59 protein-coding genes (2 of these 59 only partly in view) are annotated in these 56,698 nt (G+C 52.2%); 26 read left to right on the top strand and 33 right to left on the bottom strand.

Annotated elements, in window-relative coordinates; translation table 11 throughout:
• From SK38_RS22325 to cpxP, 7 genes are all read right to left on the bottom strand, one after another.
• Positions 1-225, bottom strand: partial view of a DASS family sodium-coupled anion symporter gene (locus tag SK38_RS22325; RefSeq protein WP_003825206.1) — the start only. It extends 1,248 nt beyond the left edge of the window; 225 of the gene's 1,473 nt are visible here — the first part of the coding sequence; its start codon is at positions 223-225; the stop codon falls past the left edge of the window.
• A gap of 113 nt (positions 226-338) precedes the next feature.
• Positions 339-1,643, bottom strand: a complete 1,305-nt coding sequence (locus SK38_RS22330; RefSeq protein WP_048237081.1) for an SLC13 family permease — start codon at positions 1,641-1,643, stop codon at positions 339-341.
• 73 nt (positions 1,644-1,716) lie between these two features.
• Positions 1,717-2,466, bottom strand: a complete 750-nt coding sequence (locus tag SK38_RS22335) for a CDP-diacylglycerol diphosphatase (protein WP_048237082.1) — start codon at positions 2,464-2,466, stop codon at positions 1,717-1,719.
• 104 nt (positions 2,467-2,570) lie between these two features.
• On the bottom strand, positions 2,571-3,560 hold the full coding sequence (sbp, locus tag SK38_RS22340; protein ID WP_008787024.1) for a sulfate/thiosulfate ABC transporter substrate-binding protein Sbp: 990 nt from the start codon (positions 3,558-3,560) through the stop codon (positions 2,571-2,573).
• A gap of 200 nt (positions 3,561-3,760) precedes the next feature.
• On the bottom strand, positions 3,761-4,723 hold the full coding sequence (gene pfkA, locus SK38_RS22345; protein ID WP_048237083.1) for a 6-phosphofructokinase: 963 nt from the start codon (positions 4,721-4,723) through the stop codon (positions 3,761-3,763).
• Positions 4,724-4,908: 185 nt separating this feature from the next.
• On the bottom strand, positions 4,909-5,811 hold the full coding sequence (gene fieF / locus SK38_RS22350; protein ID WP_003825216.1) for a CDF family cation-efflux transporter FieF: 903 nt from the start codon (positions 5,809-5,811) through the stop codon (positions 4,909-4,911).
• 147 nt (positions 5,812-5,958) lie between these two features.
• Positions 5,959-6,459: a cell-envelope stress modulator CpxP gene (gene cpxP / locus SK38_RS22355; RefSeq protein ID WP_008787022.1), complete on the bottom strand. Its 501-nt coding sequence runs from the start codon at positions 6,457-6,459 to the stop codon at positions 5,959-5,961.
• A 150-nt stretch (positions 6,460-6,609) separates the two neighbouring features.
• On the opposite strand from cpxP, the gene cpxR reads away from it, so the two are divergent.
• Together cpxR and cpxA are read left to right on the top strand one after the other, a co-directional pair.
• On the top strand, positions 6,610-7,308 hold the full coding sequence (gene cpxR, locus SK38_RS22360; RefSeq protein WP_003028763.1) for an envelope stress response regulator transcription factor CpxR: 699 nt from the start codon (positions 6,610-6,612) through the stop codon (positions 7,306-7,308).
• Positions 7,305-8,678 (top strand): envelope stress sensor histidine kinase CpxA, encoded by a 1,374-nt coding sequence (gene cpxA, locus SK38_RS22365; RefSeq protein ID WP_003028758.1) that lies wholly within the window; start codon positions 7,305-7,307, stop codon positions 8,676-8,678. The genes cpxR and cpxA overlap by 4 nt, the downstream gene beginning before the upstream one ends.
• A gap of 43 nt (positions 8,679-8,721) precedes the next feature.
• Here cpxA and SK38_RS22370 read toward each other — a convergent pair whose 3' ends face one another.
• The 4 genes from SK38_RS22370 to yiiM form a co-directional block, all read right to left on the bottom strand.
• Positions 8,722-9,972 (bottom strand): MFS transporter, encoded by a 1,251-nt coding sequence (locus SK38_RS22370; protein WP_095533158.1) that lies wholly within the window; start codon positions 9,970-9,972, stop codon positions 8,722-8,724.
• Positions 9,973-10,094: 122 nt separating this feature from the next.
• Positions 10,095-11,048: a sugar phosphate isomerase/epimerase family protein gene (locus SK38_RS22375; RefSeq protein ID WP_020996111.1), complete on the bottom strand. Its 954-nt coding sequence runs from the start codon at positions 11,046-11,048 to the stop codon at positions 10,095-10,097.
• A gap of 8 nt (positions 11,049-11,056) precedes the next feature.
• A complete protein-coding gene (locus SK38_RS22380; RefSeq protein ID WP_020996112.1) occupies positions 11,057-11,761 on the bottom strand; it encodes a GntR family transcriptional regulator in 705 nt (234 codons plus the stop codon).
• 228 nt (positions 11,762-11,989) lie between these two features.
• Entirely contained in the window at positions 11,990-12,664 is a 675-nt protein-coding gene (yiiM, locus tag SK38_RS22385; protein WP_020996113.1) for a 6-hydroxyaminopurine reductase, read from the bottom strand.
• 152 nt (positions 12,665-12,816) lie between these two features.
• Between yiiM and SK38_RS22390 the strand changes: the two genes are divergently transcribed.
• Positions 12,817-13,713, top strand: coding sequence for a dihydrodipicolinate synthase family protein (locus tag SK38_RS22390; protein WP_048237085.1), 897 nt, complete (start codon positions 12,817-12,819; stop codon positions 13,711-13,713).
• 41 nt (positions 13,714-13,754) lie between these two features.
• Here SK38_RS22390 and kdgT read toward each other — a convergent pair whose 3' ends face one another.
• Entirely contained in the window at positions 13,755-14,738 is a 984-nt protein-coding gene (kdgT, locus tag SK38_RS22395; protein ID WP_020996114.1) for a 2-keto-3-deoxygluconate transporter, read from the bottom strand.
• Between the two features lie 233 nt (positions 14,739-14,971).
• Positions 14,972-15,592 (bottom strand): superoxide dismutase [Mn], encoded by a 621-nt coding sequence (gene sodA, locus SK38_RS22400; RefSeq protein WP_048237086.1) that lies wholly within the window; start codon positions 15,590-15,592, stop codon positions 14,972-14,974.
• Positions 15,593-15,881: 289 nt separating this feature from the next.
• Here sodA and rhaT point away from each other — a divergent pair, with 289 nt between their 5' ends.
• Positions 15,882-16,916 (top strand): L-rhamnose/proton symporter RhaT, encoded by a 1,035-nt coding sequence (rhaT, locus tag SK38_RS22405; RefSeq protein WP_003825242.1) that lies wholly within the window; start codon positions 15,882-15,884, stop codon positions 16,914-16,916.
• Here the strand turns inward: rhaT and rhaR are convergent.
• Both rhaR and rhaS read right to left on the bottom strand, forming a co-directional pair.
• Entirely contained in the window at positions 16,913-17,761 is an 849-nt protein-coding gene (rhaR, locus tag SK38_RS22410; RefSeq protein WP_008787014.1) for an HTH-type transcriptional activator RhaR, read from the bottom strand. The two genes, rhaT and rhaR, sit on opposite strands and share 4 nt — an antisense overlap.
• 147 nt (positions 17,762-17,908) lie before the next feature.
• The gene (rhaS, locus tag SK38_RS22415) at positions 17,909-18,757 is read right to left on the bottom strand and encodes an HTH-type transcriptional activator RhaS (protein WP_032945577.1); all 849 of its coding nucleotides are present in this window, start codon (positions 18,755-18,757) and stop codon (positions 17,909-17,911) included.
• 303 nt (positions 18,758-19,060) lie between these two features.
• On the opposite strand from rhaS, the gene rhaB reads away from it, so the two are divergent.
• From rhaB to rhaM, 5 genes are all read left to right on the top strand, one after another.
• Entirely contained in the window at positions 19,061-20,530 is a 1,470-nt protein-coding gene (rhaB, locus tag SK38_RS22420; protein ID WP_048237087.1) for a rhamnulokinase, read from the top strand.
• The gene (rhaA, locus tag SK38_RS22425; RefSeq protein WP_048237088.1) at positions 20,527-21,786 is read left to right on the top strand and encodes an L-rhamnose isomerase; all 1,260 of its coding nucleotides are present in this window, start codon (positions 20,527-20,529) and stop codon (positions 21,784-21,786) included. The genes rhaB and rhaA overlap by 4 nt, the downstream gene beginning before the upstream one ends.
• Before the next feature lie 143 nt (positions 21,787-21,929).
• On the top strand, positions 21,930-22,757 hold the full coding sequence (gene rhaD, locus SK38_RS22430; RefSeq protein WP_008787010.1) for a rhamnulose-1-phosphate aldolase: 828 nt from the start codon (positions 21,930-21,932) through the stop codon (positions 22,755-22,757).
• A gap of 74 nt (positions 22,758-22,831) precedes the next feature.
• Positions 22,832-23,980, top strand: a complete 1,149-nt coding sequence (fucO, locus tag SK38_RS22435) for a lactaldehyde reductase (protein ID WP_048237089.1) — start codon at positions 22,832-22,834, stop codon at positions 23,978-23,980.
• Entirely contained in the window at positions 23,977-24,291 is a 315-nt protein-coding gene (gene rhaM / locus SK38_RS22440) for an L-rhamnose mutarotase (RefSeq protein ID WP_048237090.1), read from the top strand. The genes fucO and rhaM overlap by 4 nt, the downstream gene beginning before the upstream one ends.
• 57 nt (positions 24,292-24,348) lie before the next feature.
• On the opposite strand, the gene SK38_RS22445 is transcribed toward rhaM, so the two are convergent.
• The gene (locus SK38_RS22445; protein WP_003825255.1) at positions 24,349-24,897 is read right to left on the bottom strand and encodes a helix-turn-helix domain-containing protein; all 549 of its coding nucleotides are present in this window, start codon (positions 24,895-24,897) and stop codon (positions 24,349-24,351) included.
• Between the two features lie 101 nt (positions 24,898-24,998).
• Between SK38_RS22445 and SK38_RS22450 the strand changes: the two genes are divergently transcribed.
• Complete coding sequence (locus tag SK38_RS22450) at positions 24,999-25,658, top strand: AzlC family ABC transporter permease (protein ID WP_003825259.1); 660 nt, start codon at positions 24,999-25,001, stop codon at positions 25,656-25,658.
• Positions 25,658-25,981 (top strand): AzlD domain-containing protein, encoded by a 324-nt coding sequence (locus tag SK38_RS22455; RefSeq protein WP_003825260.1) that lies wholly within the window; start codon positions 25,658-25,660, stop codon positions 25,979-25,981. Before SK38_RS22450 ends, SK38_RS22455 begins: the two co-directional genes overlap by 1 nt.
• A 42-nt stretch (positions 25,982-26,023) precedes the next feature.
• Here the strand turns inward: SK38_RS22455 and SK38_RS22460 are convergent, their stop codons facing one another.
• Positions 26,024-26,236 (bottom strand): YdgH/BhsA/McbA family protein, encoded by a 213-nt coding sequence (locus SK38_RS22460; RefSeq protein ID WP_003825262.1) that lies wholly within the window; start codon positions 26,234-26,236, stop codon positions 26,024-26,026.
• A 129-nt stretch (positions 26,237-26,365) separates the two neighbouring features.
• Between SK38_RS22460 and SK38_RS22465 the strand changes: the two genes are divergently transcribed.
• Positions 26,366-26,887, top strand: a complete 522-nt coding sequence (locus SK38_RS22465; protein ID WP_048237091.1) for a Crp/Fnr family transcriptional regulator — start codon at positions 26,366-26,368, stop codon at positions 26,885-26,887.
• Positions 26,888-26,945: 58 nt separating this feature from the next.
• Positions 26,946-27,452: a YgjV family protein gene (locus SK38_RS22470; protein ID WP_048237092.1), complete on the top strand. Its 507-nt coding sequence runs from the start codon at positions 26,946-26,948 to the stop codon at positions 27,450-27,452.
• On the opposite strand, the gene fdhD is transcribed toward SK38_RS22470, so the two are convergent.
• Entirely contained in the window at positions 27,419-28,255 is an 837-nt protein-coding gene (fdhD, locus tag SK38_RS22475) for a formate dehydrogenase accessory sulfurtransferase FdhD (RefSeq protein ID WP_057066657.1), read from the bottom strand. The genes SK38_RS22470 and fdhD overlap by 34 nt on opposite strands.
• 194 nt (positions 28,256-28,449) lie before the next feature.
• On the opposite strand from fdhD, the gene fdnG reads away from it, so the two are divergent.
• From fdnG to fdhE, 4 genes are read left to right on the top strand one after another with little or no spacing between them, the layout of a single operon-like run.
• Positions 28,450-31,500 (top strand): formate dehydrogenase-N subunit alpha, encoded by a 3,051-nt coding sequence (fdnG, locus tag SK38_RS22485; RefSeq protein WP_100247862.1) that lies wholly within the window; start codon positions 28,450-28,452, stop codon positions 31,498-31,500.
• Between the two features lie 12 nt (positions 31,501-31,512).
• The gene (gene fdoH / locus SK38_RS22490) at positions 31,513-32,415 is read left to right on the top strand and encodes a formate dehydrogenase O subunit beta (RefSeq protein WP_003825273.1); all 903 of its coding nucleotides are present in this window, start codon (positions 31,513-31,515) and stop codon (positions 32,413-32,415) included.
• Complete coding sequence (fdoI, locus tag SK38_RS22495) at positions 32,412-33,047, top strand: formate dehydrogenase cytochrome b556 subunit (RefSeq protein WP_003028686.1); 636 nt, start codon at positions 32,412-32,414, stop codon at positions 33,045-33,047. The genes fdoH and fdoI overlap by 4 nt, the downstream gene beginning before the upstream one ends.
• Positions 33,044-33,973: a formate dehydrogenase accessory protein FdhE gene (gene fdhE, locus SK38_RS22500; RefSeq protein ID WP_003028685.1), complete on the top strand. Its 930-nt coding sequence runs from the start codon at positions 33,044-33,046 to the stop codon at positions 33,971-33,973. Before fdoI ends, fdhE begins: the two co-directional genes overlap by 4 nt.
• 43 nt (positions 33,974-34,016) lie before the next feature.
• Here fdhE and nadS read toward each other — a convergent pair whose 3' ends face one another.
• Together nadS and SK38_RS22510 are read right to left on the bottom strand one after the other, a co-directional pair.
• Entirely contained in the window at positions 34,017-34,304 is a 288-nt protein-coding gene (gene nadS / locus SK38_RS22505) for a NadS family protein (RefSeq protein WP_038635893.1), read from the bottom strand.
• On the bottom strand, positions 34,305-34,616 hold the full coding sequence (locus SK38_RS22510; RefSeq protein WP_048237094.1) for a hypothetical protein: 312 nt from the start codon (positions 34,614-34,616) through the stop codon (positions 34,305-34,307).
• Positions 34,617-34,836: 220 nt separating this feature from the next.
• Between SK38_RS22510 and SK38_RS22515 the strand changes: the two genes are divergently transcribed.
• From SK38_RS22515 to SK38_RS22525, 3 genes are all read left to right on the top strand, one after another.
• Positions 34,837-35,745, top strand: a complete 909-nt coding sequence (locus tag SK38_RS22515; protein WP_048237095.1) for an alpha/beta hydrolase — start codon at positions 34,837-34,839, stop codon at positions 35,743-35,745.
• Between the two features lie 64 nt (positions 35,746-35,809).
• The gene (locus SK38_RS22520; protein WP_003825282.1) at positions 35,810-36,052 is read left to right on the top strand and encodes a type II toxin-antitoxin system ParD family antitoxin; all 243 of its coding nucleotides are present in this window, start codon (positions 35,810-35,812) and stop codon (positions 36,050-36,052) included.
• Positions 36,045-36,332 carry a type II toxin-antitoxin system RelE/ParE family toxin gene (locus SK38_RS22525; protein WP_003825284.1) on the top strand — a complete coding sequence of 96 codons (288 nt, stop codon included), beginning with the start codon at positions 36,045-36,047 and terminating at the stop codon, positions 36,330-36,332. The genes SK38_RS22520 and SK38_RS22525 overlap by 8 nt, the downstream gene beginning before the upstream one ends.
• Before the next feature lie 5 nt (positions 36,333-36,337).
• Here the strand turns inward: SK38_RS22525 and fabY are convergent, their stop codons facing one another.
• The 10 genes from fabY to yihU all read right to left on the bottom strand — a co-directional run bounded on the left by fabY (position 36,338) and on the right by yihU (position 46,013).
• Positions 36,338-37,279 (bottom strand): fatty acid biosynthesis protein FabY, encoded by a 942-nt coding sequence (fabY, locus tag SK38_RS22530; RefSeq protein ID WP_003825286.1) that lies wholly within the window; start codon positions 37,277-37,279, stop codon positions 36,338-36,340.
• Between the two features lie 44 nt (positions 37,280-37,323).
• Positions 37,324-37,761, bottom strand: a complete 438-nt coding sequence (dtd, locus tag SK38_RS22535) for a D-aminoacyl-tRNA deacylase (protein WP_003825289.1) — start codon at positions 37,759-37,761, stop codon at positions 37,324-37,326.
• A complete protein-coding gene (locus SK38_RS22540; RefSeq protein ID WP_008786998.1) occupies positions 37,758-38,630 on the bottom strand; it encodes a virulence factor BrkB family protein in 873 nt (290 codons plus the stop codon). Before SK38_RS22540 ends, dtd begins: the two co-directional genes overlap by 4 nt.
• The gene (gene yihX / locus SK38_RS22545) at positions 38,624-39,223 is read right to left on the bottom strand and encodes a glucose-1-phosphatase (RefSeq protein WP_008786997.1); all 600 of its coding nucleotides are present in this window, start codon (positions 39,221-39,223) and stop codon (positions 38,624-38,626) included. Before yihX ends, SK38_RS22540 begins: the two co-directional genes overlap by 7 nt.
• A 90-nt stretch (positions 39,224-39,313) precedes the next feature.
• Complete coding sequence (locus tag SK38_RS22550; RefSeq protein ID WP_048237096.1) at positions 39,314-40,204, bottom strand: aldose epimerase family protein; 891 nt, start codon at positions 40,202-40,204, stop codon at positions 39,314-39,316.
• A gap of 30 nt (positions 40,205-40,234) precedes the next feature.
• Positions 40,235-41,560: an MFS transporter gene (locus tag SK38_RS22555; RefSeq protein ID WP_048215206.1), complete on the bottom strand. Its 1,326-nt coding sequence runs from the start codon at positions 41,558-41,560 to the stop codon at positions 40,235-40,237.
• Positions 41,561-41,664: 104 nt separating this feature from the next.
• Positions 41,665-43,098, bottom strand: coding sequence for an MFS transporter (locus tag SK38_RS22560; RefSeq protein WP_048237097.1), 1,434 nt, complete (start codon positions 43,096-43,098; stop codon positions 41,665-41,667).
• A 69-nt stretch (positions 43,099-43,167) separates the two neighbouring features.
• Positions 43,168-44,178: a zinc-dependent alcohol dehydrogenase gene (locus SK38_RS22565; RefSeq protein ID WP_048237098.1), complete on the bottom strand. Its 1,011-nt coding sequence runs from the start codon at positions 44,176-44,178 to the stop codon at positions 43,168-43,170.
• Between the two features lie 31 nt (positions 44,179-44,209).
• On the bottom strand, positions 44,210-45,097 hold the full coding sequence (locus SK38_RS22570; protein ID WP_008786992.1) for an aldolase: 888 nt from the start codon (positions 45,095-45,097) through the stop codon (positions 44,210-44,212).
• A gap of 25 nt (positions 45,098-45,122) precedes the next feature.
• A complete protein-coding gene (yihU, locus tag SK38_RS22575; protein ID WP_008786991.1) occupies positions 45,123-46,013 on the bottom strand; it encodes a sulfolactaldehyde 3-reductase in 891 nt (296 codons plus the stop codon).
• A gap of 172 nt (positions 46,014-46,185) precedes the next feature.
• Between yihU and SK38_RS22580 the strand changes: the two genes are divergently transcribed.
• Positions 46,186-47,082 (top strand): sugar kinase, encoded by an 897-nt coding sequence (locus SK38_RS22580; RefSeq protein WP_008786990.1) that lies wholly within the window; start codon positions 46,186-46,188, stop codon positions 47,080-47,082.
• A gap of 39 nt (positions 47,083-47,121) precedes the next feature.
• Positions 47,122-47,910 (top strand): DeoR/GlpR family DNA-binding transcription regulator, encoded by a 789-nt coding sequence (locus tag SK38_RS22585; protein WP_048237099.1) that lies wholly within the window; start codon positions 47,122-47,124, stop codon positions 47,908-47,910.
• A 67-nt stretch (positions 47,911-47,977) separates the two neighbouring features.
• Here the strand turns inward: SK38_RS22585 and typA are convergent, their stop codons facing one another.
• Entirely contained in the window at positions 47,978-49,801 is a 1,824-nt protein-coding gene (gene typA / locus SK38_RS22590) for a ribosome-dependent GTPase TypA (protein WP_008786988.1), read from the bottom strand.
• 379 nt (positions 49,802-50,180) lie between these two features.
• On the opposite strand from typA, the gene glnA reads away from it, so the two are divergent.
• The 4 genes from glnA to SK38_RS25060 all read left to right on the top strand — a co-directional run bounded on the left by glnA (position 50,181) and on the right by SK38_RS25060 (position 54,565).
• A complete protein-coding gene (glnA, locus tag SK38_RS22595; protein ID WP_008786987.1) occupies positions 50,181-51,590 on the top strand; it encodes a glutamate--ammonia ligase in 1,410 nt (469 codons plus the stop codon).
• A 282-nt stretch (positions 51,591-51,872) separates the two neighbouring features.
• Positions 51,873-52,922, top strand: coding sequence for a nitrogen regulation protein NR(II) (gene glnL / locus SK38_RS22600; RefSeq protein ID WP_008786986.1), 1,050 nt, complete (start codon positions 51,873-51,875; stop codon positions 52,920-52,922).
• A gap of 10 nt (positions 52,923-52,932) precedes the next feature.
• Complete coding sequence (glnG, locus tag SK38_RS22605; protein ID WP_003825317.1) at positions 52,933-54,342, top strand: nitrogen regulation protein NR(I); 1,410 nt, start codon at positions 52,933-52,935, stop codon at positions 54,340-54,342.
• Between the two features lie 112 nt (positions 54,343-54,454).
• Complete coding sequence (locus SK38_RS25060) at positions 54,455-54,565, top strand: YshB family small membrane protein (protein WP_020996121.1); 111 nt, start codon at positions 54,455-54,457, stop codon at positions 54,563-54,565.
• Between the two features lie 87 nt (positions 54,566-54,652).
• On the opposite strand, the gene hemN is transcribed toward SK38_RS25060, so the two are convergent.
• Positions 54,653-56,026, bottom strand: coding sequence for an oxygen-independent coproporphyrinogen III oxidase (gene hemN, locus SK38_RS22610; RefSeq protein ID WP_032950661.1), 1,374 nt, complete (start codon positions 56,024-56,026; stop codon positions 54,653-54,655).
• Positions 56,027-56,214: 188 nt separating this feature from the next.
• A protein-coding gene (gene yihI, locus SK38_RS22615) for a Der GTPase-activating protein YihI (protein ID WP_003028627.1) crosses the window boundary here: on the bottom strand, positions 56,215-56,698 show its 3' portion. The gene runs 26 nt beyond the window's last position; 484 of the gene's 510 nt are visible here — the last part of the coding sequence; the start codon falls outside the window, past its right edge; it ends in the stop codon at positions 56,215-56,217.

Below are 56,698 nucleotides of genomic sequence, written 5' to 3' on the forward strand. Positions count from 1 at the left end.
GTTAGTAACGCCAGTCATCGCCACCAGCATAATCGCCACAATCGCAATTGCGCCAATGGGCATAGCCTTACCGATAATCGCAGCGATCGTACCAATAAACAGTGCCAGCAGGTGCCACGCTTGCGGGGTTACGTCAGGAGGACACGGGATAACAAACCAGATGGTCAGCGTAATCACGAGCGAGATGATGGCAGGCCAACAGCGGATGGGGGTCAAACTGTCCATGAATCAATCCTTGAGTTTCCAGTGCGCAAATCTGCGCCCCGGTATTAACCGCCATCAGCCCAAATAAAACAATTCATCATCTCACAAAACAAAAAATTAACATTTAGATACAGTTATAATTTCCCCAGTATACTGAACCAGAGGTAATCCAGCGGCAGAAGAATCAAATACGTTGCCGCCGCCAGTGCGATACACAGCAGCATCCCCGCCCTTGCAGGTACTTTCCCGAGCGCCATCGCCACTACGATCGGTGAAGCCTGATACGGCAACAGTGGCGTGGAATAACCCAGCACCTGGATCATAATCACCGACAGCAGCGGGAATCCCGTCGCATCGGCAAAACTTTGCGCCAACGTGGTATACAGCGCCGGAACACCGTTCGCCGTCATAATAAAATTAAGCGCAGTGGTAATACCGGTCAGCGCGAGGAAACTGGTAAACGGCTTTTCCGCATCCAGCGGCATCACCTGTAACAGCGCCTCGCCCACCGCACTGCCAATACCGGTCTGCGTGACGGTGATCGCCAGCCCCAGAATACCCGCCACATAAATACAGGTACGAATGTTAACCCCAGTGGAAAACTCGTCGCCATTGATAAAGCCAACCCGTGGTAGCAATGTGATAACTGCCGCCGCCAGCCCGGTCCACGCGGGGCCAATGCCGTGCCAGCTTTCGCTTACCCACAAGAACAGCACCACCGCTAACATCCAGGCCAGACGTTTTTCATCCCGGCTCATCGGCTCCGGCGGCGTGAGATCGCGCGGCGCATGCGGCTTGCCAGGGAATAACCAGCAGATAAGCACAATGAGCACCGCGCCTTTAAGCCAACCCAGAACCGGCGTATGCAGCAGCAAATAGGGAAGATAATTGAGGTGGATGCCGTAAGAGCCTTCCGCCGCGCCGCTCATCACCAGATTCGGTACGTTAGCGGGTAAAATCGTCGCGGAAAGCTGGAACGTCCCAAACCCGACGGCCAGTGCCAGACCATACCAGGCGCGCGTGCCGTCGTTAATTCCAGCCCGTTTCGCCATCGCCGCGACGATCGGCATCAGCAGCGCAATGCGGCCCATGTTGGATGGCATTACAAATGCCAGCGCGTAACTCAGCAGCACTACGCTCGCCACCATTAACGGCCAGGAATCAGTCAACCTCGATGACAGCGCCCTCGCCGCCCTGTCCGCCAGCCCCGTTTTACGAATCGCGATACCCAGTACAAAGCCGCTAAACACCAGCCAGAACGCGGAGGACGCAAAGCCGCCAAAAATCACATCCGGTGGCGCGATTTTGGCCACCATCGCCACGGCAAAGAACAGCAGCGCCGTTATAAACTCCGGCAGCAGCGACGTAGCCCAGAGCAGAATGGTGATACCAACCACCAGAGAGGGGATAAACAGAGGGTGTGTAAGCCAGAGCGACATGCCTGTCTCCTGTTGTTTTTTTCAACAAGAATACGGGGACAGGCATGCGGAGTAAACGCCAGATTAGGTGGGGTTAACGCAGAATATCACATTGATGATCCTGAATTTCCTCAGCGGAGGCGAGATTCAGTGCCAGCAGATTGCGCTGAGTAGCCAGCAGGACAAAGGATTCGTCGCTCTGGCGCACCATCGCCAACGCATAGCTGCCCATATGCTCACGCGCATCCGGCACCTCTTCCGCCAGCATCATAAACGGGCTGCGTTGTGCCAGTTCATTTTCCGTGATGCGACGCGCCAGATATTCATGACCGCGCAGCCCACCCGGTAATGGTAGCCAGCGGGTGCTGATTTTCGCCAGGTTGTCATCCAGCTGCTTTCTGACATCGGTTCGCAGGCAGGAGATATGAATATGCAGGTGATTTTGCGTACGCCCGCTACGTGAGTTAATGGTCAGAGAGACTGCTTTGTCAGGGATTTCCTGGCCGTATTTTTGGCTCATAAAGCTACGCGCCTGCCAGGCCAGCCAGAAAAAGTTCGGCGTGCCTGATTTCAACAGCAGCGGACTTTCCGTACCGTTGATCCGCCAGGTAGGCATCAACAGATATTGCAGTGGGCCGTTACGGTCTTTGAACACCACATATCCGGCATCCGGCTTTACTTCAGCGCATGGTGCGGGGTCCTGCTGCTGCAACTGGTGCGGCAGGCATTGCTGAAGAACGATCTGGCGTAATGCGTCCGGGTTGCCGGTGAATTTCCAGTACCCGATACCTGCAGCGGCGGCGACCACAATCACCGCCAGTAAAAGATAGCCTGCTTTTTTCATTACGCGTTTCCTGTATCCCATTGAAGGGCAAGAGTAACGCAAAACCATGACAAATAAAAAACCCGGTCGCGCTAGGCCACCGGGTCGGTAAATCACAGACTTATTTATCGTTTACTGATTTGGTCGAACGTACCGCCGTTAGAGAAGTGCTCTTTCTGCGCTTTCGTCCAGCCGCCAAACTCTTCGTCGATAGTGAACAGCTTCAGCTTCGGAAATGCGTTTTCGTATTTCTTCGCGACTTCTGCATCACGTGGACGATAGTAGTTTTTCGCCGCAATTTCCTGGCCTTCCGGAGAGTAGAGATACTTCAGGTAAGCTTCCGCCACCGCTTTGGTGTCTTTCTTTTCCACCACTTTATCAACCACGGACACGGTCGGCTCCGCGAGGATAGATTCACTCGGGGTCACTATCTCGAATTTATCTTTGCCCAGCTCGTTCGTTGCCAACAGCGCTTCGTTTTCCCAGGCAATCAGCACATCACCGATACCACGTTCAACGAAGGTATTGGTTGAGCCACGTGCGCCAGAATCGAGTACCTCAACGTTTTTATACAGGGCCTTCACAAAGTCTTGTGCCTTGGCCTGATCGTTGTTGTTGTGGTGCAGGGCATAGCCCCATGCCGCCAGATAGTTCCAGCGAGCTCCGCCGGAGCTTTTCGGGTTTGGCGTAATGACCGACACGCCCGGTTTGATTAAATCGTTCCAGTCATGAATTTGTTTGGGATTGCCTTTGCGGACCAGGAACACGATGGTGGAGGTGTAAGGCGCGGAGTTATCCGGCAGGCGTTTAATCCAGTTTTTATCGATACGGCCACGTTCAGCAATGGCATCCACGTCGTAAGCCAGTGCCAGCGTCACAACGTCGGCTTCAATGCCGTTGATGACGGAAGTCGCCTGTTTACCCGAACCGCCGTGCGACTGGCGGATCACAACGTTGTCGCCCGTTTCCTGCTTCCAGTGCGCGCTGAAGGCCTTATTGTACTGCTCGTACAGTTCACGCGTTGGATCGTACGATACGTTAAGTAACTGAATATCCTTTGCCAGAACGCTGGTCGATGCCAGCAATAATGTTAACCCTACGCCCCATTTGTTCATCGCCCAGTTCTCTTAGGTAGTGTTGTGATGAGCAAAGCGTGCCAGAAAGGCATCCAAACATTAAAGAATAAAAAAAGATTTGCTATAACTTGGGGGAATATATGGAGTCGAGTTTTTGCCTGATGGCGCTACGTTTATCAGGCCTACGATTTGCATCATGTAGGCCGGATAAGGCGCAAGCCGCCATCAGGCAATTGCATTTAGTACAGTTTTTTCGCGCAGTCCAGCCAGTCACCTTTGAACGGACGCTTCATGTTTTCGATAGCGTCGATGATGTCGTGGTGAACCAGCTGCTCGTTCTGAATACCTACGCAGCGACCGCCGTGGCCTTCCAGCAACAGTGCAATCGCATATGCGCCCATGCGGGATGCCAGGATACGGTCGTAAGGAACCGGGGAACCACCACGCTGGATGTGACCCAGTACGGTTGCACGCGTTTCGCGGCCCGTTTCCTTCTCGATGTAATGCGCCAGTTCGTCAACGTCACACATGTGTTCAGTGATCGCTACGATTGCGTGTTTTTTACCTTTCGCGATGCCCGCTTTGATTTCAGTAACCAAATCGTCACGGCTGAATTCCACTTCCGGAACCACCACGAACTCACAACCACCGGCAATTGCAGCCGCCAGGGTCAGGTCACCACAGTAGCGGCCCATCACTTCGACGATGGAAATACGCTGGTGAGAAGAAGAGGTATCACGCAGGCGGTCAATCGCTTCAACGACAGTGCCCAGAGCGGTGAAGTAGCCGATGGTGTAGTCGGTGCCCTTGATATCGTTGTCGATAGTGCCCGGCAGACCGATGCATGGGAAGCCCATTTCAGTCAGGCGTTTTGCACCCATGTAAGAACCGTCACCCCCGATAACAACCAGGGCGTCGATGCCACGCTTCTTCAGGTTTTCGATCGCCACCGCACGTACGTTTTCATCACGGAATTCCGGGAAGCGAGCAGAACCGAGGAAAGTACCGCCACGGTTGATCATGTCGGACACGCTGTAGCGGTCAAGCTGGACCATACGGTCTTCATACAAACCCAGGTAGCCATCATGGATCCCCATGACTTCCAGCCCTTCCGTCAACGCTGCACGTACAACACCACGGATTGCTGCGTTCATGCCCGGCGCATCACCGCCGCTTGTCAACACACCGATTTTCTTAATCATGACTACCTCTGAACTTTGGAATGCAAAATGAAATCTGCTGCCGGAAGTCGATTCCGCATATCGAAACGATCCAACGAATATGCAGATAGTATAACAATCACTTCCTGCTGAATTGATTCAGGTCAGGCCAAATGGTGGTAATTTATACACAAAATGCTGGCCCGGTTCACTTTTTTTACAACGAATTATGAAAGCTCAAACATCTTGCCTTCCTTGGGTACGACTGAACAGGGATCCTGATGAATGATGACATCCGATCCCGGGAAACGCCGTAAAATTGCCTGCTCAACCTGTTCAGCCACTAAATGCGCCTGAACGAGCGGCAGATTATCTTCCATTTCCAAATGAATCTGAATAAAGCGGGTCGGCCCTGACTGCCGCGTGCGAAGATCGTGAGCGCCGCTGACTCCAGGCCATGACGTCACTATATCAATAATTTCCTGACGTTCCTCATCGGGTAAAGCGCGATCCAGCAAAGATTGCACTGCCTCATACCCCATGCGTAATGCGCTATATAAAATATAGATGCCAATACCCAGCGCAAACAAGGCATCTGCACGATGCCAGCCGTACCATGCCAGCCCGAGCGCAATGAGAATCGCACCGTTCATCATAACATCAGACTGATAATGAAGCATATCTGCCCGAACGGCCTGACTTTGCGTACGCTTCACTACCCAGCGCTGAAACGAGACCAGAATGATTGTACACACTAACGCAATGATGGTGACAACCACCCCAACGCCCGGATCTTTCATCGGCGTGGGTTGGATGAGATGCTGAATCCCGGTCAGGAATAAAAACAGCGCCGAACCAGAAATAAACATGCTTTGCGCCAGCGCCGCCAGCGATTCCGCTTTTCCGTGTCCGAACGTATGTTCATCATCTGCGGGCTGCAGCGAATAGCGCACCACCAACAGATTGGTTAACGACGCCGCGATGTCCACCAGAGAATCCACCAGTGCTGCCAGAATACTGACCGATCCGGTGTACCACCACGCAAAAATTTTGATCAAAAGTAACAGCGATGCCATCACGGTTGCCGCGATTGCCGCCCGGCTCACCAGCCGCCCATAGGTTTGATTCATAAACACTCCTGCCAGGATATGCCGCTAGTATAACGGATGAAGTAAAACAGTCAGGCAATAACCGAGGGACAAATTTTGGGCAAAAAAAACCCCCTCATCATGAGGGGGAAGACAGGGATGGTGTCTATGGCAAGGAAAACAGGGTTACTACTGGGAACGTGAGTTGCTACTACTCAATAAATTCAACGATGAGCTTTTTTTCCAGTGCGCTACATCGCGCAGTTGCTCCATTCGTTGTTCATGTTTCTCATTTAAAACCGCTTGCTGCTCTGGCGTTAACAGGCGATACATCTGATTGCGGATCCTGGCTATTTCAACCTGGCGGGCAACCTGTTCTTGCGCCATTCTTTCTGCCTGAGCGCGCACTGCGCTTTCATCAAATTTCTCTGCGGTGACAAGGCGATGCATTGTCTCCATTTCGCTAACATTAACAGGAGGCTGTTCGTGTCTTGCCTGCTGCATTAAATCTCGCATCTGTTGACGTTGATGTTCGGTTAAACTGATACCGTCAAACATGTGGCTCTGAACGCTGCGTTGCGATGAGCCTTCACCCAGGTGCCAGTGATCGCCTGTGACGACTTCAGCTGCATGGCTAAATGTACTGAGTGCCAGCGTTGAGGCCATGACGGCAGCGGTAACTTTGCCCATCACTTGCTCCCAAAATCTTTTCTGTCGCGATTCAACGAGAGACAGTTTACGATTCGGGCTGCAAACATGCGTCAGGGGGTGTAAAACAACGTAAAGTCATAGATTAGCGACGCCTGATGACGTAATTTCTGCCTCGGAGGTACGTAAACAATGAATAAAATCCTGTTAGTTGATGATGACCGAGAGCTGACTTCCCTGTTAAAGGAGTTGCTCGAAATGGAAGGTTTCGATGTGCTGGTTGCCTATGATGGGGAACAGGCGCTTGAGCTTCTGGATGACAGCATCGATTTACTTTTGCTCGACGTCATGATGCCGAAGAAAAACGGCATTGATACGCTGAAAGCACTTCGTCAGACACACCAGACACCCGTAATCATGCTGACCGCTCGCGGCAGCGAATTGGATCGCGTACTTGGCCTTGAGCTGGGCGCGGACGACTATTTACCTAAACCGTTTAACGACCGTGAACTGGTCGCGCGCATCCGCGCTATTCTGCGTCGCTCACACTGGAGCGAACAGCAGCAGAACAGCGATAACGGTTCGCCGACGCTGGAAGTTGATGCGTTAAGCCTTAATCCGGGTCGCCAGGAAGCCAGCTTTGACGGGCAAATTCTGGAGTTAACCGGCACCGAATTCACCCTGCTCTATTTGCTGGCTCAGCATCTCGGTCAGGTGGTTTCGCGTGAGCACCTGAGCCAGGAAGTGCTGGGCAAACGCCTGACGCCTTTCGATCGCGCGATCGACATGCATATCTCGAACCTGCGTCGTAAGCTGCCAGAGCGTAAAGACGGACACCCGTGGTTTAAAACCCTGCGTGGTCGCGGCTACCTGATGGTCTCCGCTTCATGATAGGGAGCTTAACCGCACGCATCTTTGCCATCTTCTGGTTGACGCTGGCACTGGTGTTGATGTTGGTACTGATGTTACCCAAGCTCGACTCACGCCAGATGACCGAGCTACTGGACAGCGAGCAGCGCCAGGGGTTAATGATTGAGCAACACGTTGAAGCTGAACTGGCGAACGATCCACCCAACGATTTGATGTGGTGGCGTCGCTTGTTTCGGGCGATAGACAAGTGGGCGCCGCCAGGACAGCGGCTATTACTTGTTACGACGGAAGGACGCGTGATCGGCGCAGAACGCAACGAAATGCAGATCATTCGTAACTTTATTGGTCAGGCCGATAACGCCGACCATCCGCAAAAGAAAAAATACGGTCGCGTTGAGATGGTCGGGCCTTTCTCCGTCAGAGACGGTGAAGATAACTACCAGCTGTATCTCATACGACCTGCCAGCAGCTCACAATCTGACTTTATCAACCTGCTGTTCGACCGACCGCTGTTGTTGCTGATCGTCACCATGTTAGTCAGCTCACCGCTATTGCTTTGGCTTGCCTGGAGTCTGGCGAAACCGGCGCGTAAGTTGAAAAACGCGGCGGATGAAGTAGCTCAGGGTAACCTGCGTCAACATCCTGAGCTGGAAGCCGGTCCGCAGGAGTTCCTGGCGGCAGGCGCGAGCTTTAACCAGATGGTGACGGCGTTGGAACGGATGATGACCACACAGCAACGCCTGCTGTCGGACATCTCTCACGAGCTGAGAACACCGCTAACGCGTCTGCAACTGGGCACCGCTCTGCTGCGCCGTCGTAGCGGTGAGAGCAAAGAGCTGGAGCGCATTGAAACAGAAGCACACCGACTGGACAGCATGATCAACGACCTGCTGGTGATGTCACGTAATCAGCAGAAAAACGCGCTGGTCAGTGAAACAGTGAAAGCTAATCAGCTTTGGGGCGAAGTGCTGGATAACGCCGCCTTTGAAGCTGAGCAGATGGGTAAATCGCTCACGGTGAATTTCCCGCCGGGTCCGTGGCCGCTGTACGGTAACCCAAATGCGTTGGAAAGTGCGCTGGAAAACATTGTGCGCAATGCCCTGCGCTATTCACATACGAAGATTGAAGTTGGCTTCGCGGTGGATATCGACGGGATTACCATCACCGTGGACGACGATGGCCCAGGCGTTAGCCCTGAAGACAGAGAACAGATTTTCCGTCCGTTCTATCGTACCGATGAGGCGCGCGATCGCGAGTCTGGTGGAACAGGTCTGGGTCTGGCGATTGTTGAAACCGCAATTCAGCAGCATCGTGGCTGGGTGAAGGCCGAAGACAGCCCGCTGGGTGGTTTACGGCTGGTGATTTGGTTACCGCTGTATAAACGCGCTTAACAGGCTTCCCCGGTACGACATGATTACCGGGGAAGCATTCACGTTATGCCGCCGCAGCCGCCGCCGCTAGCTTTTGCTTTTTAATTCGCTTCACCAGAATGGTCGAGCAGATAAAGCCCATTAAGCTGAACGCAATCATCACGCTAAAGACATAGTTGTAGCCAGTGATGCCGCTATTGGTATCCAGCAAATAGCCGTACAACGTGTACGCAAACATCGCTGGCATATAACCGATGATGCAACCAAATGCCATTGCCGAGCCCGCATACTCACGTGGGGTACCGATCTCATCCATCGGCGCGAAGAAAATGGCGCGCTGTGAGAAGATAATCGCTCCGAACCCTAATGTCGCCGCCATACCGATATACACGTTCATTGTTTGATGCGGTAACTGCATGAACACAAGCATCGCCACAGCAGAGATCAGGAACGTCCACTTCAGATACACTGTCGGTGATTTAGCAACTTTATCTGCCAACATTCCACCAATCGGCCCACCTACCATTTTTAACGCATACTGGTTGATGATGCCGTACGCACCGACGAGAGCTACCGGCAGCATATAGATATCTTTTAAGAACGGAATAAAGTAAGTCAGTCCACAGTACGCGGCATAAACGAAGAAAATACCTAAAGAAGCCAGCCAAACATTAGGGCAGGACAAAACATGTTTGATACCCTTTAACACTTCCATGTTGGCACTGGTTTTCTCGCCGCCTTTCACTTTGTCATCATCGACAATAAAGTACGTCACAATACCTGCCACAAGCGTAATTACCGTATAGAACAACAGGCCCGCCTGCATCCCCGCTTTACCTTCACCAAACTGGACGAAGACAAACAGAGCGCCAGATGCAACGATAACATCCACCACGCCACGTCCGGCTTCTAAAAAGCCGAACATGCGTCCTTGTTCTTCTTTCGTTCCCAGCAAACGAACGGCTTTCAGCAATACCGGCCAATAAACCACATCGGCAAAGAAAGCCATCGCGGCAAAGCAAATGAGATAACCAGTAAATGACGGTAGCGTTGCCAGATATAAGCCACATAACCCAACGCCAATCAGACCGAACGGTAATAATATTTTCTTGGAGTAACGATCTGCGATATAGAGAGAAAGAAAAAGTCCGGTTGTCTGAACAATCGTATAAACCGTAAAGCTCAACCCAATTTGCGTATTAGTTAAACCCCAGTCATTCTGCATTGGCACATAGAAAACATCTTTCATACTTGAAAGCTTGAATATCGTGCCGCCGCCTAAAATCAAAAAACAGAGCCTTGCCCATTTATTCATGAACATGATTAAACCCTCATTGCTTGTTGAGAGAAATATCTAAATTAAATTGTATAATTAATAAAGCCAGGGGATTATTTTCATAATCCTTTCCGCATTTAATAATATTTTAAGAAAACTAATTAATTGCCTATAAACTTGTCACATATATCACGAATGTATTTTATTTGGGCAAGAGCATGTTCTTTTTCCTGCGCCAGTCGCGCATCAATCATGTTGCTGTCAGGCAGTGGCGTATAACTTGCATCGCGCCATGGGATCCATGGATTATCACCCTCATCGTCGAAGCGAAATGCAGGGGCATAATATTCAACTTCTTCTTCCAGGCCAAAAGCATGTACTTGCGGTTTATCTTCACCTAAAAGTAATAATGCCTTAAGCATCTCTTCCATGGGTAAATCGCCGTGTCCAGAACGACAAGCCTCATGCCCCCAGCCTTTACCTTCTTTAATAATTTTAGCGTCTTTGATATGCACCTGGGTGATTAATGGAGACATAACCTCTAACGCAGAAAGCGGCTGTTCATTAGCATTAATCATGTTGCCAAAATCAAACAGAATAGAGAGATTTTTCATCCCGCTATTGTTAACCAGCGTCACCAGCTCATGGCCTTGCAGATCTTCATGCTGTTCGATAGTAAAGCTTAGTCCGCAATCGTCATACTGAGACAGCCATGCAATATCATTGGCAATCTTCGCCATAACATCGTTGAGATGCCCTTCATAACGCGGGTAGAAACGCACTGAAGTTGCACCAGTAGCAACAGCAATACGGATGGCATCCGTCAATGTCGCCTTATCCGATGCGCTCGTTTCGATATGCACATCCAGATTATATTTTTTGGCCTTCTCTTTAAAATCGTGTAGCTGCTGATCGTTCAGTTTCTGCAGTGATTGGGACTCACCATCCTCAACATGTATTTTTACACCCTTCAATTTTTGCTGATGCGCAATATCCAGAAGATCCCCCGGCAGGACTCTCTCGTAACGCATATTCAGATGAAAAGCATAAGCATGTAGGTACAGCGGTATATTTCTCGCGCGTTCCGCAAGAAGTTCTTGGTTACATTTTCCCATTATTTTTCTCATTCATCGCGAATAACAAGTTCCACTGATTCAAGTCGCCAGTATTCGAAATCAACCTGAACCACTTTTTTATCTCGGGTAGCCCGATGTTTTTCTACTAAAATTCCATACGTATTAGGCGCAACACCCAGTTCTTTGCAGGCCACTTCTGGCATATTGACCGGTTTAAAAATCATTTCTTTGATATTTAAAACATGGCCAAACGCATCTTCCCAGACGCTGGCAAAAGACTGATTGCCCAATTTATTAATGAATCCTGGCGCAACATCAGCATCAATATAGGATTCATGGTAAAACACTTTATGTGAATCAAGACCGCACCAGCCGGTAACTAAATAGCGGTCACCGGAGGAGAGAAAAACATCATCAACATGATGCGGAACTGTATCAATGGTTTCTTTGGTTAAATAATCCCAAAAAGGCTTACGTCCCTGAGCACAGGCTTCAGCATTGAAGCTGGAAAGTGATTTAGGGTTATAAATAAATCGCTTCGACGAAATAAACCAACCACTGCGGTTCTTGCGGAAAATACGCGCATCGATCTCAAGCTCAATCAGAACCTGACGTAAGGTCATACGCTTTGCATCCAGCAGCTCACATAACTCCCTTTCCGAAGGCAATTTGGACCCCGCTGGTAAATTCTTCTCGTTTAACCAGCTTTCAAAGCGCTCCCTGAGCACATCAACATTGTTTTTCTTTTTCATTTCGCTCATCTGGTTTAAACCAATTTGAAGCTAAGATATTTGAGTGCAGGAAATACTCAAGTTTTTTTTCAACGCAGAGTTTCTTTTTGTGGACCAGGTATCAAGAATGGCTTTGAAGCAAACCGAGACCGTCAGGTTTTTGCCCGGTTTTGTACACAGGGGGATGAAGCACGGGGGAGAGGTAAATCAGGTGTCTCCACCTGATTTAACTGCCAGATGAAGGTAGGTTTATTTTCCCCACAAACGGCGGGAATTGTCTTCGATCTTGCCGCTTAAACGGCGCTTTTGCATCGTTCTGGTCCAGCTTTTTGATAACCCAGCAGCCGACAGTAAACGGTGATATTGCGAATCATCAAACGGCATATGCCAGGCGATAGCAATGGCCTCCCGCACGCTGACGTCGCTCACGCGTGACGCCAGGATCAATGGCGCGTCTGCTGACACCTGACCAGGCGCGATGACGCTACACAGCCAGCCCGTCTTGCCCGCATCCTGCATCTGGCTGGCCATATCGCTGATGCCAAAATGGAAATTCAGCTTAAAGCACGGCGAGCGCGGCTGCGTGACCTGAATCAGCGCCTCTCCCCACTGGAAAATGTCGCCAATATACACATTATCTTCAGTCAGCCCCTCAGTAGAGAGGTTCTCACCAAACGCGGGGGCGACAAATAGCTCCGCCTGCTCCGGAAACGCTTGTCTCCAGTGCTGATAGTGTTCACGCGGATAGTGACACAGCGCGCGATCCGGCCCGCCGTGAATTTTCGTTTCCGCTTGTTCATCCCCCGTCAGCCCCAGTTCGGTCAGCATCAACTCACCGTCAATCTGGACTTTAGCAATCGCGCTGGGACGGCTTCCCGTGTAGTCCCGAACTTTGCCTGTAAAAACATCGACCGGATATCGCATCTGTTCCCTCTCCCGATAAATTTCCCCCATTACACCACATTTATTTTACCCCAGTCGCTCAAAATGAGAGCACGGTTCACATGAAACTTAGGGACACATGCTATCAATGTAATCTGGTTTTGAAACATCATTTCAAATAAGGAGTCGACAACGTGACTGGTCAATCGCAATTTGCTGGCGTCTGGTGTCCTTCCATTACGCCAATGGACAATGATGGCAAGATCGATCTCAACGGTCTAAGCCAACATCTCAAACGCCTTACCGAGGCCAAAATCGACGTGATTTTGCTGATGGGCAGCATCGGGGAATTTGCCTCCTTCACGCTCGAAGAAAGACTGCTGCTGATCCGCGAGGCCCGCGCCATGAGCTCGCTGAAGATGGTCGCCAACGTCTCATCCACCTGCCAGAATGATGTTTTATTGATGGCGCAGGAAGCGTATCGCTCAGGTTACGATGCCGTGATGATCCTGCCGCCCTACTACTACGGACAAACAGCGAAACAGCTGCTGAGCTACTTCCGTCAGTTGGGGCAGACACTCAGCGGCAAATGGTTTGCTTATAACTTCCCGGCACGCACCGGCTGCGATTTAACCCCCGAACTGGTAGCCACCCTCGCCGCCGAGTTCCCGAATTTCGCTGGCATTAAAGACACCGTCGACTGCCAGTCCCATACCCGCAGTATGATTCAGACCACCCGCGCCGTGCGGGAGGATTTTGCCGTGCTGTCCGGCTATGACGAATACTACATTCCCAACCTGTTAGCAGGTGGCGCGGGGATTATTTCAGGGTTGAACAACGTCATGCCGGAACTGTTTGTCAGCGCGCGGGAAGCGTTCAAACAGGGAGACCTGGCAGCGCTTCGCGATATTCAGGACCAGATTGGCACCTACATGTCCATCTATGCCATCGGCGAAGATTTTGTCACTACCATCAAAACCGTGGTATCGCGTAAGTTTGGCTATTGTACCAGCGTGTCACGTAATGCCGGTGGAGAGTTGAACGAGAGTGAGTGTCGAACAATCGATGAGGTGTTTGTCGTCAAAGGGTAAATAATTAAGCCGGATGGTGCAGACCATCCGGCTTAAGAGACTTACTTCACGGTGCCACGAATATCAATTTCTGCCGCCCTTGCTTTGGCCCTTTTCGACCAGATAGACGTGATAATCGGCACCAGAATGGAGGTCACAATCACCGACGTGGCGACCAGGGAAGTTGCTGCCGGTGCCATCGGTTTAAATGCCGGAACCATTTCAGCAATCAGCACAGGCGTAGCAACCGCCGCCCCCGCAGAACTGGAAGCGGCAATCCCCGCCGTACCATCGCCACCACCAATCAGTTTATCGGCGATAATCAATGGAATACCAGTGATGATAATCACCGCCACACCCAGCAGAATACCCAGCACGCCGGTCTGCGCAATCACGCTCAAATCAATGGTGTTACCTAATGCGAAGGCAAAGAACGGGATCAGCGTCTGCACCGCTTTGCTGAAGAACTCCCGCAGTTCAGGGTCCAGATTCCCCAGCGCAAAGCCAATCAGGAACGGCAATACCGCACCAACAAATACGTGTGGTTCAAACGACGCGATCCCGGCGGTTCCCAGAATCACCATGGTCATCAGCGGGCCAGACTCCAGCGACATCAGGACAAACGCCCCGGCCTCTTCTTTGGTGCCGTACTGCTGCATAATCGAGGCATACAGCCCGCCGTTGGTCATATCCATCGCGGCCACCAGCGCCAGCGTAGACAACCCTGCGAAGAATCCAACCTCTACACCATGTTCCGGCAGAATGCGTGAAGCAATCGCTGCAACCACCCACGCCACCAGAATCTTGGTGATGACTAACGTACCTGATTTACGCAGCACGGTGCCGGTGGCGCTTAGCTTGATCGACGCCCCCATGCAAAAGAACCAGACTGCCAGGATAGGCACCGTACCGGTGATCATACCGTTGGTAAAAGAGCCGAAATATTTCCCGGCGCCGGGGGAAAAGGTGTGACACAACGCGCCCAGGAAAAGCGGCACCAGCATCATACCGCCTGGGATTTTCTCTATCGTACGTTTGATCTGCATTTCCATCACCTGTAGACATAAAAATGGGGCAATTTTTATGGGCGATTGCATCTTGCTTTGAGATGCGCCCGTCTTGATGAAAAGAAGATAGACATTCATAGAGACTATAAAAGTGATCCCACTCGCATAATAAAACCTTGTTTCAATTTAAGTGGATCATTGTTTTTATATTGAGTTTGATCACAAAAAAACCCCACAAGCATCGCTTGCAGGGCTTTGTTAAAGCGTAGAACTTATTTTTTTGCTGCGAAACGCGCGGCAGCTTCGTCCCAGTTCACGACGTTCCAGAACTCTTTGATGTAGTCCGGACGACGGTTCTGGAATTTCAGGTAGTAAGCGTGTTCCCAAACGTCCAGGCCCACGATTGGGAAACCGGAAGCGCCAGAGATAGCTTCACCCATCAGCGGGGAATCCTGGTTGGCGGTGGAAACAACAGCCAGTTTGTCACCTTTCAGAACCAGCCACGCCCAGCCGGAGCCAAAGCGGGTTGCCGCTGCTTTTTCAAATTCAGCTTTGAAGTTGTCAACGGAGCCGAAGTCACGTTCGATAGCCGCTTTCAGGTCGCCCTGCAGCGTAGTACCGGTTTTCAGGCCTTTCCAGAACAGGCTGTGGTTAGCGTGACCGCCCGCGTTGTTACGCAGTACGGTTTTCTTGTCTGCTGGCAGTTGATCCAGTTTGGTGAGCAGCTCTTCAACGGACAGGCTGGCGAATTCAGGCAGGCTTTCCAGCGCAGCGTTGGCGTTGTTTACGTAAGCCTGGTGGTGTTTGGTGTGGTGAATTTCCATCGTCTGCTTATCGAAGTGCGGTTCAAGGGCATCATAAGCGTACGGCAGGGATGGCAGTGTATAACTCATAATCATCTCCAGTATTGTCGGGCGGCCAGTGTTAACGCCGCGTAAGCAGTTGGGTCATTATAGTTAATTAAATGATATTGAAAATGATTATCAATGCCGTACTTTTTACAGGGTCTTAATGAATCAAACCCATTGTTAAAGATGTGAGCCGAATCACCCACTTAACGTGATAATTGCCAACATGCGCAAAAGGGCGGCAATCGTCAAAAGGTTAACCACCTGCGTAATTTTTAAACTCGTTAGGTCGGAGGGGTCATTACCGACGATAAAAAATAACGAGGATTAAGTCATGAGTAACGCGATTACGATGGGTATCTTTTGGCATTTGATAGGGGCAGCCAGTGCCGCCTGTTTCTATGCCCCGTTCAAGCAAGTCAAACATTGGTCATGGGAAACGATGTGGTCGGTTGGCGGGATCGTCTCCTGGATAATCCTGCCGTGGACCATCAGCGCCATGTTACTTCCCGATTTCTGGGCCTACTTCAGCTCCTTCAGCCTCTCCACGCTGGCGCCGGTATTTCTGTTTGGTGCAATGTGGGGGATTGGCAATATCAACTATGGCCTGACCATGCGCTATCTCGGTATGTCGATGGGTATCGGGATTGCGATAGGTATTACGCTGATTGTCGGCACGCTGATGACCCCGATTATCAACGGCAATTTTGATGTACTGATCAATACCTCTGGTGGCCGCATGACGCTGCTTGGCGTACTGGTCGCGCTGATTGGCGTGGGTATTGTTACCCGTGCCGGTCAGTTAAAAGAACGCAAAATGGGCATCAAAGCGGAAGATTTCAACCTGAAAAAAGGTCTGGTTCTGGCCGTCATGTGCGGTATTTTCTCCGCCGGGATGTCCTTTGCGATGAACGCGGCGAAACCGATGCACGATGCCGCCGCCGCGTTGGGCGTCGATCCGCTGTATGTCGCCCTGCCTAGCTATGTGGTCATTATGGGCGGTGGCGCGCTTGTTAACCTGGGCTTCTGCTTCATTCGTCTGGCAAAAGTGAAGAACTTGTCGATAAAAGCCGACTTCTCGTTAGCCAAACCGCTGATTATCACCAACGTGCTGCTCTCTGCGCTTGGTGGCTTGATGTGGTATCTGCAATTCTTCTTCTACGCCTGGGGCCACGCACGTATTCCGGCGCAGTATGACTATGTAAGCTGGATGCTGCACATGAGCTTCTATGTTCTGTGCGGCGGGATTGTCGGTCTGGTATTGAAAGAGTGGAAAAACGCGGGTCGTCGTCCGGTCAGCGTGCTAAGCCTCGGCTGCGTAGTGATCATTGTCGCGGCAAACATTGTCGGTCTGGGAATGGCCAGCTAAGCATGCTGAGTACTGAGATGACGCCACTGGCTCGGCGTCATCCCGGTTTCCCGCGTAAATACCACCGAAAAGTAGTTACTGTCCTCAAAGCCGCAGCGCATGGAAATCTCGCTAATCATCAACCGACTATGTTTGAGCAGATACTGCGCATGGCAAACCCGCACCTGGCGGAGATACTGGTTGATGGTCATCCCGGTCTGGCTGCGAAACTGCTGGCGCAAAACGCGCTCGCTGCATTGTTCGCGCTCGCAAAACGTATCCAGTTCAAACGCATGCTCATGGCTACCGGCTAACGCGGTGATCAGTTTATCCAACAGCGTTTCACTGGAGGTCGCCGGGAGCGTATCCGTGGCATAACGATGCCGCTTAAGGTGTGTCACCAGTTGCCCGAACAGCAGCTCAGCCATGGTAAAAGCCTGTGCATCACGTTGATTACTTTCATGTTCAAGCTGGCTTATCACCTGTCGGACCTGGCTCATGCCAACGCTGCCGAGTCGCCAATGCGGCTGCCTCGGCGTACCGTTAAATCCGGGGATCGCCCCTTGCCAGTCAACATTCAGCGTCAATCGCTCCGGGCAGTAGATGATATTTTGCAACACCAGGTCGTTCACGGAGGTGTAGGAGTGTTTATCTTCGGCACGAATGTAAAACAGATCGCCACGGGTTATCCGGTACGGGCGATCGTTAAGGACATGCAGACCATTACCGCGCCAGACCATGACCAGCTCGCAAAACTCGTGGGTATGCTCAGCAAAGACATCCTGCGGATAACGGTCAGCCACGGCCACAGCCTGCTGCTCATGCGCAAAGAAGTCTGATTTCAGAAGGACCAGATGATTCGCCATCACAATATTCCCTGTCGGATGGCGGCTACGCCTTATCCGACCTACAGATTACGTGACACGTAGGCCGGATAAGGCGTAGCCACCATCCGGCGTTAAGGGACATGATTATCTGAGATTCGGCGGTAAAAAACGTTGATAGCTTTCGCGTTACTGGAGGCGGCTTGCCACAACGAGATCGCGCCCCTGACGAATATCGCGTGGTGACCACTTGAACTCACGACGAAAAAGCGTCGAAAAGTGGTTACTGTCGCCGAATCCGCAGAGATAAGCGATGTCTGTCACACTGTCATCACTGTGGCGAAGCAGATGCCGGGCCTTGATCAGCCGCAAGCGGTTAAGGTAGCGCTGCGGCGTCAATCCGGTTTGCTGTTTGAGCTGGCGATGCAGAGTGCGCAAAGAGAGGGAAAACTTCTCGGCCACCGCCTCCCAACACACCTCGTCGGCAAAGTTATCTTCCAGCCACGCCATCAGGAGGTTAAGCCGCGCGTCGTTATCGGTCGCAGCCTCCATCAGACTGCTTTTACGCAGCAGCACCAGCAGTTGCATAAACAGGATCTCGCGGTTTGCCGCCGTTGGTGTATCCATCCCCTCACCGAGCGCTTCCATCTGCCCCACCAGTTGTCGAACCTGCTGCAACACCCCCTGATTCACCCGCCAGTGGGAGGGATACTGCCCATTCTGTTCCTGAGGTAAAAGCTGATTCAGCCCAGCCAGAAATTGAAACGCATCCGGGGAGCGATACAACACATTGGTCAGGCACAGATTGTCAGTATGTTCATATAAATGCCGGTCATGATCGCGAACGAAACACACCGTACCGCCGCTGATGGTGTAAGGCTGCCCGTTGAACACATGGATCCCCGTTCCATGTTCGACCACCACAATTTCATGAAAATCATGATGATGCTCTGGAAACGCAGGTTGAGGAAGCCGCGGTTCAATAGCCACTGGCGCTTTACCTGTCGGAAAAAAATCCACGCAATGCAATACAGTCATGATGACATCCTTCCCGATCAAATGAACATGGCTGAATAGTAATTAAGGGTTATCACCCTCACCTTAAATTTTTGACGCCAAAGTGCGTAAACACGGTCAATTCTTCAAGAAATGGCGGGAAAGATCGGGAATTGCGGAAGGCGTCACATCCGCTAAAACAGGTCCTATTAATAGAAATTGTGAACAGCGTCACGTTCACCTTTGCCATGTTGCCAGCCGCTAATTGTGGCTGTCACTGTCAAGAAGGTACGCGTTATCTGGGGTTCTTAGACTGAGTGCAATAAAACTCAGAAGGACCTCGCTATGACTTTTCGCCATTGTGTCGCAGTCGATCTCGGCGCATCCAGTGGGCGCGTAATGCTGGCGCGTTACGACAGTGAACACCGCTCCCTGACGCTACGTGAAATCCACCGCTTCATGAACTGCCTGCAAAAAACAGACGGTTTTGACACCTGGGACATCGACAGCCTGGAAAACGATATTCGTCTTGGCCTGAAAAAAGTCTGCGATGAAGGCATTCGGATAGACAGCATCGGCATTGATACCTGGGGCGTGGATTACGTTCTGATCGATAACATCGGTCAACGTGTCGGTCTGCCGGTCTCTTACCGTGACAGCCGCACGACCGGCATTATGGCGCAGGCGATGGAGCAGCCGGGTAAAGGTGAAATTTACCGCCGTAGCGGCATTCAGTTTCTGCCCTTTAACACCCTGTATCAACTGCGTGCGCTGGTTGAACAGCAGCCAGAACTGCTCCCGCAGGTGGCCCATGCCCTGCTGATCCCCGACTACTTCAGCTTTCGCCTGACCGGCAAAATGAACTGGGAATACACCAACGCCACCACCACCCAGCTCGTCAATATCAATACCGACGACTGGGATGACACACTGCTGGCGTGGACCGGGGCAGACAAAGCCTGGTTTGGTCGCCCGACGCATCCAGGGAACGTGATCGGCCACTGGATTTGCCCACAGAAAAACCAAATTCCGGTTGTCGCCGTCGCCAGTCACGACACGGCCAGCGCGGTCATTGCTTCTCCGCTGGCCGACAAAAACAGCGCCTATCTCTCTTCCGGGACCTGGTCGCTGATGGGCTTTGAGAGCAGAACACCGTATACCAACGATGCGGCGCTGGCGGCGAATATTACCAACGAAGGCGGCGCGGAAGGACGCTACCGTGTCCTGAAAAATATCATGGGGCTATGGCTGCTCCAGCGCGTATTAAAAGAGCGCCAGATTACCGACCTGCCAACGCTTATCAGCCAAACGCAAGCGCTGCCGGCCTGCCAGTTCCTGATAAACCCGAACGACGATCGCTTTATCAACCCCGACGATATGAGTGCAGAAATTCAGGCAGCATGCCGTGAATCAGGCCAACCCGTTCCCCTGCAAAACGCCGAACTGGCGCGCTGTATCTTCGACAGCCTGGCGTTGCTGTACGCCGACATCCTGCAAGAACTGGCACAACTGCGTGGTGCAGCATTTAGCCAACTGCACATTGTCGGTGGCGGCTGCCAGAACACCTTACTGAACCAGCTGTGTGCGGACGCCTGCGGTATTCGCGTGATGTCCGGGCCGATTGAGGCCTCCACGCTCGGCAATATTGGCATCCAGCTGATGACGCTGGACGAGCTGAACAACGTCGATGATTTCCGTCAGGTGGTGCGCGCCAACTACGAACTGACCACCTTCATTCCCAATCCTGAAAGTGAAATTGCCCGCTACCAGGCGCAGTTTCAATCACTACGACAGACAAAGGAGCTTTGCGCATGACCACTCAACTTGAACAAGCCTGGGAACTGGCAAAACTGCGTTTCGCCGCGGTAGGTATTGATGTCGAGGCGGCCTTACGCCAGCTCGATCGTCTGCCGGTCTCCATGCACTGCTGGCAAGGCGATGACGTCGCCGGTTTCGAAAACCCGGAAGGCTCGCTCACTGGCGGAATTCAGGCTACTGGTAACTATCCGGGTAAAGCGCGTAACGCCACCGAACTGCGGGCCGATCTGGAGCAGGCGCTGAGCCTGATTCCTGGTCCAAAACGTCTGAATTTGCACGCGATCTATCTGGAATCTGATACGCCGGTTGCCCGCGACCAAATCAAACCTGAGCACTTTAAAAACTGGGTGGAGTGGGCGAAAGCGAACCAGTTAGGGCTGGATTTCAACCCATCCTGCTTCTCACACCCGCTGAGCGCCGACGGTTTCACGCTGGCGCACGCCGACGACACCATTCGCCAGTTTTGGATCGATCACTGCAAAGCCAGCCGTCGCGTCTCGGCGTATTTTGGCGAGCAGTTGGGTACACCATCGGTGATGAACATCTGGATCCCGGATGGCATGAAAGACATCACCGTTGACCGTTTAGCGCCGCGCCAGCGTCTGCTGGACGCACTGGACGAAGTGATCAGCGAGAAACTCGACCCGGCGCACCATATCGATGCCGTCGAAAGCAAGCTGTTTGGCATCGGTGCGGAAAGCTACACCGTGGGCTCTAACGAGTTCTACATGGGTTACGCCACCAGCCGCCAGACCGCACTGTGTCTGGATGCGGGCCACTTCCATCCGACTGAAGTGATCTCCGACAAAATTTCCGCCACCATGCTGTATGTACCACGCCTGCTGCTGCACGTCAGCCGTCCGGTGCGCTGGGACAGCGATCACGTGGTGCTGCTGGATGATGAAACTCAGGCGATTGCCAGCGAGATCGTTCGCCACAACCTGTTCGACCGCGTACACATTGGCCTCGACTTCTTCGACGCCTCCATTAACCGCATCGCCGCGTGGGTGATCGGCACCCGCAATATGAAAAAAGCCCTGCTGCGCGCGCTGTTAGAACCCACCGAGCAACTACGTCAGCTCGAAGCCAGCGGCGACTACACCGCACGTCTGGCCCTGCTGGAAGAGCAAAAATCGCTGCCGTGGCAGGCCGTCTGGGAGATGTATTGCCAGCGCCACGACACGCCTGCGGGCAGCCAGTGGCTGGACAGCGTGCGCGCTTATGAAAAAGAGATTTTGAGCAAACGTAGCTAACCGTGACGCCAGGCTTGTAGGCCGGATAAGACGCCCCGCGTCGCCATCCGGCAATAAATGAAACACGATTGCCGGATGGCGCTTCGCTTATCCGGCCTACGTAAGACCCGATAACGTTCGGGCAATAAACAGGAACACCGAACATGCAAAAAATTACGACTTCCTGGTTCGTCCAGGGGATGATCAAAGCCACTTCTGATGCGTGGCTGAAAGGCTGGGACGAGCGTAATGGCGGCAACCTGACGCTGCGTCTTGATGAAGCAGATATCGCGCCGTTTAGCGCCGATTTCCACGAAAAACCACGCTATATTGCGCTAAGTCAGCCGATGCCGCTGCTGGCAAACACACCGTTTATCGTCACCGGTTCCGGTAAGTTTTTCCGTAACGTCCAGCTCGATCCCGCGGCAAACTTGGGCGTGGTACAAATAGACAGCGACGGTGCGGGCTACCACATCCTCTGGGGCCTGACCCACGAGGCCGTGCCGACCTCTGAACTGCCGGCTCACTTCCTCTCTCACTGCGAACGCATTAAAGCGACGAACGGTAAAGACCGCGTGATCATGCACTGCCATGCCACCAACCTGATCGCTCTGACCTACGTACTGGAAAACAATACAGCGCTGATTACCCGCAAGCTGTGGGAAGGCAGCACCGAGTGCCTGGTGGTGTTCCCGGATGGCGTTGGCATTCTGCCGTGGATGGTGCCGGGTACAGATGAAATTGGTCAGGCTACCGCCGAGGAAATGCAGAAACACTCGCTGGTACTTTGGCCGTTCCACGGCGTGTTCGGAAGCGGACCTACCCTCGACGAAGCGTTCGGTTTGATAGATACCGCAGAGAAATCCGCCGAAGTTCTGGTCAAAATCTTTTCGATGGGCGGTATGAAGCAAACCATCTCACGTGAAGAGCTGGTCGCACTTGGCAAACGCTTTGGTGTTACGCCGCTGGCAAGCGCCATAGAGCTGTACTGATACCTCCCAACTCAACGCCGGATGCGGCTTCGCCTTATCCGGCCTACAGGATTTTATTATTAAGGAGAATAGTGATGAGCTTTATGTTGGCACTGCCAAAAATTAGCCTGCATGGCGCCGGCGCGATTGCCGATATGGTGAATCTCGTGGCGAATAAACAATGGGGCAAAGCGCTGATCGTCACCGATGGTCAACTGGTAAAACTGGGCCTGCTGGATAGCCTGTTTGCCGCGCTGGATAAACATCAAATGTCTTACCACTTGTTTGATGAAGTATTCCCGAACCCGACAGAAGAGCTGGTACAAAAAGGTTTTGCAGCCTATCAGAACGCAGAATGTGACTACATCATCGCCTTCGGTGGCGGCAGCCCGATCGATACCGCCAAAGCGGTGAAAATCCTGACAGCCAACCCTGGCCCTTCTACCACTTACTCCGGCGTGGGCAAAGTGAAAAATGCTGGCGTCCCGCTGGTCGCCATCAACACTACCGCCGGTACGGCAGCAGAGATGACCAGCAACGCGGTCATTATCGACTCTGCCCGTAAGGTTAAAGAGGTGATCATCGACCCGAATATCATCCCGGACATCGCTGTGGATGATGCCAGCGTAATGCTGGAAATCCCGGCCTCCGTCACCGCCGCAACCGGTATGGACGCCCTGACCCACGCGGTGGAAGCCTATGTTTCCGTTGGTGCTCATCCGCTCACCGACGCTAACGCACTGGAAGCGATTCGCCTGATCAACCTGTGGCTACCAAAAGCGGTCGACGACGGTCATAACCTCGAAGCTCGTGAGCAAATGGCGTTTGGTCAGTATCTGGCGGGGATGGCATTTAACAGCGCTGGTCTGGGTCTGGTGCATGCGCTGGCGCACCAGCCGGGCGCAACCCATAATCTGCCACACGGCGTCTGCAACGCCATCCTGCTGCCGGTAATCGAAAACTTTAACCGTCCGAACGCCGTAGCGCGCTTTGCCCGCGTGGCGCAGGCGATGGGCGTCGATACCCGTGACATGAGCGATGAAGCGGCAAGTATGGAGGCCATCAACGCGATTCGTGCACTCAGCAAGCGTGTTGGTATTCCTGTGGGCTTTAGTTCCCTTGGCGTGACGAAAGAGGATATTGAAGGCTGGCTGGATAAAGCGTTGGCCGATCCGTGTGCGCCGTGCAACCCGCGCACCGCCAGCCGCGACGAGGTCCGCGAGCTGTATCTGGAGGCGTTATGATCCGCAAGGCCTTTGTGATGCAGGTGAATGCCGACGCGCACGTTGAATATCAACGTCGGCACAATCCCATCTGGCCAGAGCTGGAAGCGGTGCTGAAAGAGCACGGCGCCCATCACTACGCGATTTATCTCGATCAGGCGCGCAATCTGCTGTTCGCCACCGTTGAGATTGAGTCCGAAGAACGCTGGAATGCCATTGCCAGCACCGACGTTTGCCAACGTTGGTGGAAGCATATGCGTGACGTAATGCCAGCAAACCCGGACAACAGCCCGGTTAGCGCAGAGTTAAAAGAAGTGTTTTATTTGCAATAGACTTGTAGGCCGGATAAGGCGTTAACGCGCCGCATCCGGCACAACGCAACAGAACAGTTAGTTCTGCTCAGAAACCAGAATCGCCTGGGTGTCAGGCTCCAGCGCTTTAAAAATATGCGCCCGATCGGCGGGGTAACAAATATAGTCCCCCTCACCTAACTCCTCCGGCGCTTCCGTCAATCCTACCATCGCCTTACCCTGCGTCACGATGATGTGTTCAACCGATCCAGGTGGATGCGGCTGTGAAATACGATCCGCGCCCGGCTGTGTCAGCAGCAGATAGATATCCCGCCGCGCCCCCGGCGGGCAGGCGGCCAGTAAAATGGCCTGATAGTGGGCCTGCTCAGCCACCACCTTTGTTCCTTCGCCGCGACGAATCACCTGCGTTTTTTGTTCCTGCGGCTCCAGCAGGCGAGCAAAGGGAATATCCAACGCCACACACAGCGACCAGAGCGTTTCCAGGCTAGGATTGCCATTGCCCGCTTCCAATTGCGAGAGTGTCGATTTTGCAATCCCTGCGCGACGGGCAATCTCTGCCAATGACAAACCGGTGCGCTGACGTTCACGCACAAGGCTTTTCGCGATCATACTGATGGGCTGGGTCATTCACGACTCCATGTTCTTTATATCGAACGTTTCGTTCGACTTGTAATATTAGCTGGTCGCGTTCATTATAATGGAAATTCGTTCGATATGGCTAAAACGGTATGAAACATTATTTTTCCAGTCTCAAAGGCGACACGATAAAAGCAATTTTTTTAGTCTGTCTGGCCGTCGGCGTAGTCGGCATGTCATACGGCTCGCTGGCGATGGCCTACGGCTTCCCACTGTGGGTACCGTTTGTGCTTTCGATTACGGTACTGGCGGGTGCGTCCGAGTTTATGTTTATCGGTATCGTCGCCAGCGGCGGTAACCCACTGGCGGCGGCGGCTGCCGGTTTACTGGTCAACGCCAGACACGTGCCGTTTGGCGTCACGGTGCGCGATCTGGTGGGCTCCCGGGCTGCGAGTTTCCTCGGCTGTCATATCATGAACGACGAAAGCGTAGTCTTTGGCCTGTCGCAAAAAACGCCCGAACAACGTAAAGCCGCCTTCTGGCTGTGCGGTCTGGGCGTCGCGATTTTCTGGCCTGTTGGCACACTGATCGGCGCGGGCGTCGGCAAACTGCTCCCCGCCCCAGAAACCATCGGTCTGGATGCCGTCTTCCCTGCAATTTTATTAGCCTTAGTGGTCCCGGCCTTTAAAAACCGCACCACGCTGATTCGCGCCTGTAGTGGTGCCGGGTTGTCGCTTGCCGCCATCCCCTTTGCGCCGGTCGGTTTACCTGTTTTGCTCTCACTGTTTGGCTTACTGACGAGGAAAAAATAATGGGCAACATGACGCTGTTTATCGTCGGTATCGCCATGTTATCTCTGGGAACGTATTTAATGCGTTTAGGAGGAGCGAAGCTTGGGAGCCGATTAGCGTTCTCGGAACGCTCGCAGGCGCTGCTTTCCGACGCCGCAACGGTATTACTGTTCTCCGTTGCGCTGGCGACCACCTTTTACGAAGGTGAACACTTCGCTGGCATGGCGCGCGTGCTGGGCGTGGCTTTTGCGGTATTTCTCGCCTGGCGCAAGATGCCGCTAATCGTGGTGATCGTCGCTGCCGCAGTGGTGACCGCATTGCTGCGAATGGCGGGTATAAACTAAAAAAGCGCCTCAAGGGCGCTCTTTCGACAGTACTAAGGTATCTTATTTCAGCAGTTCGGCGGTCATGTGCACGCGGTTACCGGTGTATGCCTGAGTGATTTTGTAATCGCTGGCGCCCGCACGTTCAGCCTGAGCGGCGATTTTTGCTTCAGCGCTTTCCAGCGTAGAACCGGTTGCGGTCACTGTCTGAGCAGCGAAAGAACCGAAAGAAGTAGCCAGAGCGATAACTGCGACAAAAGTTTTGATGCTTTTCATGATATAAACCCTTTAACTTAGTTGTTTGTTTAAGGCACCGTGCCTTGATGTGATAAATAATAGGCTGATATCCGAACAACTGAAAGCGGAAGGATTTGCCAGTCTTATTCAAATTATTTGAGATATAAGATGTTACGTAATCAGGAATCACAATGGCTTGCTGGCAGCCGTAGAAAAACGCAACCGGCGGGTAATTGGTTACTTCGTCAGGGTGAACCACAAAGTAAAATTCATCTTTTACATCATGGTGTGGCTCGTGCGGTTTATCACGCGGACAACGGCGTTGAAAGGGTTAAAGAGTTCTACTTTGCCGGGGAATACTGCTTTCTGTACCTGAACTGGCTAACTAACACACCTGCCGATTACAGCCTGCAAATGATAACCGCGGGAGAAACCACTGAAATACCCTTGGCTTTGCTTGATGCGCCGGAAAATCAGGATATTAAGACTCAGCTACTGGTCCAGCAATTGATCTACAAAGAGAAAAAAGAGCAAATGCTGCTGCTCAATACCCCAGAGCAACGCTATCAGTACGTACAAACACACTTCCCGGACTGGGAGTCACAGCTCACCCAGCGCGATCTTGCCAGCTATATCGGCATTACCCCCGTTAGCCTGTCCCGTATTCGCCAGCGTCTTAACAAAGGTTAACGCCTTACGGTGATGTGTCGATTATTGTCCCGTCACTCTTTAATAGATGGCGACCACAATGAACGCATTTCTTCTTTCTCAGATGCTGGCTGGCATCAGCTTCTTACTGGATATTTCCGCTTTTCATTTTCAACGCCGGGCTATCACTTTAACGCTGCTCACCAGTTCTACGTCTCTGTTAGCTATCCATTTCTATCTTTTGGATCAACACGCTGCGGCTGGGTTAATGATCATTGCCGCATGCCGCTACGCGACAGCCATCGTCACGTTTCACCGCTGGGTGATGTGGGGATTTATGCTGGGGTCGCTGCTGTGTAGCATTTATCTTTGGCAAAATCTGTCGAGTATTTTGCCGCTGATGGGAAGCCTGCTGATGACCTTTGCGTCATTTCAAAAACGCAGCGGAAAATTACGGGGATACACCTTGTGTGGCAGCCTGTGTTGGCTGCTGAACAATGTGATTGTTGGCTCGCCAGTTGCCGTAATCATGGAACTGGCATTTTCCGGCAGTATTCTGGCCGCCTGGTGGCGTCACTGCGCGACCAGACGTTGCGGATGCGTATAGATCGTCGCCCTGCCCGGTTTGCAAAAACCCACCAGCGTCAGGTTACAACGTTCTGCAACTTCCACGGCGAGCGTTGTCGCCGCAGAAACAGCAAACAGGACCTCCACACCGCACATCGCCGACTTCTGCACCATCTCATAACTGGCGCGGCTGGAGACTAATACCGCGCCCTGTTGCCAGGTTTCCCCTTCGATTGCACGTCGTCCCAGCAGTTTATCCAACGCAACATGACGTCCAACATCTTCATGCCCGCCCGCCAGATGACCTGACGGCTGTATCCAGGCAGCCGCGTGCGTGCAGCCTGTCAGTTGCCCCACGGGTTGAAAATCGTTGAGATGTCGTAAAGCGTTATCAAGATTCGCCAGATCGAATGTCTGGGTAAACGGCAGCGGCTGGACCGGCTTGCCAATGTCATTGAGCTGCTCCACGCCACAAACGCCGCAACCGGTGCGACCGGCCAGCGCGCGACGACGCTCCTTCAGCCCCATAAAGCGACGGCTGGACAGTTCAACCTGCACTTCCAATCCGTTGCAGGAAGGCACTACGTCCATTCCGTAGATATCCTGCGGGGACTCAATAATGCCTTCAGAAAGTGAAAAACCCACCGCGAAGTGCTCAAGATCTTTCGGTGATGCCATCATCACCACGTGCGAAATCCCGTTGTATACCAGCGCAACAGGCACTTCTTCAGCTACCTCATCAGGCTGAGGATGTTGCAAATCCTCGCGCTTCCAGAGGGTCAACTGGCGCGATCCTGTCGAAGATGTCACATTCTTGATGTTTTCTTGAATAATCTTATTCACTTTCTTTTAACCATATTGGAACACGCATACCAACATTGTGGTATTCTTTACAAATCCCTCCTGGACGGAGGGAAATTCACCCAATTCTGGACCTTTGCGGTCCCGTCCGCAAAGAAAAATAACAACCACTTCCCTCGCGTTCGCGTTACAGAAAAGCGAAGGGAATGTGACAATGTCGAAACAAGGAGCGAACCATGCAGGTCAGCAGAAGGCAGTTCTTTAAGATCTGCGCTGGCGGTATGGCAGGCACCACGGCAGCGGCACTGGGCTTTGCACCCGGCGTAGCGCTCGCGGAAACACGGCAATATAAACTGCTGCGCACCCGCGAAACCCGTAACACCTGCACTTACTGTTCCGTTGGCTGTGGACTGTTAATGTACAGCCTCGGTGACGGCGCAAAAAACGCCAAAGCATCCATCTTCCATATCGAAGGGGACCCGGATCACCCGGTGAACCGTGGCGCGCTGTGCCCGAAAGGGGCAGGACTTGTGGACTTCATCCACTCCGAAAGCCGCCTGAAATTCCCGGAATATCGCGCACCAGGCTCAGATAAGTGGCAACAGATTAGCTGGGATGAGGCATTTGACCGCATCGCTAAGCTGATGAAAGAAGACCGCGACGCTAACTACGTTGCACAAAACGCTGAAGGCGTAACCGTTAACCGCTGGCTTTCCACCGGAATGCTGTGTGCTTCCGCTTCCAGTAACGAAACCGGCTATTTAACGCAAAAATTCTCCCGCGCGCTCGGTATGCTCGCGGTCGACAACCAGGCACGCGTCTGACACGGACCAACGGTAGCAAGTCTTGCTCCAACATTTGGTCGCGGTGCGATGACCAACCACTGGGTCGACATTAAAAACGCCAACCTCGTCGTGGTGATGGGCGGTAACGCCGCTGAAGCTCACCCGGTCGGATTCCGCTGGGCGATGGAAGCCAAAATTCACAACGGCGCGAAGCTGATTGTTATCGATCCACGCTTTACGCGAACCGCTGCGGTGGCTGATTTCTATGCGCCAATTCGTTCCGGTACTGACATTGCTTTCCTGTCAGGCGTTTTGCTGTACCTGCTGAACAACGAAAAATTTAACCGCGAATACACTGAGGCCTATACCAACGCCAGCCTGATCGTGCGTGAGGATTACGGTTTCGAAGATGGCCTGTTCACCGGCTACGACGCGGACAAACGCAAGTATGACAAAACCAGCTGGAACTACGAGCTGGATGAAAAAGGCTTCGCCAAACGCGATGTCACCCTGCAACATCCGCGCTGCGTGTGGAACCTGCTGAAACAGCACGTCTCCCGCTACACGCCGGACGTCGTAGAAAACATCTGCGGTACGCCAAAGGCCGACTTCCTGAAGGTCTGTGAGTACATCGCAGAAACCAGCGCCAAAGATAAAACCGCGTCGTTCCTGTACGCCCTGGGCTGGACACAACACTCCGTGGGTGCGCAGAACATCCGTACCATGGCGATGATCCAGTTGCTGCTTGGCAACATGGGGATGGCTGGCGGCGGTGTTAACGCCCTGCGCGGTCACTCCAACATTCAGGGCCTGACCGACTTAGGCCTGCTGTCACAAAGCCTGCCAGGCTATATGACGCTGCCAAGCGAGAAACAGACTGACCTGCAAACCTACCTTGCCGCCAACACGCCAAAACCGTTGCTGGAAGGTCAGGTGAACTACTGGGGCAACTACCCGAAATTCTTCGTTTCGATGATGAAAGCCTTCTTTGGCGATAAAGCGACAGCGGAAAACAGCTGGGGCTTCGACTGGCTGCCGAAGTGGGATAAAGGGTACGACGTCCTGCAGTACTTCGAGATGATGAATCAGGGCAAAGTGAATGGCTATATCTGCCAGGGCTTTAACCCGGTCGCGTCATTCCCGAACAAAAACAAAGTTGTGGCTTCACTGTCCAAACTGAAATTCCTGGTCACTATCGACCCGCTCAACACCGAGACCTCCACCTTCTGGCAGAACCACGGTGAGTCAAACGATGTTGATCCGTCGAAAATCCAGACCGAAGTATTCCGTCTGCCGTCCACCTGCTTCGCTGAAGAGAACGGTTCTATCGTTAACTCCGGTCGCTGGCTGCAGTGGCACTGGAAAGGCGCGGATGCCCCGGGGATTGCCGTTACCGATGGCGAAATCCTCGCCGGTATCTTCCTGCGTCTGCGCAAGATGTATGCCGAGCAAGGTGGCGCAAACCCGGAACAGGTGCTGAGCATGACCTGGAACTACTCCACCCCGCACGAACCGGCTTCGGAAGAAGTAGCGATGGAGAGCAACGGTAAAGCGCTGGCCGACATTACCGACCCGGCAACCGGTGCGGTTATCGTCAAGAAAGGCCAACAGCTTAGCTCGTTCGCCCAACTGCGTGACGACGGCACGACCTCCAGCGGCTGCTGGATTTTTGCCGGTAGCTGGACGCCGGAAGGCAACCAGATGGCACGTCGCGATAACGCCGACCCGTCAGGCCTTGGTAATACGCTGGGCTGGGCCTGGGCGTGGCCGCTTAACCGACGCATTCTGTATAACCGCGCCTCCGCTGATCCGCAGGGGAATCCGTGGGATCCAAAACGTCAGATCCTGAAATGGGATGGGGCGAAGTGGAGCGGGATGGATATTCCGGACTACAGTGCTGCCGCACCTGGCAGCAACGTAGGGCCGTTCATCATGCAGCCGGAAGGGATGGGACGCCTGTTTGCTATCGATAAGATGGCGGAAGGTCCGTTCCCGGAACACTACGAGCCGTTTGAAACACCGCTGGGGACTAACCCGCTGCACCCGAACGTTATCTCTAACCCTGCCGCGCGCATCTTTAAAGGTGACGAAGAAGCACTGGGTAAAGCAGATAAGTTCCCGTACGTCGGTACAACCTACCGTCTGACCGAGCACTTCCACTACTGGACCAAGCATGCGCTGCTGAATGCCATCGCTCAGCCGGAACAGTTTGTGGAAATTGGCGAGAAGCTGGCGAATAAGCTCGGTATCTCCCACGGCGATACCGTCAAAGTCTCCTCTAACCGCGGCTACATTAAGGCCAAGGCTGTGGTGACCAAACGTATTCGCACGCTGAAGGCTAACGGTAAGGATATCGACACTATCGGTATTCCGATTCACTGGGGCTACGAAGGTGTGGCGAAAAAAGGCTTTATCGCTAACACGTTAACGCCATTCGTCGGTGATGCGAACACGCAGACGCCGGAATTTAAGTCCTTCCTCGTGAACGTGGAAAAGGTGTAACGGAGACGACCTATGGCTTATCAATCGCAAGACATCATTCGTCGTTCCGCCACTAACGGTTTCACCCCCGCGCCTCAGGCGCGGGACCATCAGGAAGAAGTGGCGAAGCTTATCGACGTCACCACCTGTATCGGCTGTAAAGCGTGTCAGGTGGCGTGTTCTGAATGGAACGACATCCGTGATGAAGTGGGCAACAACGTTGGGGTGTACGACAACCCGGCCGATTTGACCGCCAAATCCTGGACGGTGATGCGCTTCTCGGAAGTGGAACAAAACGACAAACTGGAATGGCTTATCCGCAAGGATGGCTGTATGCACTGCGCCGATCCGGGCTGCCTGAAGGCGTGTCCGGCTGAAGGCGCAATCATTCAGTATGCCAACGGTATCGTCGACTTCCAGTCTGAGCAGTGCATCGGCTGTGGTTACTGCATCGCAGGCTGCCCGTTCGACGTGCCGCGCCTCAATCCGGAAGACAACCGCGTCTACAAATGTACGTTGTGCGTTGACCGTGTTGTGGTCGGGCAAGAACCGGCCTGCGTGAAAACCTGTCCAACCGGCGCCATTCATTTCGGCACCAAAGAGTCGATGAAAACCCTGGCAGGCGAGCGCGTGGCGGAGCTGAAAACGCGTGGTTACGAAAACGCGGGTCTGTACGATCCGGCGGGTGTTGGCGGTACGCACGTAATGTACGTATTGCACCATGCGGACAAGCCAAATCTGTATCACGGCCTGCCGGAGAACCCGGAGATCAGCGCTACCGTTAAGTTCTGGAAAGGCATCTGGAAACCCCTCGCAGCCGTCGGCTTTGCAGCGACATTTGCGGCCAGCATCTTCCACTACGTCGGCGTAGGCCCGAACCGTGCGGAAGAGGAAGAAGACAATCTGCATGAAAAAGACGACGAGGTGCGCAAATGAAACGACGTGACACCATCGTGCGCTACACGGCGCCGGAACGCATCAACCACTGGATCACCGCCTTCTGCTTCATTCTGGCGGCGGTGAGCGGGATGGGCTTTCTCTTCCCGTCTTTTAACTGGCTGATGCACATCATGGGCACTCCACAACTGGCGCGAATTGTGCACCCGTTTGTCGGCGTGATCATGTTTGCCTCGTTTATCATCATGTTTTTCCGTTACTGGCACCACAATCTAATCAATCGGGATGATATCTTTTGGGCGAAGAATATTCGTAAGATTGTCGTCAACGAGGAAGTAGGTGACACGGGACGTTATAACTTCGGCCAGAAATGCGTATTCTGGGCGGCGATTATCTTCCTGGTCCTGTTGCTGGTGAGCGGAGTGGTCATCTGGCGTCCGTATTTTGCGCCTGCTTTCTCAATCCCGGTGATCCGATTCGCGTTAATGCTGCATTCATTTGCCGCAGTAGCGTTAATTGTGGTTATCATGGTGCACATTTACGCCGCCCTTTGGGTGAAAGGCACCATTACCGCGATGGTGGAAGGATGGGTTACCAGTTCATGGGCGAAGAAACATCACCCACGCTGGTACCGTGAAGTCCGCCAGAAACAGGAAAAGTCATCTGAATGAGTATTCGCATAATCCCGCAAGATGAGCTGGAGAAGAGCGAGAAACGCACGGCGGATATGATTCCGCCGTTATTATTCCCCAGACTCAAAAATTTGTATAACCGCCGCGCTGAGCGCCTGCGCGAGCTGGCCGAGAACAACCCGCTGGGCGATTATCTGCGCTTTGCCGCGCTGATCGCACACGCGCAGGAAGTGGTGTTGTACGACCATCCGCTGCAGATGGATCTGACCGCTCGCATCAAAGAAGCGAACGATCAGGGCAAACCGCCGCTGGATATCCACGTTCTGCCACGCGACAAGCACTGGCAAAAACTGCTGCAGTCGTTAATTGCTGAGCTGAAACCAGAAATGAGCGGTCCTGCGCTTGCCGTGATCGAAAATCTGGAAAAAGCCTCAGAGCAGGAACTGGAGCTGATGGCCAGCGCGCTGTTTGCCTCTGATTTCGCCTCCGTAAGCAGCGATAAAGCACCGTTTATTTGGGCTGCCCTGTCGCTCTACTGGGCGCAGATGGCAAGCCTGATCCCCGGCAAAGCCCGTGCGGAATACGGTGAACAGCGTCAGTACTGCCCGGTGTGTGGTTCAATGCCGGTCTCCAGCATGGTGCAAATCGGTACCACTCAGGGGCTGCGTTATCTGCACTGCAACCTGTGTGAAACCGAGTGGCACGTGGTACGCGTGAAATGCAGCAACTGCGAGCAAAGCCGTGATTTGAACTACTGGTCGCTGGATAACGAACAGGCGGCAATTAAAGCTGAAAGCTGCGGCGACTGTGGGACTTACCTGAAGATTCTCTATCAGGAAAAAGACCCTAAAGTTGAAGCCGTGGCTGACGATCTCGCTTCACTGATGCTGGACGCGCACATGGAGCAAGAGGGCTTTGCCCGCAGCTCCATCAACCCGTTCCTGTTCCCAGGTGAAGGGGAGTAAGTTTTAAGATCTTCCCCCGGCAATTGAACCAAACTGCCGGGGATTATCTTAGTGCCTGAATGACATGTTTTGGATCATTGGCAATAGCACGTAACAACGCTTTTGCTGGACCGGTCGGTGAACGACGCCCTTGCTCCCAATTTCGCAACGTATCCACGCTTACCGATATCAAATCTGCGAAACGAGTCTGTGATAATCCTGAAGACTGGCGAATTTCCTTTATTTTCATGGCGTCAATATGAAAGGTACGGGAAGGTTGTCGCGTTCCTTCAGCGATCTCATTCATCTGAACCATACTTTGAGTTAATCGCTCAAATAGTGCCTTATCCATTTACCACCTCTCATTCAACATACGCAGCAGCACTTTTTCTTGTGGAGTCAGATCATCCTTGATCCCTTTCTGATAAATCAGCAACAATCGAATTTGTGATTTTCTGATTTGATGAAAGTAAATAATCCTCACACCGCTACGTTTGCCTTTCCCTCGCGCTCTCCAGCGAACCTTTCTCAGTTCGCCCGTTTCTTGTATCAGATCGCCACAATCTGGCTGAATCGCAAGGAATATTTGTAATCTACGGTATTCATCATCATCCAGTAATTTTTTGACGTCTTCAGTGAAGATTTCCGTTTCTATGAATAGCATTTTGAGTACGCCATTGGACTATATTAATAGAAATTAACTATACGTCAATGGCGTATAGTACATTTTCCTCACAATACAAAATTCAAACAGCAGAAACCAATGACGGTATTTAATCTGCGAACCGCTTTCCAAAATCATAACCACCCCCATTTTTCCCATTTTCATTCTTAGTTATCCAGGTTATAAACCTGTATATCCATACAGATAAGGAGATGTGAAAATGGCACTGGAAAGCGGGATTGCACAGCTGGTTGAGGCATTTATCGCGGCGGGACGCCCTTCTTCGCGCGAGCAGAATATTGATGACCGGAGAGCAGGCTACATCGCCAGCACGGTCCTGGCCGGAGACACTGAAACCCGCGTACAGGTTGAAGATATTGAACTCGATGCCATGATGTTTCGCGTAGTTTCGCCGCGGGGCAGCACAGGAAATCTCCCCTGCGTTATCTATTATCACGGCGGCTGCTTTGTCAGCGGCGGATTTACCACACATGATAACCAGCTAAGGCAACTCGCCTGGTACAGCGGCTGTCGGGTCATTGCGGTGCAGTATCGCCTCGCACCAGAGCATATCTTCCCGGCAGCACATAACGATGCTGAATCGGGGGCCAATATTATCTGGAAGTATGCCAAGAAACTGGGAGTAGACCGGGACAACATTACGCTGGCTGGCGACAGCGCTGGCGGGCATCTGGCGCTGGTCACCGCACTACGCCTGAAAGCTACCAGGCAATGGCAACCTGCGCAGCTTATGCTGATCTACCCGATGCTGGATGCAACCGCCAGCTTTGCGAGCTATGACCATAATGGACAGGATTACATTATCACCCGCGACACGCTGCTGTCGGGCTACGAGATGTATATGCCGCAAACCGATCCACTGCATCCCGAAGTCAGCCCGCTCTGGCGCGAAGACTTCAACGGTTTACCGCCCACGCACATCATTACAGCTGAATTCGACCCACTGCGAGATGAAGGTGAGGCCCTGTATCAACGGTTCCAGGAGCAGGGCGTGGATTGCACCTGCCAACGCTATCTCGGTGTTATCCACGGATTTTTCCAGCTATCAGGGGTGAGTCAAGCGGCACGAAGCGCAATGCGGGATGTTGCCTGGCGGCTAGGTCAGTAAGGTTGTTCATGTTTTCGTCCACGGGTGCTATCTTGTGTGAATAGATAACACAAAGGACAAACCTATGCCCAGAACTACCAGCATTACGATTGGCGAGCATCTCGATCGTTTTATTAACGAAATGATTGAAAGTGGGCGCTATGGTTCCACCAGCGAAGTTGTCCGTTCGGCATTACGTTTACTGGAAGAACAAGAATTGCGAAACAACGCATTACGCGATGCGCTGGAGGATGGGATACACAGCGGCACAAGTGACCTGACTCTACAGGAGGTCGCGCACAGGAAAAAGCGCAGTCTGAATGTATAAACTCTCTAATCAGGCAGTCGAAGATTTTGAATCTATCTATGAATACACCTGGAGAAAATTCGGTTATCAGCAGGCGGATAAATACACGACTGAAATGGAACAGCTTTTTTTACTGTTAGAGAAAAACGCTTTGATGGGACACAACTGTTCTGCGATTAAGGAAGGTACCCGTCAATACAATCATCGACAGCATGCGATTTTTTATCAAAATGCGGATTATGGCATTTTCATAATCCGCATTTTACATCAGCAAATGAACCCAATATTACATTTCAGCTAGAGGACTTACTCTTCCTCGTTCCCGCCTTCTTCATATGCGCCAAACGGTTTTGCGGGTAGCACAATGTAAGTGCCTTCAAACACCACGCCCGGCGTGTCGTCGCCAAATACCCCGACCTGCATCTGAACGCGCGCCTTACGACCTCTTGCCAGACGATCCAGGTCTCCGCTCAGCGAGCCCAGATCGGCGATAGCTGTAGGTTTCCCGGTGATCGGCCTGCTGTACCGTATATGCGCGTCAGCAAGGATTATCGTCCCGCCGAGATGACGCTCGCGTAGCATCAGCCAGATTAGCCCCCAGCCCGTTAGCGTCGCCAGTGAAAACAGGCTCCCGGCAAACAGCGTATGGTGCGGGTTCTGATTGCCCGTCTCGGGCATCGTGGTGATAAATTTCTGCCCGGTATATTGCTGAATGCGCACACCCATTTTCTCACTCAATGGAATATGTTCGTACCAGGCTTGCTGTAGCTGTCCGCACCAGTCCCCGCGATGGAGAATGTCGTCCAGCGTCGCGATGGGTTTAATCATCAAAAAGTGACGCACCGGCGTGGTTTGCGGCGTAGTGATTTCTCCCTGGCTCACAAACCCCAGCTTGGCGAAAAATTCGACCGCATCTTCACGGGCGCTACAGGTTACGCGCTTTACCCCTTCCTGACGCGCCACAGACTCCAGGGTCATCGCCATCAGCGTGCCCAACCCTTTCTCCTGCACGGAGGGGTCAACGGCCATAAAGCGTATGGAGGCTTCGTTATCCGCATTGATGTACAGACGTCCTACTGCGACCAGATTCCCCTCTTCGTCCACCACCATCTGGTGATGCGCCATCGCATCCCAGGCATCCCGTTCGGAGCCTTTAGGCTGGTGCAACGGTTTACGCAGCATCTCCCAGCGAAACTGGTAGTAACGCTCCAATTCTTCTTCTGTTTGCGGTACTCGAAGGTGATACATCGTCGTATTCTCTCTTGTTGTCCGCGGCCACACCGGTAGCTGGTTCATACTTGTAACCAGAACGTCACGGGGCCATCATTAACCAGTGAAACCTGCATATCCGCAGCGAATCGACCGGTTTGCGTATTCATTTCCTGTTGGCGGCAACGCTCAACAAAGTACTCATACAGCGCCTCTGCACGATCGGGCGCAGCCCCTTTTGAAAACCCCGGGCGCATGCCGCGTTCGGTATCTGCCGCCAGCGTGAACTGTGAAACCACCAGCACGCTGCCCCCTGACTGCTGCACGTTAAGGTTCATTTTGCCTTCGGCATCGCTAAAGATTCGATAGCCGAGTACGCGCTCGCACAGGCGGTTCGCTTTCTGTTCGTCATCATCCCTTTCGACACCTAACAGGACCAAAAGTCCTGGGCCAATTTCACCCGTCACCTCGCCCTCCACGGTGACGCTGGCACGGGTTACGCGCTGAATTAATGCAATCATGGTTGCTCTGCTTCTTCTTGTTCTGCGGCTTGTTTAAGTTTGCGGTATTCCCCGAGAGTGACAGTTATTTCCGCGCCTAGCAAGACGATACACCAGGTCCAGTATACCCAGACGAATAAAATGGGGATCACAGCCAGGACACCGTAAATGAGCTGATAAGACGGGAACATCGTGATATAGAGCGCAAATCCTTTCTTTCCGGTTTCGAACAACACAGCGGCCACAAAGGCGCCAATAACCGCATCACGGTTAGGTACACGTGTAGTCGGTACGATGCTGTAAAGCAGCCAGAAAGAGAGCCAGGAGAGCACCAGCGGGAAAATACGCAGGACGTTATCGATCACCGTATTGAGATCGCTGGCCCAGCGCAATGACAACAGATAAGAGCTGATCGCCAGACTAGCCCCCGCCAGCAGCGGCCCCAGCGTTAAAATCATCCAGTAGACGGCGAAAGAGTAAACTTTGGGGCGAGTACGCTTGCTGCGCCAGATAGTATTCAGCGCGTTATCAATGGAATACATCAGTAATAGCGCTGTCACAATCAGCCCGCACGCCCCAACGGCCGTCATTTTGTTCGAGTTGGCAACGAATTGTTCGATATAACGCTGAATGACATCTCCCGTCGCCGGGATAAAGTTTGCGAAAATGAAATGACGTAGCTGGACGCTGACGTCAGAAAACATCGGAAATGCAGCGAAAAGCGCAAAAACTACGGCAATAAGCGGCACTAATGAGAGCAATGAGACATAGGCAAGATTCCCTGCCAGCGTCGTCATGTTGTCCTCATCAATCCGCTGCCATAGTAGCTTCAGCCAGGCCCGAACAGGACGCGTATGGTGCCTGGCTTGTTGCTGAACATTTTTTAGCATAGCAACTTCGCGAAATAGTCCGGAATGGTCGTTTTATCGACAACCTGGATGCTGGTAATCCCTAACCGATTAGCCCCTTCAATATTATCGGCGTTGTCGTCGAAAAATACCGCCTCATGCGCAGAAAAACCTTCAGACTGCAGGACATGCTGGTAAATCCGCGCTTCCGGTTTACGCATGCCAAGATCCTGGGAAAGGTAAATATGGTCAGCAGCCTGACGGATTTCGGGGTATTCGTCCGGCCAAAACGTCGTGTGCAGACGGTTAGTATTCGACAAGACGACCACCCGATGCCCCTGCTCACGCAGCTTTTGCATGATGTCGATGACTTCAGGACGCAAGGCAACAAAAACGGCCTGCCAGCCGTGGGAGAACTGCTCATAGCTTAGCGGTAGCGCCATGTCATGACATAGCGCTTCGGCAAAGGCTTCATCCGTTATTTCACCTCGCTCGTGCTGGTGAAAAGCCTCTCCCATGGTGAAACTTTGCTTTAACGAAGCCAGCGGTACACGGCTCAGATCGCTCCAAGTACCTAACACGCGATTGAAGTCGATATCGACAATCACATTACCCAAATCAAAGATATAGAGCATGCCCTTCTCCTTATTCGCCGTGGATGAATAACTGTAGCGGGAAAGGAGAAGTTTGACTATGAGTCCCTGTCGGGATTATTGGCTAAGCCATCAGAATTCCTGTGTAAATTGCCAGCGCGACTCAATCACCAACGGAAGACCTGCACTGACAAACTGCGGTGTCCTATTTATCGCATTTGGCGCCTGAGTAAGCGGATTGACACATGTTGCGTCGGGCTGTTTGTCAAAAACGACCAGGCTTTGCGCACTCGATGTCATCGTCATACTCAGCTTACCTGGCCACTGTAATCTGATATTGAGACCATCATTAAAACCAAAGCAGTCATCCCACGGGCCTGATTGTGGGGGGATTTTATTACCTGTTGGTAACTCATTATTCCCGGCTTCTTCCTGCCAGTCGGCCTTAAAACATACCAATAATTCATCTTCTTCATTCTGCTGGCCCAGTTGTTTTGCAAACCAGGGGTGCCATCCAGCAGATGCCGGAAAAGTTTCAGACATGGTGTGAATTTCAAGTCGCAGAATTAACGCATCGTCTTCAAGAGTCAGCGTCTGCAGGACCTCTCCTTGCCAGGGCCAGGGAGCGCCCAGTGGCATGCGCAGTTTCAAGGTATCCGCTTTATGTTCGACAATTTCCCATGATGAATAACAGGCCATACCATGTAGAGCATGAGGCGGTTTGTTAGCAGGTAATACGTACTGGTTCTCCCCCACGGTCAATGTTGCATCGCCAAGGCGGCCTGCCCAAGGAACCATAGGAAAGCAGCCATACTGAAATGCTTTACGCTGTGGCTCCCATTGACGTAACACTTCAAAACCAAACGCCTGAAGCGAGGTGATTCTGGCACCATCGCGCGGAAAAATTTGCAGACGTAGATGTCCTTTTTCCAGAAAAATGGGTTGGCCGATCGGTCCCGGCCAGGCGGTATCAAAAGCACGTTGTAATGCTTGATAATGCTCAGTATTCAATTCATTGTTCATGTTATTGCTCTCTGATATTTCGGTAAGAAGTTAAATGTTATTAGCGTCATTTTTATTGTCTGAATGTGGCTCGATAAGCCAGACGCAAATGAATGAAAGTATTGAGATAACAAACAGAAACAGTGCTACATACCACGGTTTCCCGCCTCCCAGCGCCAACAAGCTGGAGGCAATGAGCGGGCTTAACCCACCCAGAATTGCTGAGAACTGATAGGCAAAGGAAAGACCCGTATAGCGCACTCGTGTTCCGAACATACGGGTAAATAAGGTGGGTTGTACTGCAAACATCATCGTTGGCCCCAGGTTATAGCCAAGGATCATGCAGCACCAGATGATAAGTGTGCTTTTCGTATCCAGCAGCAGGAAGAATGGAAATGCAAAAAGGATGCAAAAACCAGCGCCAAATAAATACATCTTCCGTTGCCCAACGCGGTCAGAGATCCAACCAATTAATGGACAACACACAATGCCAATTGCTGAGGCGATTAGCATGCCGTTGAGTGGAATATCCCTTGATAATGCCAACTGGCTGGAAATATAGACAATACCAAAGGCATTAATGATGTTCGACGAAACGCTCTCCGCTAGCCTGGCCCCTAGCGCCAACAGAATATTCCGTGGATGCTTACGGAAAAGTTCAATCAACGGTGGTGCTGATTGTTCCTGTGAGACAGCCGTTTTTTGTTTTTTAAAATCCAGTGTTTCTTCAGTATGTAACCGTATGAACATCCCAACAATTAACATGATGGCAGATAGCCAAAAAGGGATACGCCATCCCCAGGCCAGAAACTCTTCCTGGGTCAGGAAGTGATTGCATAATGCAAACACCCCTGTCGCCAGCATAATCCCAACTGAGGCTGCCGTTTGTGGGAGCGAACCTAAAAACCCGCGCTTCGCCTCAGGCGCAGATTCAATAGTCATCAATGCAGCCCCGCCATATTCCCCACCCAGACCGAACCCCTGAACCAGGCGCAGAACCATCAATATAATCGGGGCCCAGATCCCAATATCCTGGTATGTTGGAATGAAACCGATTAAAAACGTTGAGGAACCAACTATCGCTAACGTCCAAATCAACGTTATTTTGCGACCGACTTTATCGCCAAAGTGGCCAAAAACAATGCCTCCAAGCGGACGTGACAGAAAACCCACACCAAAGGTGGCGAATGCGGCGATTAAACCAATAAAAGGATCGCTATCAGGGAAAAACAGGGGAGCAAAGACTAGCCCTGCCGCCGTTCCGAAAATAAAAAAATCGTACCATTCCATCAACGCGCCAGCGAAACTGCCCATGACAACGCGTCTCATGGCTTTGCCGGATAGCTCTTTCCCTGGTACATGTTCTATTTCAGCCATAATTTTCCTCTCCGGGTCGGCGAGAAATCTGCGCAATAAAATCACTAAAAAAGCGGCGGATTTATACGAAAAAGCGCGTCGACATGTTGCGACGCGCTTGCTTGTTATTTATCCAACTCAGCCAGTACTTCAGCGTCTTCAGCGTCAACGTTTGCACCAAGTGGTTCCCACTTAATCAACACGCATGTCAGGAAGCCGAGAAAAGGAACAATTGCCAGCCAATAAAACGCTTCTGTCTTTAATGCACCCCACAACATAGGCCAGAAAATAAGTCCGGCAATCGCCCCAGTACGCATAATTGCACGAGCAAATCCTACGCCTGTCGGGCGAATAGATGGCGGATAAGAAAGTGTGGCAATGGTCATTCCCAGGCCGCCCGGGCCCGCTGAATGGAAGAAAATGATTGCGCCCAACAAACCTAAAGAAAGCCATGGGTTGGTGGTTGCTAATGCACCTAAAGCCAGTAATGCAACCGTTACGACGGCGAAACCATACATCGACTGAAGGCGAGTTCCCAAACGCTGGAGGATAAGAGAACCAATCAATCCACCTGTAATGCCACACAGGGCATTCACTACCGCAGAACCGCTAAGAGCCCCGGTTAATCCACCGCTCAGTATTCCCGCCAAAGTCAGCGGTAAATAAACACCCACGGCGTTATATTGCCAGGCTTGCATCGTCGCCACAACGCAGCCGAGAATAGTGCGTTTGCGATAACGTGAGTTAAATAAAATCCCATAGCCGCCATGAAACTTACTTTCTGTCTTTTCAGCAGAAAAATCATCGTCTTTTGGTTTGGCAGCAACGCGAGCATGAACCCCATAGCGTTTAGCCAGAATATCGCAGGCTTTATCATAACGTCCGACTCGTGCGGCCCACATTGCAGACTCACCGATGAAGAAATAACGCAGAATCATGATAATGACGGCAAAAATAGCACCAATGAAAATACCATAGCGCCATAATTGCTCTTCCGCGATACCCGACAACAACAGTGGAAGCAGCACAAGATAGACGACCGTAGTTGATACATACCAGGCCATTTGCCAAAGGTTAACCGACGAACCGGTTTTCTTAGATGTTGAGCCGCGTAGCTCTGCCACCGCATTTGTTGCCAGCGGGAAATCAATACCCAAGCCAAATCCCATGATTACGCGACACACCAGCACCCACCAGATGTTCGGGGCTATCGCGACAGCTGCGGCACCTATTGTGCACAGGCCCATTCCGATGATAAATGCACGCTTTTGACCAAAGCGGTTAATCACACGGTTCGCCAGTAATCCACCAATCAGGGCGGCGACTAAAACAGAGGCGTTAACCGTCGCCGCCAGCCCCGGTGAAATACCAAATTGCAATGCGATATATTTATTACCAAAACCCACCATCGCCGCCTGATAGGCATCAATTAGAATGCCACCAAGAGCGATAAAAATGACGCCAACACTGGTGTTTACTGCTGAATGTTTATTAACAATATCAATCACGTCCTGGGGACGACCGATCGAGTAAGGTGTAGGACTGGTGATGTGACTCATCGCAGCATCCTTTTTCATTGTTGTAGGATGGCGCTACCCTTAAGCAGCGCCAGACAGAGGGTTACAGCATCAAACCTCAGCAAATTGCAGCATGACTTTTATAGAGTCATTTTGCTGCGCACGTTCAAACGCCTTATCCGCATCTTCGACAGGGAAGAGATCGGTCACCAGTTCGCTGGTGTCAAACCGCCCATCCGCAAGCCATTCAATCACGGCATCGAAGTCTTCCGGGATGTACATGCCGGAATTCAACAAATCGCGTTCAAAGCGCTGCATCATCGGAAGAGGAATTTCACGTGGGCCACTCGGTACCCCCATGCACACTACCGTTCCGCCAGCATAAACATGGGTAAATGCATCATTCAGCGTGGCCTGGGCGGCAACAACATCAATTGCCCCCGTAAAACGGACCTGTGCATCCAATTCCCCCGGAGCCCAGACTTCCGTGGCACCTAGCTTTAACGACAACGCGCGCTTGGCGGCATCAGGCTCGATGACGGTGATCTTTCCCGCGCCCATGATGCGCAATGCTTGAACGATGGATAAACCAATTGTCCCTGCACCAATCACTAATACACTTTCCAATGACGCTTTCGGCATACGGCTCACGCAATGACGCGCGCAGGCTGCGGGCTCAGCGAAAGCCAGTGCTTTTAGTGGTAACGAAGCAGGTGCAACATGGCAGTTTCGTGCAGGTACAATGTGCTGCGAGCGGGCAAAACCCGGCGCCCGGAAGCCAGCAACCTGTGGAGGTTCACACAGATTAAAGCGACCCGCTTTACAAGTACGACACTCCATGCAGGCCATAATTGGGTCGACTACGACATGATCGCCCGGCTTAACATTCGTTACTTCACTGCCCACTTCAGTTACGCGTGCCGCAATTTCATGTCCAGGCACAACCGGAGGTTTTGCAAATGGGTGTCCTCCTTTCAGTACATGCAGATCAGAGCCACATATTCCGTAAAACACCGGAGCAATGCGGACTTCTTGCGGTTTAAGTTCCTGGTGCGGCAGCTCAACATATTGGGTGGTCACCTTCCCAATATCAGAAAATAGAACTTGGGTAATCTTATCCATGGTTCTTCTCCAGATTCGTTAAAATGGGTGATTAACGCTGAGAAATCCCTTCATCGACGATTTCTGCCAGGCGTTGTAAGCGTGGAACCGACACATCACGCAACATTGTTTGCGGATCTTGAGCACCAACAACCGATGCCCAAACGGCACGCCCTGCCAGGAATCCGGAAGCTCCACCCTTCATGGCGATACGGACCGCGCGGCCAAAAATGTCCGCATCAACACCAGAAGAGAGAATGACCCACGGCATTTTCATTTGTTCATGCAACTTTTGACACGCAGCAAGTAGGGTCTGTTCATCACCTTTGCCGCCTAATGGCATTTCAGCTTTATAGAGGTCAGCATCGGTGCAGCCGAGTTCAGCCGCTGCGGCAACGATGGCGCTTTCCCGGTCAAATTCCCAGCCACGACGAGGAGGACGAACGACCGGCTCAATGATGCTGACCAGCCCTGCGCTACGACAGCGTTGAACAAACTCAGCCACCATAGCCAAACGTTCTTCTGCGGGTTCATCTTCACGCCACAGCACTAACAACTTCATGGCTTTCGCACCCATTTCGCGGGCTTTATGCGGATCAATTGCTCTGTCAATTTCGACACTATCAACCGGAATACCATTACCCGGAACAAAATGGTCAGCCGCCACAATCAGTCCACATGAATCAGCGACTGCACCTTGAGAGACAATCTGATCGAGACAAAATTGTTTATCTGCCAGAACCGCTGAAGCGTAGGGAGACAGAATTTGTGTTGCTGCAACTTTAAAATCAGTCAATACGCTGTCGGCAACAGGTTTAGGATGTCCAGACGCTGCAAACATCAGACGCATTGCTTCACGCTGATCAACGGCCAGCATGGCAAATCCACCGCCAGGGCGAGAAATATCTTTCAGCGTGTATGGGGTATTGTGGGAAGACATAATAACTCCTGTAACTGTTTAAAATTTAGAGTGAATCTGGTCGGCCAGCCTGCTGACGAACCTGAGATAACAGCGCACTCCAGTCCTGACGGCCTCGACCGTTCTCGCTGGCACGGGTGTAATAGGTTTCTGCTGCAATGCCCATATTGAGCGGCGCACCGGTCTGACTAGCGACATCGACGGCAATACGCAGGTCTTTCAACGCGAGGTCCACCATGAATGCCGGAGAAAGGTCTCCTTTAAGTACCTTGCCAGGCCAGGTTGTCGTAAAGTGCCCCTTGCCTGCGGCAGTACCGCTCATGACCTTAATGGCCACATCAAGGCTCAAACCCAATGATTCGCAAAGAACAGCGGCTTCCGCTGACAAGGCGTTCAGCGCAATACTCATATAGTTATTGATGAGCTTTACGCGGATCCCCATACCGGGACCGCCAGCTTCCACCAGCTCATTCCCCATACACATCAGCACAGGGCGAGCACGTTCAACCTGTTCAGGCGTTCCGCCAGCAAGAATCAGCAGCGTGCCGTCAATCGCGTTAACTGACGTCCTGCCCACGGGGGCATCCATCATGCTGATGCCTTTCTCTTTCATCTCATGAATCAACTCATCGGTCTGCAATGGATGAATCGTGGACATGTCAATAACCAGGGCATTGGGGGACAGGCCTTCGCTGACGCCATCTTTACCCAGCAGAACTTGCCGAACGATGTCGCCATTTGGCAGCATAGTGATTATGAATTCGGCACCTTTAGCGGCTTCAGCGGGTGTTTGAGCAGCAGTCGCACCTTTTTGTACTAATTCATTGACTGCCTGTTGGTTTACGTCGAACACACGCAAAGCATGTCCCTTTTGCAACAGATTATTAGCCATTGGGCTGCCCATCTGGCCCAAGCCCAAAAATGCAACGGTTGTCATGAATGCTCTCCTGTGTCAGGTTGACAAAATAATTACAATTAAAAACTCGTTTTCGTCTGTTTTTGAGCATATTTGTAATTTATGACTAAAAACAAGACACGCGTCACTAATTTGATCATTTATGTCATTAAAATGAACAAAAGAAGACAAGATCACACAGGACTAACCAAATATGACCAGAATTGCATGTGTTGGAATCACCGTTCAGGACCGTATTTATTCTCTGAACAACCTGCCCGATGGCGGGGGAAAATATCAGTCAAATCAATATCTGGAGACAGGTGGCGGCCCGGCGGCAACAGCAGCTGTCGCCATTGCCCGGCTTGGTATTGACGTTGATTTTATAGGCCGTGTAGGCGATGACAGTTGTGGGAATACCTTGCTTAACGAGCTTCAGAGCTGGGGGGTCAATACGGCGTTCTGCCGGCAATACCCGAACTCCCGTTCATCCCAGTCCGCAATTTTGGTCGACCAGCATGGCGAACGCATTATCGTGAACTATCCAAGCCCGGATCTCGATACGGATGCAAGGTGGCTGGAGTCGATTGATTTTTCCCGTTATGACATCGTTCTGGCCGATGTACGTTGGCATGAAGGGACGTTGAAATCCTTCGAACTGGCACGTGCCGCCGGAGTTCCAACGCTGTTGGATGCCGATATGACACCACAAGATATAACCCCATTGGTGGCGCTTGCCGATCATGCCGTTTTTTCAACTCCAGGTCTGAAGAGAATGACCGGGCAAGATGATGCACAACAGGCACTTAAACTGGCCGCTGAGCAAACCAATGGTAAAGTGTACGTTACGCTTGGCGGCGAAGGGTCACTATGGATCGAAAATGGTCATATGTGTCAACAGACTGCATTTTCTGTCAATGTTGTGGATACAACCGGTGCAGGCGATGTTTTCCATGGTGCAATGGCAGCAGCTCTTGCAGAGCAAATGCCGACTGACCAGGCGATTCGCTTCGCAAGTGCGGTGGCGGCGATGAAATGCACTCAGGCGGGCGGACGAGCCGGAATTCCTAATCGTGCGCAAACCGAATCATTTTTGTCACTTTATGCGTAAAATAGCCAACAATTACGGGGAAGAAGTCCAGGAGTATTCATGAGCATCATTGAAGTCACCGGTAATCCGCGACACGATCAACTTGTTCATTACATTACAGAACGCGGCTATATGAATATCGAAGAGCTCGCACAATTGCTGGACGTGTCCACGCAAACCGTGCGCCGGGATATTCGTAAGTTAAGCGAACAGGGCTTGATCACCAGACATCATGGTGGAGCCGGACGTGTATCCAGCGTCATGAATACCGCCTTTGAACAGCGAGAGTTGTCCCTTACCCAGGAAAAAGAAGCGATAGCGGAAGCGGTTGCTGATTATCTTCCTGAACGCTGTACGGTATTTATTACCATTGGTACAACGGTGGAAGCCGTCGCACGAGCTTTGCTGAACCGTCGGGATCTTCGCATCATTACTAACAGTCTTCGTGTTGCGCAGATCTTATATAAGAATCAAGATCTTGAGGTTATGGTGCCCGGTGGAACGTTACGTGCTCATAATGGCGGTATTGTTGGCCCAGGAGCAGTGAACTTTATTGAAGGATTTAGAGCCGACTATTTGATTACCAGTATTGGTGCCATCGAGGAAGACGGCACACTATTGGAATTTGACGTTAACGAAGCGCTTGTCGCCAAAACGATGATTAAGCATGCACGTAATACGCTGTTAGTTGCTGATCATACTAAGTTTACCGCCTCAGCCGCTGTATCCATCGGTAATATGCGTAAAATTCGGGCATTTTTTTCCGATTCCCAGCCACCAAATTCATTCAAGCAATTGCTTGATTTAGAAAATATTGAGCTAGTCATTGCAGAGCAGGAAACGACCTGATCTTTTAGATAAAAAAAGCCGCTGATAATCAGCGGCTTTTTTGTGCTTACCTGAAAAAGAGTGTTAATTACTCTTCTTTCGCGCCACGCATTGCACGGCGACGATCGTTTTCAGTCAGGTGACGCTTACGGATACGGATAGAGGTTGGTGTTACTTCTACCAGTTCGTCGTCATCGATGAATTCCAGAGCCTGCTCCAGAGTCATCTTAACCGGCGGAACCAGAACAGTTGCTTCGTCAGTACCAGACGCACGCATGTTGGTCAGTTTCTTACCGGTCAGGCAGTTTACAGTCAGGTCGTTAGAGCGGCTGTGAATACCGATGATCTGGCCTTCGTAAACTTCAGCACCGTGACCCAGGAACAGCTTACCGCGGTCCTGCAGGCTGAACAGTGCGAACGCAACTGCTTTACCCTGGCCGTTGGAGATCAGTACGCCGTTCTGACGCTGACCCACATCACCCGCACGAACGTCGTCGTAGTGGCTGAAGGTGGAGTACAGCAGACCGGTACCAGAAGTCATGGTCATGAATTCTGAACGGAAGCCGATCAGACCACGGCTTGGGATCACGTAGTCAAGACGTACGCGGCCTTTGCCATCTGGATTCATGTTTTTCAGGTCGCCTTTACGCTCACCCAGAGCCTGCATCACAGAACCCTGGTGCTGCTCTTCAACGTCCAGCGTTACGTTTTCGAACGGCTCTTGTTTACGGCCGTCGATTTCGCGGAAGATTACTTTCGGACGGGAAACCGCCATTTCGAAACCTTCACGACGCATGTTTTCGATCAGAACAGACAGGTGCAGCTCACCACGACCGGATACACGGAACGCATCCGCATCTTCGGTTTCTTCAACGCGCAGCGCAACGTTGTGCACCAGCTCTTTGTTCAGGCGGTCAAGGATCTGACGAGAGGTAACATATTTACCTTCTTTACCGCAGAACGGAGAGGTGTTTACGCAGAAGAACATGGTAACGGTCGGTTCATCAACGGACAGAGCTGGCAGCGCTTCAACATTCTGCGGGTCGCAGATGGTGTCGGAGATGTTCAGTTCGCCCAGACCGGTGATCGCGATGATATCGCCTGCTTCGGCAATATCACTCTCGATACGTTCCAGACCCAGATGGGTCAGAACTTTACCGACTTTACCGTTACGGGTTTTGCCTTCGCTATCAATGATAGTGATCTGCTGGTTCGGTTTAACTTTACCGCGTTTGATGCGTCCGATACCGATTACGCCAACGTAGTTGTTGTAGTCCAGCTGAGAGATTTGCATCTGCAGCGGGCCATCAAGATCTACGCTCGGAGCCGGTACACGATCAACGATAGTCTGATACAGCGGAGTCATGTCTTCAGCCATGTCTTCGTGATCCAGACCCGCGATACCGTTCAGCGCAGAAGCGTAAACGATCGGGAAGTCCAGCTGCTCGTCGGTAGCGTCGAGGTTAACGAACAGGTCAAATACCTGATCAACAACCCAGTCAGGACGCGCGCCAGGACGGTCAACTTTGTTGATAACAACAATTGGCTTCAGGCCATGGGCAAAGGCTTTTTTGGTCACGAAGCGCGTCTGCGGCATCGGACCGTCCATTGCATCCACCACCAGCAGCACAGAGTCGACCATGGACATTACACGTTCAACTTCACCACCGAAGTCGGCGTGCCCCGGGGTATCAACGATGTTGATACGGTAGTCATTCCATTTGATAGCGGTGTTTTTAGCGAGGATGGTAATCCCACGCTCTTTCTCCAAATCGTTGGAGTCCATCACGCGCTCTTGGGTTTCAGCACGTGCATCGAACGTACCGGATTGTTGGAGCAGCTTGTCTACCAGGGTCGTTTTACCATGGTCTACGTGCGCGATGATGGCGATGTTACGCAAATTTTCGATCACAACTTTGCCTCAGGCATTTTAGAAATAGCGCGTTATTGTACACGGATTAATCGCAGTACAAAACAGGATCACAAACATCCTCCGCAAACAAGTATTGCAGAGTTTCTTTGTGATCACATTCACGGAGCGTTAAAAGGGGTAATCTGACATGCTTTGCACCAATATGGTGCTTAATGTTCACATTAAAGCACTATAATGGTGCAATACAACCTTCATGGTGCAGCCCCTTTGCACGATGGTGCGCATGATAACGCCTTTTAGGGGCAATTTAAAAGTTGGCACAGATTTCGCTTTATATTTTTTATGGCGACACGGCCAATTTTTGCAGAATTGAAGACTTCGTTACCACGACGACAATGACCAATCCGGGAGAGTAAGTATGTCCGCTGAACACGTTTTGACGATGCTGAACGAACACGAAGTGAAGTTTGTTGATTTACGCTTCACTGATACCAAAGGTAAAGAACAGCACGTCACTATTCCTGCTCATCAGGTAAATGCCGAATTCTTTGAAGAAGGCAAAATGTTTGACGGCTCCTCAATCGGTGGCTGGAAAGGCATTAACGAATCAGACATGGTTCTGATGCCAGATGCGTCTACTGCTCTCATCGACCCGTTCTTTGAAGAGTCTACCCTGATCATCCGTTGCGATATCCTGGAACCAGGTACGCTGCAGGGCTACGACCGTGACCCGCGCTCCATCGCTAAACGTGCTGAAGAGTATCTGCGTTCTACCGGCATCGCAGACACCGTTCTGTTCGGGCCAGAGCCAGAATTCTTCCTGTTTGACGACATCCGTTTCGGCGCAACTATTTCCGGTTCCCACGTGGCTATCGATGACATCGAAGGCGCATGGAACTCCTCCACCAAATACGAAGGTGGTAACAAAGGTCACCGTCCAGGCGTGAAAGGCGGTTACTTCCCGGTTCCTCCGGTAGATTCTTCTCAGGATATCCGTTCTACCATGTGTCTGATCATGGAAGAAATGGGCCTGGTTGTTGAAGCGCATCACCACGAAGTGGCGACTGCCGGTCAGAACGAAATCGCGACCCGCTTTAACACCATGACCAAAAAAGCGGACGAAATTCAGATCTACAAATATGTCGTTCACAACGTCGCTCACCGTTTCGGTAAAACCGCGACCTTTATGCCAAAACCAATGTTTGGCGATAACGGTTCCGGCATGCACTGCCACATGTCCCTGTCCAAGAACGGCGTAAACCTGTTCTCCGGTGACAAATATGCGGGTCTCTCTGAGCAGGCGCTGTACTACATCGGTGGCGTAATCAAGCACGCTAAAGCGATCAACGCCCTGGCTAACCCGACCACCAACTCCTACAAGCGTCTGGTCCCGGGTTACGAAGCACCGGTAATGCTGGCTTACTCTGCCCGTAACCGTTCTGCGTCTATCCGTATCCCGGTAGTTGCTTCTCCGAAAGCGCGTCGTATCGAAGTGCGTTTCCCGGACCCGGCTGCTAACCCATACCTGTGCTTCGCAGCGCTGCTGATGGCTGGTCTTGACGGTATTAAGAACAAGATCCACCCGGGCGAAGCAATGGACAAAAACCTGTACGACCTGCCGCCGGAAGAAGCGAAAGAGATCCCACAGGTTGCTGGTTCTCTGGAAGAAGCACTGAAAGAACTGGATCTGGACCGCGAGTTCCTGACCGCAGGCGGCGTGTTCACCAATGAAGCGATCGATGCGTACATTGCGCTGCGTCGCGAAGAAGATGACCGCGTGCGCATGACTCCGCACCCGGTAGAGTTTGAGCTGTACTACAGCGTTTAATCGTTTGAGTTGCCGTGGAACTTTTAGCCTGCTCAGGCAGACTTGAGATCGATGGTGAATGATAGGACGCCTGATGGCGCAAACTTATCAGGCCTGGAGGGTAACATTACCTTGTAGGCCGGATAAGGCAAATCCGCCATCCGGCATCTATGTTTGCCAGTCATCTGTAGCCCATCTCTGGATGGGCTTTTTTCTCCACTAACAACCTGCTTTTTCGCGCTTTTTTGATGTAAAAAGCTATAATGCACTAAATTGGTGCAACACTTTTCAGGAGACTGCTGAATGGCAACCGGCACGCTGCCCGATGCTGGGCAGATCCTAAATTCTTTAATCAACAGCATCTTACTCGTCGACGATGAACTGGCTGTACATTACGCCAACCCGGCGGCACAGCAGTTGCTCGCCCAAAGCTCCCGCAAACTGTTTGGTACACCGCTTCCCGATCTGTTGAGTTATTTCTCCTTAAACATCGGACTGATGCGAGAGAGCCTGGAAGCAGGCCAGGGCTTTACGGATAACGAAGTGACGCTGGTGATAGACAGCCACTCACATATCCTCTCTGTGACCGCTCAGAGGCTGCCTGATGGCCTTATCTTGCTGGAGATGGCCCCTATGGATAATCAGCGCCGTCTGAGTCAGGAACAGCTCCAGCACGCCCAGCAGATTGCTGCCCGCGATCTGGTGCGTGGTCTGGCACATGAAATTAAAAACCCGCTGGGCGGATTACGCGGTGCGGCGCAACTTCTCAGTAAAGCGCTTCCGGACCCGGCGCTGACCGAATATACCAAAGTCATTATTGAACAGGCGGACCGCCTGCGTAATCTGGTCGACCGTCTGCTGGGGCCACAACAGCCCGGCATGCACATCACGGAAAGTATTCACAAAGTGGCGGAACGCGTGGTGGCGCTGGTCTCGATGGAGCTGCCGGAAAACGTCACGCTAATCCGGGATTACGACCCAAGCCTGCCCGAATTACTGCACGACCCGGACCAGATCGAGCAGGTATTGCTGAACATCGTACGCAATGCTTTGCAGGCGCTGGGACCGGAAGGCGGCGAGATCATTCTGCGCACTCGCACCGCGTTTCAGCTCACGCTACACGGCATGCGTTACCGTCTGGCGGCACGAATTGATGTAGAGGATAACGGTCCAGGTATCCCCTCGCATTTGCAGGATACGCTGTTCTACCCAATGGTTAGCGGTCGCGAAGGCGGTACCGGCCTTGGATTATCTATCGCCCGTAATTTGATTGATCAACATTCCGGCAAAATTGAATTTACCAGTTGGCCGGGTCATACCGAGTTCTCGGTTTACCTGCCTATCAGGAAATAAGGTGACGTTTATGCAACGAGGAATAGTCTGGGTCGTTGATGACGATAGTTCCATCCGTTGGGTGCTTGAACGTGCGCTCGCAGGGGCAGGGCTAAGCTGTACCACATTTGAAAGTGGTAAAGAGGTACTGGACGCGCTGGCCAGCAAAACGCCGGACGTGCTGTTGTCGGATATCCGCATGCCGGGTATGGACGGCCTGACGCTGTTAAAACAGATTAAACAGCGGCATCCGATGCTTCCGGTCATCATAATGACCGCGCACTCCGATCTGGATGCTGCCGTCAGCGCCTATCAGCAAGGAGCGTTTGATTATCTGCCCAAACCTTTTGATATTGATGAAGCGGTGGCGCTGGTCGAGCGCGCCATCAGTCATTATCAGGAACAGCAGCAGCCGCGCAATGTTCAGATTAACGGCCCCACAACCGACATCATCGGCGAAGCGCCAGCAATGCAGGACGTCTTTCGCATTATTGGTCGCCTGTCCCGGTCTTCAATCAGCGTATTGATTAATGGGGAGTCAGGAACCGGTAAAGAGCTGGTCGCCCATGCGTTGCACCGTCATAGCCCGCGCGTCAAAGCGCCGTTTATCGCGCTGAACATGGCGGCAATCCCGAAAGATTTGATCGAATCTGAGCTGTTTGGCCACGAGAAAGGCGCGTTTACCGGGGCGAATACCATTCGTCAGGGGCGCTTTGAACAGGCAGACGGCGGTACGCTGTTCCTCGATGAAATTGGCGATATGCCGCTGGACGTGCAAACGCGTTTATTGCGCGTATTAGCCGACGGACAGTTTTACCGCGTTGGCGGTTACGCGCCCGTAAAGGTAGATGTACGCATTATCGCCGCCACGCACCAGAATCTTGAACTGCGCGTGCAGGAAGGCAAATTCCGAGAGGACTTATTCCATCGCCTGAACGTCATTCGGGTACATTTGCCGCCACTGCGCGAACGTCGGGAAGATATCCCCCGCCTGGCGCGTCATTTCCTGCAGGAGGCCGCCCGCGAACTGGGGGTGGAAGCCAAACAATTACACCCGGAAACCGAGGCTGCGCTCACCCGTCTGGCCTGGCCAGGTAACGTGCGTCAGCTTGAGAACACCTGCCGCTGGTTAACCGTCATGGCCGCCGGGCAGGAAGTACTGATTCAGGACTTACCAACCGAGCTGTTTGAAACCTCTGTGCCAGATGCACCATCCCATATGCAGCCGGATAGTTGGGCAACGCTATTGGCACAGTGGGCGGATCGGGCATTACGCTCCGGTCATCAAAACTTGCTTTCTGAGGCCCAACCAGAGATGGAGCGCACGCTGTTGACTACCGCGCTACGCCATACCCAGGGGCATAAACAGGAAGCGGCACGCTTGCTCGGTTGGGGTCGTAATACCTTGACGCGTAAGCTAAAAGAACTCGGAATGGAGTGATATATCGTCACTGTGTAAAGATTAATAATTGAGCGCAAATAGCTGCTATTTTGCGCTTTACTGTTCCGATGAGTTAAGTATGATCGTGCCCGACTAACGGGGGGAAGTCATCATGCTGGAATCAATCATTAATCTGCTGTCGAGCGGTGCGGTCGAAAGCCATACGCCACAAACTGCGGTCGCCGCAGTATTGTGCGCAGCGCTGGTTGGACTGTTCAGCTAGCGGGTTCGCCGGGTGGCGCTTCGCTTACCCGACCTACGTATTGAGATTTTCGTAGGCACGATAAGCGAAGCGCCACCCGGAAAAGCGTTAAATCACCCGCGAGAATTGCTGCATCCGCGCTTTCTGGCGCAGATACGCATCGAAGCACATGCAAATATTACGGATCAGCAGACGGCCCTTCGGCGTGACCTGAATCCCCTTCTCATCGACATCCACCAGCCCATCCTTCGCCAGCGGTGCCAGCAGTTTCAGGTCTTCGGCAAAATAGTCAGCGAAGTTCAGATCCCATTGCTGTTCCACAGCGGCATAGTCGAGGCGGAAGTTGCAGATCAGGAGCTTGATAACATCCCGACGAATGCAGTCGTCACGGGTCAGGGCAATTCCGCGCCACAGCGCGTCCCCCTGCTCGTCTACCTGCTGATAATAGCGCTTCAGCTCTTTCTGGTTCTGCGCATAGTTGTCACCAATCATACTAATGGCTGACACGCCCATTCCCAGCAGATCGGTATCACCCTGGGTGGTATAACCCTGGAAATTACGATGCAGCACACCCTTACGTTGAGCAATGGCCAGTTCGTCATCCGGGCGGGCAAAGTGATCCATGCCAATAAACTGATAGCCAGTTTCGGTCAGTGAAGAGATGGTTTCCTGCAGGATATCCAGCTTCTGCTGCGCGCTGGGCAGGTCGGCATCTTTAATTTTGCGCTGAGCGGCAAACAGCGTTGGCAGGTGCGCGTAGTTAAAGACGCTCAGTCGGTCTGGATTCAGCTCAGCAACGCGTTTCAGGGTGAAGGCGAAACTTTCCGGCGTCTGTTTTGGCAAACCATAAATCAGATCGATATTCGTTGAAGTAAAACCGATCTCACGCGCATGATTCAGCAGCGCAAAGATGAATTCCTCATCCTGCTCACGGTTCACCAGGCGCTGAACTTCTTTATTGAAGTCCTGCACCCCCATGCTCAGGCGGTTAAAACCTTCAGCGCGTAAATGATCGAGCACATCCAGCTCAATTTCACGCGGATCCACTTCGATCGAAATTTCGGCGTCGTCGTTAAAGTTAAAGTTGCCACGCAGCAGCGACATCAAACGACTGATTTGCGCTTTATTCAGGTACGTTGGCGTGCCGCCGCCCCAGTGCAACTGACTGACATGGCGTCCGGCGAACAGCGGTGCGCGATGAATAATTTCTTGTTCTAAGACATCGAGGTATTGGTCGGCTTTATGCTGCTGGCGAGTCACGACCTTGTTACAGCCGCAGAAATAACACAGCTTGTGGCAGAACGGGATGTGAACGTACAGCGAGAGAGGACGCTCAGGATAACGCGCCACGGCCTTTAGAAATGCTTCAGTGCCGTAGTCTTCAGAAAACTCCAGCGCGGTCGGGTACGAGGTATATCGTGGCCCCGAATAGTTATATTTCTGGATCAGGGCCAGGTCCCAGTCTATTAACTGCTCTGACATGCTCACTCCTTCCGATGGCGTCTCTGGCGGGTACGGCGTACCGACTTAACCCCATTACGGGTGATAAGTCGGTTGCGCAGCCACTTCTGTCGCCGCGACAACCGCTGTAGTTTAACGAATAACCACACCAGATAACATATAACCGGAAGGGTTATAAGCAGGACGGGAAGACCCACGGTGTAAAACCGTTAGTTGCCGCCTTTCAGCAGGCGCATCATGTCTTCCTGCTTTTCTTCTTCTTCCTCTTCTTCCTCGTCATCGTAGGAAAGACCCAGCTTTTGCATCAGCTCATCGATGCGGTCCAGCTTGGCATCAACCCAGGACTGATCTTCCGCGCTCAGGGTTTCTCCTGCTTCAAGACGCTCCAGCAGCGCATCCAGGCGCTCATCCGTTTCCAGTAAATCCAACTCAGCCTGTGGTGAAAGCATAGGTTTCTCACTCTTCGGTTTGTGCTGTTTGGTGACTTTTTCGGTCACGCCCAATGGAATGGGGGTTTTGCTGCCAATACGAGGATCTTTTTGCTTATTTTGGTTTCCGCCACCAGATGCGCCTTCGCTACCGGACGCACGGCTACCTGCCGCATGACCACGGTGTTTTTTCTGGCGCTTACGGTCGCGAGCTTCCTGGTTAATTTCTTCGCGTGTTTTACGACGCGCTTTTGCAGGACCTTTA

This window comes from Citrobacter sp. MGH110 (assembly GCF_001037515.1).
In the GTDB taxonomy this organism is placed as follows: Bacteria; Pseudomonadota; Gammaproteobacteria; order Enterobacterales; family Enterobacteriaceae; genus Citrobacter; species Citrobacter portucalensis.

What these genes read in the sequence shown, in the direction of transcription:
- SK38_RS22330 (WP_048237081.1), bottom strand. Translation starts at nt 1,643, where the DNA reads ATGTCGCTCTGGCTTACACACCCTCTGTTTATCCCCTCTCTGGTGGTT.
- SK38_RS22335 (WP_048237082.1), bottom strand. Translation starts at nt 2,466, where the DNA reads ATGAAAAAAGCAGGCTATCTTTTACTGGCGGTGATTGTGGTCGCCGCC.
- sbp (WP_008787024.1), bottom strand. Translation starts at nt 3,560, where the DNA reads ATGAACAAATGGGGCGTAGGGTTAACATTATTGCTGGCATCGACCAGC.
- pfkA (WP_048237083.1), bottom strand. Translation starts at nt 4,723, where the DNA reads ATGATTAAGAAAATCGGTGTGTTGACAAGCGGCGGTGATGCGCCGGGC.
- fieF (WP_003825216.1), bottom strand. Translation starts at nt 5,811, where the DNA reads ATGAATCAAACCTATGGGCGGCTGGTGAGCCGGGCGGCAATCGCGGCA.
- cpxP (WP_008787022.1), bottom strand. Translation starts at nt 6,459, where the DNA reads ATGGGCAAAGTTACCGCTGCCGTCATGGCCTCAACGCTGGCACTCAGT.
- cpxR (WP_003028763.1), top strand. Translation starts at nt 6,610, where the DNA reads ATGAATAAAATCCTGTTAGTTGATGATGACCGAGAGCTGACTTCCCTG.
- cpxA (WP_003028758.1), top strand. Translation starts at nt 7,305, where the DNA reads ATGATAGGGAGCTTAACCGCACGCATCTTTGCCATCTTCTGGTTGACG.
- SK38_RS22370 (WP_095533158.1), bottom strand. Translation starts at nt 9,972, where the DNA reads ATGAATAAATGGGCAAGGCTCTGTTTTTTGATTTTAGGCGGCGGCACG.
- SK38_RS22375 (WP_020996111.1), bottom strand. Translation starts at nt 11,048, where the DNA reads ATGGGAAAATGTAACCAAGAACTTCTTGCGGAACGCGCGAGAAATATA.
- SK38_RS22380 (WP_020996112.1), bottom strand. Translation starts at nt 11,761, where the DNA reads ATGAAAAAGAAAAACAATGTTGATGTGCTCAGGGAGCGCTTTGAAAGC.
- yiiM (WP_020996113.1), bottom strand. Translation starts at nt 12,664, where the DNA reads ATGCGATATCCGGTCGATGTTTTTACAGGCAAAGTTCGGGACTACACG.
- kdgT (WP_020996114.1), bottom strand. Translation starts at nt 14,738, where the DNA reads ATGCAGATCAAACGTACGATAGAGAAAATCCCAGGCGGTATGATGCTG.
- sodA (WP_048237086.1), bottom strand. Translation starts at nt 15,592, where the DNA reads ATGAGTTATACACTGCCATCCCTGCCGTACGCTTATGATGCCCTTGAA.
- rhaT (WP_003825242.1), top strand. Translation starts at nt 15,882, where the DNA reads ATGAGTAACGCGATTACGATGGGTATCTTTTGGCATTTGATAGGGGCA.
- rhaR (WP_008787014.1), bottom strand. Translation starts at nt 17,761, where the DNA reads ATGGCGAATCATCTGGTCCTTCTGAAATCAGACTTCTTTGCGCATGAG.
- rhaS (WP_032945577.1), bottom strand. Translation starts at nt 18,757, where the DNA reads ATGACTGTATTGCATTGCGTGGATTTTTTTCCGACAGGTAAAGCGCCA.
- rhaB (WP_048237087.1), top strand. Translation starts at nt 19,061, where the DNA reads ATGACTTTTCGCCATTGTGTCGCAGTCGATCTCGGCGCATCCAGTGGG.
- rhaA (WP_048237088.1), top strand. Translation starts at nt 20,527, where the DNA reads ATGACCACTCAACTTGAACAAGCCTGGGAACTGGCAAAACTGCGTTTC.
- rhaD (WP_008787010.1), top strand. Translation starts at nt 21,930, where the DNA reads ATGCAAAAAATTACGACTTCCTGGTTCGTCCAGGGGATGATCAAAGCC.
- fucO (WP_048237089.1), top strand. Translation starts at nt 22,832, where the DNA reads ATGAGCTTTATGTTGGCACTGCCAAAAATTAGCCTGCATGGCGCCGGC.
- rhaM (WP_048237090.1), top strand. Translation starts at nt 23,977, where the DNA reads ATGATCCGCAAGGCCTTTGTGATGCAGGTGAATGCCGACGCGCACGTT.
- SK38_RS22445 (WP_003825255.1), bottom strand. Translation starts at nt 24,897, where the DNA reads ATGACCCAGCCCATCAGTATGATCGCGAAAAGCCTTGTGCGTGAACGT.
- SK38_RS22450 (WP_003825259.1), top strand. Translation starts at nt 24,999, where the DNA reads ATGAAACATTATTTTTCCAGTCTCAAAGGCGACACGATAAAAGCAATT.
- SK38_RS22455 (WP_003825260.1), top strand. Translation starts at nt 25,658, where the DNA reads ATGGGCAACATGACGCTGTTTATCGTCGGTATCGCCATGTTATCTCTG.
- SK38_RS22460 (WP_003825262.1), bottom strand. Translation starts at nt 26,236, where the DNA reads ATGAAAAGCATCAAAACTTTTGTCGCAGTTATCGCTCTGGCTACTTCT.
- SK38_RS22465 (WP_048237091.1), top strand. Translation starts at nt 26,366, where the DNA reads ATGTTACGTAATCAGGAATCACAATGGCTTGCTGGCAGCCGTAGAAAA.
- SK38_RS22470 (WP_048237092.1), top strand. Translation starts at nt 26,946, where the DNA reads ATGAACGCATTTCTTCTTTCTCAGATGCTGGCTGGCATCAGCTTCTTA.
- fdoH (WP_003825273.1), top strand. Translation starts at nt 31,513, where the DNA reads ATGGCTTATCAATCGCAAGACATCATTCGTCGTTCCGCCACTAACGGT.
- fdoI (WP_003028686.1), top strand. Translation starts at nt 32,412, where the DNA reads ATGAAACGACGTGACACCATCGTGCGCTACACGGCGCCGGAACGCATC.
- fdhE (WP_003028685.1), top strand. Translation starts at nt 33,044, where the DNA reads ATGAGTATTCGCATAATCCCGCAAGATGAGCTGGAGAAGAGCGAGAAA.
- nadS (WP_038635893.1), bottom strand. Translation starts at nt 34,304, where the DNA reads ATGGATAAGGCACTATTTGAGCGATTAACTCAAAGTATGGTTCAGATG.
- SK38_RS22510 (WP_048237094.1), bottom strand. Translation starts at nt 34,616, where the DNA reads ATGCTATTCATAGAAACGGAAATCTTCACTGAAGACGTCAAAAAATTA.
- SK38_RS22515 (WP_048237095.1), top strand. Translation starts at nt 34,837, where the DNA reads ATGGCACTGGAAAGCGGGATTGCACAGCTGGTTGAGGCATTTATCGCG.
- SK38_RS22520 (WP_003825282.1), top strand. Translation starts at nt 35,810, where the DNA reads ATGCCCAGAACTACCAGCATTACGATTGGCGAGCATCTCGATCGTTTT.
- SK38_RS22525 (WP_003825284.1), top strand. Translation starts at nt 36,045, where the DNA reads ATGTATAAACTCTCTAATCAGGCAGTCGAAGATTTTGAATCTATCTAT.
- fabY (WP_003825286.1), bottom strand. Translation starts at nt 37,279, where the DNA reads ATGTATCACCTTCGAGTACCGCAAACAGAAGAAGAATTGGAGCGTTAC.
- dtd (WP_003825289.1), bottom strand. Translation starts at nt 37,761, where the DNA reads ATGATTGCATTAATTCAGCGCGTAACCCGTGCCAGCGTCACCGTGGAG.
- SK38_RS22540 (WP_008786998.1), bottom strand. Translation starts at nt 38,630, where the DNA reads ATGCTAAAAAATGTTCAGCAACAAGCCAGGCACCATACGCGTCCTGTT.
- yihX (WP_008786997.1), bottom strand. Translation starts at nt 39,223, where the DNA reads ATGCTCTATATCTTTGATTTGGGTAATGTGATTGTCGATATCGACTTC.
- SK38_RS22550 (WP_048237096.1), bottom strand. Translation starts at nt 40,204, where the DNA reads ATGAACAATGAATTGAATACTGAGCATTATCAAGCATTACAACGTGCT.
- SK38_RS22555 (WP_048215206.1), bottom strand. Translation starts at nt 41,560, where the DNA reads ATGGCTGAAATAGAACATGTACCAGGGAAAGAGCTATCCGGCAAAGCC.
- SK38_RS22560 (WP_048237097.1), bottom strand. Translation starts at nt 43,098, where the DNA reads ATGAGTCACATCACCAGTCCTACACCTTACTCGATCGGTCGTCCCCAG.
- SK38_RS22565 (WP_048237098.1), bottom strand. Translation starts at nt 44,178, where the DNA reads ATGGATAAGATTACCCAAGTTCTATTTTCTGATATTGGGAAGGTGACC.
- SK38_RS22570 (WP_008786992.1), bottom strand. Translation starts at nt 45,097, where the DNA reads ATGTCTTCCCACAATACCCCATACACGCTGAAAGATATTTCTCGCCCT.
- yihU (WP_008786991.1), bottom strand. Translation starts at nt 46,013, where the DNA reads ATGACAACCGTTGCATTTTTGGGCTTGGGCCAGATGGGCAGCCCAATG.
- SK38_RS22580 (WP_008786990.1), top strand. Translation starts at nt 46,186, where the DNA reads ATGACCAGAATTGCATGTGTTGGAATCACCGTTCAGGACCGTATTTAT.
- SK38_RS22585 (WP_048237099.1), top strand. Translation starts at nt 47,122, where the DNA reads ATGAGCATCATTGAAGTCACCGGTAATCCGCGACACGATCAACTTGTT.
- glnA (WP_008786987.1), top strand. Translation starts at nt 50,181, where the DNA reads ATGTCCGCTGAACACGTTTTGACGATGCTGAACGAACACGAAGTGAAG.
- glnL (WP_008786986.1), top strand. Translation starts at nt 51,873, where the DNA reads ATGGCAACCGGCACGCTGCCCGATGCTGGGCAGATCCTAAATTCTTTA.
- glnG (WP_003825317.1), top strand. Translation starts at nt 52,933, where the DNA reads ATGCAACGAGGAATAGTCTGGGTCGTTGATGACGATAGTTCCATCCGT.
- SK38_RS25060 (WP_020996121.1), top strand. Translation starts at nt 54,455, where the DNA reads ATGCTGGAATCAATCATTAATCTGCTGTCGAGCGGTGCGGTCGAAAGC.
- hemN (WP_032950661.1), bottom strand. Translation starts at nt 56,026, where the DNA reads ATGTCAGAGCAGTTAATAGACTGGGACCTGGCCCTGATCCAGAAATAT.